Below are 56,437 nucleotides of genomic sequence, written 5' to 3'. Positions count from 1 at the left end.
CTGGCACCGACGGCGTCGGCACCAAGCTGCGCCTGGCACTGAACCTGAACAAGCACGACAGCATCGGCCAGGACCTGGTCGCCATGTGCGTCAACGACCTGGTGGTCTGCGGCGCCGAGCCGCTGTTCTTCCTCGACTACTACGCCACCGGCAAGCTGAACGTCGACGTGGCCGCCACCGTGGTCACCGGCATCGGCGCCGGCTGTGAACTGGCTGGCTGCTCCCTGGTCGGCGGCGAAACCGCCGAAATGCCAGGCATGTACGAAGGCGAAGACTACGACCTGGCCGGCTTCTGCGTCGGCGTGGTGGAAAAGGCCGAGATCATCGACGGTTCCAAGGTTGCCACCGGCGACGCGCTGATCGCCCTGCCATCCTCCGGCCCGCACTCCAACGGCTACTCGCTGATCCGCAAGATCCTCGAAGTGTCCGCCACCGATATCGAGAACACCCAGCTCGACGGCAAGCCGCTGACCGAGCTGCTGATGGCGCCGACCCGCATCTACGTCAAGCCACTGCTGCAGCTGATCAAGAACACTGGCGCCGTCAAGGCCATGGCCCACATCACCGGTGGCGGCCTGCTGGACAACATCCCGCGCGTACTGCCGAAGAACGCCCAGGCCGTGGTTGACGTGGCCAGCTGGCAGCGCCCGGCAGTGTTCGACTTCCTGCAGGAAAAAGGCAACGTCGACGAGCACGAAATGCACCGCGTCCTGAACTGCGGCGTCGGCATGGTCATCTGCGTGGCCCAGGATCAGGTGGAAGCGGCCCTGAACGAACTGCGCGCCGCCGGTGAGCAGCCGTGGGTCATCGGCCACATCGCCGAAGCCGCCGAAGGCGCCGCCCAGGTCGAGCTGCAGAACCTCAAGGCACACTGATGCCGAGCAAGCCCTGCAATGTAGTGGTACTGCTGTCGGGTTCCGGCAGCAACCTGCAAGCCTTGATCGACAGTTGCCGCGCGCAGGACAGCCAGGTGCGCATCGCCGCGGTGGTTTCCAACCGCGCCGATGCCTATGGCCTGCAACGGGCCCAGGCGGTCGGTATCGACACCGTGGTGCTCGACCACACCCCGTTCGACGGCCGCGAAGCCTTCGATGCCGCGCTGATGGCGCGCATCGACGGCTTTACCCCGGACCTGGTGGTGCTGGCCGGCTTCATGCGCATCCTCAGTGGCGACTTCGTGCGCCACTATCAGGGCCGCCTGCTCAACATCCACCCGTCGCTGCTGCCCCGCTACAAGGGCCTGCATACCCACCGGCGGGCACTGGAGGCCGGCGATGCCGAGCATGGCTGCAGCGTACACTTCGTCACCGAGGAACTCGATGGCGGGCCTCTGGTCGTACAGGCTGTGGTTCCGGTGCTGTCTGATGACACGGTGGAAAGCCTGGCCCAAAGGGTCCACCATCAGGAACACCAGATCTACCCGCTGGCGGTGCACTGGTTTGCCCAAGGGCGCTTGCGCCTGGGTGAGCAGGGTGCCTTACTGGATGACCAACCGCTGCCGGCCAGTGGTCACTTGATCCGACCCTAGGAGAATTTATGCGTCGTGCCCTGCTATTGGCTCTCGCCGTGCTCGCCCTGCCCCTCCAGGCAGCTGATCTGAAGCCGTTTTCGGCCAGCTACACCGCCGACTGGAAGCAACTGCCCATGAGCGGCACCGCCGAGCGCAGCCTGGTCAAGAATGCCAACGGTACCTGGGACCTTAATTTCAAGGCCTCCATGATGATCGCCAGCCTGACCGAGAACAGCACCCTGCGCCTGGACAACGACACCCTGCTGCCGCAGAAGTACCACTTCGAGCGCGGCGGCCTGGGCAAGGCCAAGACCGTCGACCTGACCTTCGACTGGAACGCCAAGAAGATCACCGGCACCGACCGCAAGGACCCCATCAACCTGCCGCTCAACCGCGGCGTGCTGGACAAGTCGTCCTACCAGCTGGCCCTGCAGCACGATGTGGCCGCTGGCAAGAAGAGCATGACCTACCAGGTGGTCGATGGTGACGAGATCGATGCCTATGACTTCCGCGTACTCGGCACCGAAAAAGTCACCACCAAGACCGGCCAGGTCGACGCGGTAAAGGTCGAGCGCGTGCGCGACCCGAGCCAGAGCAAGCGCATCACCGAGCTGTGGTTCGCCAAGGATTGGGATTACCTGCTGGTACAACTGCGCCAGGTCGAGACTGATGGCAAGGAGTACGTGATCGTGCTGCAGGATGGCACGGTCGACGGCAAGACGGTGAAGGGTAACTGATCCGCTACAGCCCGCAGCATCCGGAGCCCCGCCCTGCGCGGGGCTTCTTTTTGCCCGGCCTTCATGAAACTTGTTTCATGCCTGTTTTATTTACTTAGCCTGCTAACAAACTCTATAAAGGGGTTGTGCGACACAGTGTCGCAGCCAACTCAAGCAGTGGAGTTTAACGATGACAGTCCAAGTAACCGAACGCGACGAATCGAAAATGTCCCACGAAGGCCTGGCCGCTGGTGTGCGGATCTGGGATGTGCATCAACAAGGCCAACTGGTCGGTATGTTCCACCAGGAACACGAAGCTCACCAGTACCGGGCGGAGCTCGAAGAGCTGGAAAACCAGCGCACTACTCAATGAAGTAGGCCATGACACCGTCTTTCAATAAAAAACCCCGCTTCGGCGGGGTTTTTCGTGTTTACCACATCAGATCGTCCGGGATCTTGTAGGCCGCGTACGGATCGTCTTCGTCCGCCTCCTCGACATGGGTATTGAGTAGCAGGATGCGGTTCGGGTCGCGCTCCTGGATCTTCACCGCCGCCTCGCGCGGGATCACTTCGTAGCCACCGGCATGCGACACGATGGCCAGCGCGCCGTTGCTCAGGCGGGTGCGCATCAGGGCGTTGACGGCAATGCGCTTGACCTTCTTGTCGTCGACGAAGTTGTAGTAGTCCTCGGTGGTCAGCTTGGGCAAGCGGGTGGCTTCGATCAACTGCTTGATCTGCGCCACGCGGGCCTTCTGCTCGGCCTTTTCCTGCTGCTGGCGATTCAGCTCCTGGTCACGCTTGGCCTTCTCGGCCATGGCTTCCTTGGCCATGCGCTGCTGGCTGTCGTCGATTTCGACCTGGCCTTTGTGCTCCATGCGCTTCTGTTTCTTTTCAGCTTTGTTGGTCTGCGAGACCTGTTTCTGGTTGACCAGACCGGCTTTGAGCAATTGGTCGCGAAGGGAAAGGCTCATGAATGTTCACTCACTTATGCATCAGCTCAGCCGCAGCTGGGCAGGTTCTTTTCCTGACGCTTGGCTTCACCCCAAAGGGCGTCCAGCTCGTCAAGGTTACATTGTTCAATCGGCCGACCGCTGTCGCGCAATGCCTGTTCGATGAAGCGGAAACGCCGCTCGAACTTGCGGTTGGCGCGGCGCAGGGCGTTTTCCGGGTCTTGCTTGAGGTGGCGGGCAAGGTTCACGGCGGCAAACAGCAGGTCACCGACTTCATCCTCGAGGGCATCGGCGTCGTTGTCGGCCATGGCCTGCAACACTTCATCGAGCTCCTCGCGCACCTTGTCCAGCACAGGCAGTGCCGCTGGCCAGTCGAAACCGACGGTAGCCGCGCGCTTTTGCAGTTTGGCCGCCCGCGACAGCGCCGGCAATGCCGTCGGTACGTCATCGAGCAGCGACAGTTGCTCAGGGGTGCTTTTCTCGGCGCGCTCCTCGGCCTTGATCTCCTCCCAGCGTGACTTGACCTGGGCCTCGTTCAGGCTGGGGGTGTCCAGCGGCGCGTACAGCTCGCCAGTCGGGAATACGTGGGGATGACGGCGGATCAGCTTGCGGGTGATGCTGTCGACCACGCCATCGAACTCGAACCGCCCTTCTTCCCGGGCCAGCTGGCTGTAGTAGACCACCTGGAACAACAGGTCGCCCAGCTCACCCTGCAGGTGCTCGAAATCGCCGCGCTCGATGGTGTCGGCGACTTCGTAGGCCTCTTCGATGGTGTGCTGCACAATGCTCGCGTAGTTCTGCTTCAGGTCCCACGGGCAGCCGTACTGCGGGTCGCGCAGGCGGGCCATGAGGTGCAGCAGGTCTTCGAGGGTGTAGGTCATTTAAGCAGGTCCTTCGGGGGTGCCTTCATCGCGAATAAATCCGCCTACAGGCGCCATTCCTGTAGGAGCGGATTCATCCGCGATGCAGGCGCCGCAGTCTCAAGGGGTACGATTACGCCGTGTCTCGATAATGTTCGGCAACTGCGAAATTCTGCCTAGGAGGCGCCCCAGCGCATCCAGGCCCGGAATCTCGATGGTCAGCGACATCAGCGCGGTGTTGTCTTCCTTGTTCGAGCGGGTATTGACCGCCAGCACGTTGATCTTCTCGTTCAGCAACACCTGCGACACGTCGCGCAGCAACCCTGGGCGGTCGTAGGCGCGGATGACGATGTCGACCGGGTAGGTCTGCACCGGGATCGGCCCCCAGCTTACCTGGATCATCCGCTCCGGCTCGCGCCCGGCCAGCTGCAGCGCCGAGGCGCAGTCCTGGCGGTGGATGCTGACGCCGCGGCCCTGGGTGATGTAACCGACGATGGCATCGCCCGGCAGCGGCTGGCAGCAGCCGGCCATCTGCGTAAGCAGGTTGCCGACGCCCTGGATCTGGATGTCGCCACGCTTGCCGGTACGCGGGCCGGTAGGCTTGCGCGGCGTCAGCTCGATCTGCTCGATGCGCTCGGGCTCAAGCAGCTGCTGGGCGGCGTTGACCAGGTGCGCCAGGCGCAGGTCACCGGCACCGAGCGAGGCGAACATGTCTTCGGCGGTCTTGACGTTGGTCTTTTCGGCCAGGCGTTCGAAGTCCACCTGCGGCAGGCCCAGGCGGCTGAGCTCGCGCTCGAGCAAGGTCTTGCCGGCAGCGACGTTCTGGTCACGCGCCTGCAGCTTGAACCAGTGGACGATCTTGGCCCGCGCCCGCGAGGTGGTGACGTAGCCCAGGTTGGAGTTCAGCCAGTCACGGCTCGGGTTGCCGTGCTTGCTGGTGATGATCTCCACCTGCTCGCCGGTCTGCAGGCTGTAGTTGAGCGGCACGATGCGCCCGTTGATCTTGGCGCCACGGCAGTTGTGACCGATCTCGGTGTGCACGCGGTAGGCGAAGTCCAGCGGCGTGGCACCCTTGGGCAGGTCGATGGCGTGGCCATCCGGGGTGAACACGTAGACCCGGTCGGGCTCGATATCGACCCGCAGCTGCTCGGCCAGGCCACCGATGTCGCCCAGCTCTTCATGCCATTCGAGCACCTGGCGCAGCCAGGAGATCTTCTCTTCGTAGTGGTTGGAACTCGGCTTGACGTCGGTGCCCTTGTAGCGCCAGTGGGCGCAGACGCCGAGCTCGGCTTCCTCGTGCATGCCGTGGGTACGGATCTGCACTTCCAGCACCTTGCCCTCGGGGCCGATCACCGCAGTGTGCAGCGAGCGATAGCCGTTTTCCTTGGGGTTGGCGATGTAGTCGTCGAATTCCTTGGGGATGTGCCGCCACAGGGTGTGCACGATACCCAGCGCGGTATAGCAGTCGCGCACCTCCGGCACCAGCACGCGCACCGCACGCACATCGTAGATCTGGCTGAATTCCAGGCCTTTGCGCTGCATCTTGCGCCAGATCGAATAGATGTGTTTCGCCCGGCCGCTGATGTCGGCCTTGACCCCGGTGGCCAGCAGCTCGTTCTGCAACTGGTTCATCACATCGCTGATGAAGCGCTCGCGGTCCAGCCGACGCTCGTGCAACAGCTTGGCGATCTGCTTGTACTGGTCGGGCTCCAGGTAGCGGAAGGACAGGTCCTCCAGCTCCCATTTGATGTGGCCGATGCCCAGCCGGTGGGCCAGTGGCGCATAGATGTCGAACACCTCGCGCGCCACGCGCAGGCGTTTTTCGTCATCGGCGGACTTCACCGCCCGGATCGCGCAGGTCCGCTCGGCCAGCTTGATCAGCGCCACGCGCACGTCGTCGACCATGGCCACGAGCATCTTGCGCAGGTTCTCGACCTGCGCCTGCGAGCCCAGCACCAGCGACTGCCGTGGGCTGAGGCTGGCGCTGATGGCGGCCATGCGCAGCACGCCGTCGATCAGCTTGGACACTACCGGGCCAAAGCGCTGGCCGACTTCGGCCAGGGTTACCTTGCCTTCACGTACCGAGCGATAGATCACCGCCGCAACCAACGAGTCCTGGTCCAGCTTGAGGTCGGCGAGGATTTCGGCGATTTCCAGGCCGGCCTGATAACTGGACGTACCATCGGCCCACGAATGCTTGGCCGGATTGCCCTTCTTTTCGATTTCCTGGGTGAACTCGCAAGCATCTTTCAGCGCCACGCGATCCAGAGCCGAATCGACGCTCACCACATGATCCAGCCATGCTTCGAGATTGATACTGCCGTCTGTGTTGACCGGCTGGTGCACTCTCACCTGTACCATCTTTGTTTTACCTTTCCATACAGCGCACCACACGGGTGCACTGGCTATCACCGTACGGCTTCGCTTCCGTGGAAGCCGCACCAAGGGGCCAGTTCGCTAGCCCGCTTCGAATAACGCCATGGCTTCGACATGCGCCGTCTGAGGAAACATGTCGAGAATCCCGGCCCTTTTTAACCGGTACCCCTGGCCGACCAGCACCTGGGCGTCTCGCGCCAGCGTGGCCGGGTTGCACGATACATACACCAAGCGCTTGGCGTTGAGACGGGCGATGCCTTGCACCACCTCGTATGCACCGTCGCGCGGTGGATCCAAGAGTACCGCAGAAAAGCCTTCGGCGGCCCATCCGGCACCTGCCAAAGGCTGCGATAAATCGGCCTGAAAAAACGCGGCGTTATGCACATCGTTGTTCCGGGCATTGGCCGCGGCCCGATCGACCATGGCCTGTACACCTTCCACCGCCACCACTTCACGTGCCTGGCGCGCCAGCGGCAGCGCGAAGTTGCCGAGGCCGCAGAACAGGTCCAGCACACGCTCGTCAGCTTGCGGTGCGAGCCAGGCCAGGGCCTGCTCGATCATCGCCGTGTTGACCTGGGCATTGACCTGGACGAAATCGCCCGGGCGCCAGGCCAGTTCCAGCTGCCAAGGCTCCAGAGCAAAACCCAGTTTCGCCTCGGCGTCCACGGGTGCCGGCTCACCTTCACCCTGCAGCCAGAGCTGCGCCTTGGCCACGTCACAGAACGCCTGCAAGCGTGCCAGGTCGTCCGCTGGCAACGGTGCCACATGGCGCACCAGCACGGCTTCGGCGGTACCGCTGAACAACTCCACATGGCCGATCGCCTGTGGCTTGCCCAGCGAGCGCAACACGGTCGGCAAGTGGCGAAGAATAGATTGCAAAGGCTGTACCAGCACGGCGCAATCATCAATCGAGACAATTTCCTGACTGGCCTCGGCACGGAAGCCGACATCCAGCTGCTTTGCCTTCACGTCCCAGCGCACCGCCACCCGCGCCCGGCGCCGGTAGCCGAATTCCGGCCCGCTCAGGGGTGCGGCCCATTCTTCGGGCTGCACGCCGGCCACCCGTTGCAGCTGCTCCGCCAGGGTACGCTGCTTGAGCGCCAGCTGGGCTTCGTGGGGCAGGTGTTGCAGGTTGCAGCCGCCGCAACGCTCGTAGTGACGGCAAGGTGCCTGACGGCGCTCGGGGCTGGCTTGCAGCACGCGCTCCAGGCGCGCCTCCACGACCTTGCCGCGGGCATTGAGCACCCGCGCCTCGACCGTTTCACCGGCCAGGGCGCCACTGACGAACCAGGTGCGCCCTTCAAGGAAGGCGATGCCGCGGCCGTCACCGGCCAGGCGCTCGATATCCAGGCGCTGCTTCTTGCCCACGGGGACCTGGGGCGTGCGGTTGCCGCCGGCCGGCTGGAAGCGCAGGCCGCTGTTGCTTTTTTTCTTGGACATTTAGCTCGGGTCGAACAGGCCGGTGGACAGGTAACGGTCGCCGCGGTCACAGATGATCGCGACCATCACGGCGTTTTCCACTTCGCGGGACAGGCGCAGCATGGCTGCCACCGCACCACCGGAAGACACGCCGCAGAAAATGCCCTCTTCGCGCGCGAGGCGGCGAGTGGTGTCCTCGGCCTCCTGCTGGGACATGTCCATCACGCGGTCGACGCGGGTGGCATCGAAGATCTTTGGCAGGTACTCCTCGGGCCAGCGGCGGATACCCGGGATGGCCGAGCCTTCCATCGGCTGCAGGCCGACGATCTGCACGTTGGGGTTCTGTTCCTTGAGGTACTGCGAGCACCCCATGATGGTACCGGTGGTACCCATGGAGCTGACGAAATGGGTGATGGTGCCCTGGGTCTGCTGCCAGATCTCCGGGCCGGTGCTGGTGTAATGGGCGATCGGGTTATCACCGTTGGCGAACTGGTCAAGGACCAGGCCGCGGCCTTCGGCCTGCAACTTCTCGGCGAGGTCGCGGGCGCCTTCCATGCCCTCTTCCTTGGTCACCAGGATCAGCTCGGCGCCATAGGCAGTCATGGCTGCCTTGCGTTCGGCGGTGGAGTTGTCGGGCATGATCAGGATCATCTTGTAACCCTTGATCGCCGCCGCCATCGCCAGGGCGATGCCGGTATTGCCGGAGGTGGCTTCGATCAGGGTGTCGCCTGGCTTGATCTGGCCGCGCAGTTCGGCGCGAGTGATCATCGACAGTGCCGGGCGGTCCTTCACCGAGCCGGCAGGATTGTTACCTTCGAGCTTGAGCAGGAGGGTATTGCTGGTTTCGCCAGCGATGCGCTGCAGGCGAACCAGGGGCGTATTGCCGACGCAATCGGCGATGGTTGGGTACTGCAAGGTCATGGCGTATTTCACAATCCGGACGGCAGGGGTGCCTATCATACCGGCAAACCCTTCCCGGCCATATCACGCAATCTGTGGTCGCTATAGCCACAAGCTATAAGGCTGTCGCCTGCTTCGCGGGTACATGAAGCGGCAGCCGCATGCACAGCCTGAGCCCTGCCTTGCCATTCTCCGCCCACAAGGTCCCACCCTGGCGCTGAATGGCACTGCGGGCAATGCTCAACCCCAGGCCAAAACCGCCATCCCCGGGCCGCGAACCATCGAGCCGGGAAAACGGCGCGAAGATGCGCTCCAGATCCTCATCGGCCACACCCCCGCCTTCATCTTCCAGCCACAGATGCCAATACCCACCTTCGCGCTGCCCGCCCAACCGCACCAGGCCGTGTTCCGGCGAATGGCGGATGGCATTGCGCAGCATGTTCTCCAGGGCCTGGGCCAGGTGATTGAGGTTACCCTGCACCCAGCAATTGCCCGGCAGCTGGCAGCGCAAGCGCGCGGGTGACCAGCCGCTTTCGTAGCTGGCGTCTTCGGCCAGCAGGTCCCACAGCGCCTGAACCTGAATCGGCTCAAGGTTCATCGGCGCGCGTTCGGCATCCTGCCAGGCCAGTTGCAACGTGTTCTCGACCAGCTGCTGCATGCCGTCCACTTCACGCCCAAGTCGCTCCCGCAGGCGCGCAAGGTCAGTCTCGCCATCACAGGCCACGCGCAGGCGGCTGAGTGGGGTGCGCATTTCGTGTGACAGGTCGCGCAGCAGTTGCTGCTGCATCACCACGGTACCTTGCAGGCGCTCGGCCATCTGATCGAAAGCCCGGGCCAGTTCGCCCAACTCGTCGTGGCGGGCCGTGGTACGTGTATCCAGGCGTGCCGAAAGCTGGTCGGCACGCCAGGCATTGGCCTGCTCGCGCAGCTGGTTGAGCGGTACGATCAGCATGCGGTACAGGCCGACACACAGCAGCAAGGTGAACAGGCCGGGGATGATGCCATTGGTGACGATTTGCCAGAACACCCGGTACTGGCCAGGGTTGAAGCGCTGCGGCAACTCGATCACCAGCATGCCCTGCTGCGGCGCACCGGGGAACGGAATGCGCAACCAAGGCTGGTCGACGCTGCGCCGGCTCATCGGCCAGTCGACACCTCGCAGGCGAGTGAGCCGCTGCATGATCGCAGGGCCGAGCATGGCACTGTCCAGTGGCCGCAGATTCAGGTCGAGCACACCGATCCAGCCATGCTCACGCTGTTGCATCATCGCCACCCAGCGGTCCAACCCTTCCCGCCCGCCTGTGCGCCAGGCCTTTTCGGCGTCGCTGGCATAGTCGCGCAGCACCTGGCGGGCCGGCGGGTCGAGAAAGGCGTTGCGGGTTTCCATATGGCGGCCCCAGGTGTAGCTGAGGCCGATCATCAACAGGCAGAAACCCACCAGCAGGATGGCCAGCTTCCAGAACAGCGAATGGCGATCGAGCATGGCTTACTCCACCTCGCCGGCACTGAGCATGTAGCCCTTGCCCCACACGGTGCGGATCTGCCGCTCGTGGTAGCCGATACCTTTGAGCTTGCGGCGGATCTGGCTGACGTGCATGTCCAGGCTGCGGTCGTGCCGCGAGTAGCCGCGCTGCAGCACCTGCTGATAAAGGAAGGGCTTGCTCAGCACTTCATCGACATTGCGGTGAAGGATGTCGAACAGGCGGTATTCGCTCGGCGTCATGCCAGCCTGCTGACCGCCCAGGCTGACATCGCACAGGCCTTCGTCGAAGTACATCGCGCTTCCGGCAACCTCCAGCGGAGGCTGATGACGCCGCTCAAGGGCAACCCGGCGCAAGATCGCCTCGATCCGCACCTGCAGCTCGGCCATGCTGAAGGGCTTGGGCAGGTAGTCGTCGGCACCACGCTGGAAGCCGCTGATGCGGTCGGCCTCGGCGCCCAGCGCCGACATCAGGATCACCGGCGTGGCGCTGCGCTGGCGCAACCGGGCCAGGGCATCCAGGCCATTGAGGCCTGGCAGCAGGATGTCCATCAGCACCACATCGAAGGTTTGCCGACCGGCCGCCTCCAGGCCATCCAGGCCATTGCGGCACCAGGTGACCTGGAAGCCGCCGCGCTGAAGCTCTTCGTGCAGGTACGCACCCAGGACCGGATCGTCCTCGATCGCCAGGATGCGGGACGCGCAATTAGTTACAGGATTCATTGGCAACTGCCATCCATTCTCAATTACGCGATTATTGTGCAAGCTCTCCTTCCAGGCAACTGCCCTGCGACCAACGCCTTGGCCAGGCAACGAAATGACATTCAAAGGGTGCATTAGCGCTGCCAGCGGAGTAACTTTCCGCATTGTTCCGTCGCAGCGTCGACGGCATCCAGGCACATCACAGGAGGCGAGTGTGCTCGATCGTTTGGGAATCAGAAGCCGGGTGCTGCTGCTGGCATTGTTGCCAGCCAGCCTGATGGCACTGGTGCTGGGCAGCTATTTCACCTGGCTGCAGCAAGACCAGTTGCGCACCCAGCTGCTGCAGCGCGGCAAGATGCTCGCCGAGCAGCTGGCACCGCTGGCCGCACCGGCCCTGGCACGCTTGGCGCCTGCCCAGCTGGAGCGCATCGCCGCGCAGACCCTGGAGCAGGCCGACGTGCGCGCCGTGGCCTTCCTCGCCCCCGACCGCAGCCGCCTGGCCCATGCCGGGCCAAGCATGATCAACCAGGCGCCCAGCGGCGGCACCGGCACGCAGTTGCTGCAGCGCACCGGCAACGACGCTACCCGTTACCTGATGCCGGTGTTCGGCCATCACCGCGACCTGGCCACCGATGCCGTACCGGCCGAAACCGAGCGCCTGCTCGGCTGGGTCGAGATCGAGCTGTCCCACGACGGCACGTTGCTGCGCGGCTACCGCAACCTGTTCACCAGCGTGCTGCTGATCCTCGCCTGCCTGGCCCTCAGTGTGCTGCTGGCGATGCGCATGAGCCGTACCATCAATGACCCGATCGCACGTATCAAGCATACGGTCAACCAGCTCAAGGACGGCCACCTCGACGAACGCCTGCCGGCCATGGGCAGCCATGAACTGGACGAACTGGCTCGCGGCATCAACCGCATGGCCGAGACCCTGCACGGTGCTCACGAGGAACTGCAGCACAGCATCGACCAGGCCACCGAGGACGTGCGCCAGAATCTGGAAACCATCGAGATCCAGAACATCGAGCTGGACATGGCGCGCAAGGAGGCCCTGGAGGCCAGCCGCATCAAGTCGGAATTCCTGGCCAACATGAGCCACGAAATCCGCACCCCGCTCAATGGCATCCTGGGCTTCACCCACCTGCTGCAGAAGAGCGAGATGACCCCGCGGCAGCTGGACTACCTGAGCACCATCGAGAAGTCCGCCGACAACCTGCTGGGGATCATCAACGAGATCCTCGACTTCTCCAAGATCGAGGCCGGCAAGCTGGTGCTCGACAGCGTCCCGTTCAATTTGCGCGACCTGGTCCAGGACACCTTGACCATCCTCGCCCCCGCCGCCCATGCCAAGCAGCTCGAGCTGCTCAGCCTGATCTACCGCGATACGCCAACCTCGCTGATCGGCGACCCGTTGCGGCTGAAGCAGATCCTCACCAACCTGGTGAGCAACGCGATCAAGTTCACCCGCGAAGGCACCATTGTCGTGCGGGCGATGCTCGATGACGAACACGAAGACAGTGCCCAGCTGCGCATCAGCGTGCAGGACACCGGCATCGGCTTGTCACCACAGGACGTGCGCACGCTGTTCCAGGCTTTCAGCCAGGCCGACAACTCGCTGGCCCGCCAACCCGGCGGCACCGGCCTGGGGCTGGTGATTTCCAAGCGCCTGATCGAGCAGATGGGCGGCGAGATCGGCGTCGACAGCACACCGGGCGAAGGCTCGCAGTTCTGGATCAGCCTGAGCCTGCCCAAGGCACACGACGACATCGAAGAGCAGCCGCTGCAACCGTTGCTGGGCCGCAGGGTGGCCATCGTCGACAGCCATGAGCTGGCGCGCCAGGCTCTGGAGCACCAGCTTGAGGACTGCGGCCTGAGCGTCAGCCTGTTCGCTTCCTATGACCAGTTGCTGCACGGCGTGCAGGCGGGCTTCCAGGCCGGCATGCCATTCGAGTTCGCGGTGCTCGGCGCCAACCTCGGTACGCTTTCACCGGAACAGCTCGGCCAGTACAACCAGCAACTGGAGCGCCTGCACTGCCAGTGCGTGGTGCTGTGCCCAACCACCGAACAGGCGATGTACCACCCCTACCTGCCCAACGGCCATGGGCAGTTGCTGTCCAAGCCGACCTGCACACGCAAGTTGCGCCGCCTGTTGCTGGAACTGGTGCAACCGCGACGGCCGCAGGCCGAACCGGGGTTGTCTGGCAGTAGCCAGCGCCGGGCGAAGATCCTGTGCGTCGACGACAATGCCGCCAACCTGCTGCTGGTGCAGACGTTGCTCGAAGACCTGGGCGCCGAAGTGCTGGCGGTCGACAACGGCCATGCCGCCGTGCAGGCGGTACAGGCCGAGCCCTTCGACCTGGTGCTGATGGACGTGCAGATGCCCGGCATGGACGGCCGCGCCTGCACCGAGCAAATCCGCCTGTGGGAAAAGACCCAGAGTGGCAGCCCGCTGCCGATCGTCGCCCTGACTGCCCATGCCATGGCCAATGAGAAGCGCGCCCTGTTGCACAGTGGCATGGACGATTACCTGACCAAGCCGATCAGCGAACGGCAGTTGGCCCAGGTAGTGATGAAGTGGACCGGGCTGAGCCTGGGCACGTCGCCACTGGAGCCTGCCAGCGAGCCGCATGGCGACAGCCATGAGCTGCCCGTGTTGGACCCGGACGAAGGTTTGCGCCTGGCCGCCGGCAAGCCGGACCTGGCGGCTGACATGCTGGCCATGCTGCTGGCGTCGCTGGAAAGCGACCGCCAGGCAATTCGCAGCGCCTGCGAGGCCGATGACCGCGCGACGCTGATCGAGCAGGTGCACCGGCTCAATGGTGCCTCGCGTTATTGTGGTGTGCCGCAGTTGCGTGCGGCGTGTCAGCGCAGCGAGACACTGCTCAAGCAGGACAGCCCGCAGGCACAGCAGGCGCTGGATGAGCTGGATGCGGCGATCAATCGGTTGGCGGCGCAGGCGCGGCTGAGCGCTTGACTGGATTTTTTCGGCGCCCGTGAGATCGAGCGCCGCCCACGATGCGCCGCACGGGCGGCGCTCGGTCTCAATGGCACCACACAACCCAAGACATGCACTGCAAAGGACTCTCACCATGCGCGTTCTGTTGTTCAGCAGCCAGCACTACGACCAGGAAAGCTTCACCCGGGCCGCCAGCGACAGCACCCTGGACCTGCACTACCAGCCCACCCGCCTGACCCTCGACACTGCCCCTCTGGCCCACGGCTACGAGGTCGTCTGCCCCTTCATCAACGACGAGCTCGACGCCCAGGTGCTGCAACGCCTGGCCGCTGGCGGCACGCGCCTGATCGCCCTGCGCTCGGCGGGCTACAACCATGTCGACCTGGCCACCGCGCAGCGCCTTGGCCTTGCGGTGGTACGCGTGCCGGCCTACTCGCCACATGCCGTGGCCGAGCACGCCGTAGCCCTGATCCTGGCGCTCAACCGCCGCCTGCACCGGGCCTACAACCGCACCCGCGAAGGTGACTTCACCCTGCACGGGCTGACCGGCTTCGACCTGCATGGCAAGACCGTCGGCGTGGTCGGCACTGGCCAGATCGGTGCCGCCTTCGCCCGGATCATGGCCGGTTTCGGCTGCCAGCTGCTGGCCTACGACCCCTACCCCAACCCGGAACTGCTGGCCCTTGGCGCGCGCTACATGGCGTTGCCCGACCTGCTGCGCGAGGCGCGGATCATCAGCCTGCACTGCCCGCTGACCGAGCACACCCGGCACCTGATCAATGCGCAAAGCCTGAACCAGTTGCAGCCAGGCGCGATGCTAATCAATACCGGCCGTGGCGCGCTGGTCGACACACCGGCACTGATCGACGCCCTGAAAAGCGGCCAGCTCGGCTACCTGGGCCTGGACGTCTACGAAGAGGAAGCCCAGCTGTTCTTCGAGGACCGCTCCGACCTCCCGCTGCAGGATGATGTGCTGGCACGGCTGCTGACCTTCCCCAACGTGATCATCACCGCACACCAGGCATTCCTGACCCGCGAAGCACTGGACGCGATCGCCGCCACCACCCTGGACAACATCATCCGCTGGGCGGCGGGTAATCCGCAGAATCTGGTCAGCGGTTGATGCTAGGATACGCGGCATTTCTGGAGGACCCATGGTCGAGCACGATTTCCGCTACACCCTTTTCAACCCGCAACACACCCTGATCGAGTGCCGCGCCCTGGTTCCGGGCCGTTACCAGGTGACCGGCAACGGTGGCTCGATGCACAAGGGCGACGTCCTGATCGTGACCCTCAAGGGCAGCAAGGACCTGGCCATGCGCCTGACCGTGGACAGCGTGCGCCACCTGATCAACCCACGCGGCCAGTGGGTTGCCGTGGCCAGTGGCCCGGTGTTCAACGAGCTGGAAATTCTCACCTGGAAGGTCGAGTGCGACAGCTGCGACGCGGTGCTGGACTTCGAGTTCGCCGTCGACGCCAAACTCGGCAAAGCGGCCCGCCAGCCGGCTGCCAGCGCCCGTATCGCCGAACTGGGCTGGGCCAGCCGTGGCGACAAGCACCTGTGCCCGCGTTGCCAGGAGAGCGCCGAGTGAAGAATCTGCTGACCGGCGTGCTGATTGCCACCGGCCTGCTCGGCTGCGCCGCCGAACCTTCGAAGCTGCAGCAGGAACGCAGCTACGTGCTGGAGTGGATCGGCGAACGTCCGCTGATTGACTACAGCCACCTGACCCTGACCCTGGCCAGTGATGGCCGCGCCTATGGCAATGCTGGCTGCAACCACTGGTTTGCGCCGTACACGCTGGACGGTGAGCACCTGAGCTTCGGCAAGGTTGGCAAAACCCGCAAACTGTGTGCCCCGGCGTTGATGGAGCAGGAAAAGCGCTTCCTGCAGGCGTTGGAGACGGTTCAGCGCTGGGATGTGTCGCCCATCGAACAGATGCGCTTCTGGCCAGCCGAGGGCAAGCCGCTGCGCTTCTGGCCTGAAGAAGGCTGAATACAGCTGCAAGCTGCGAGCTTCAAGTCGCAAGAAAAAGCAGAGTGAACACCAATCCGCCTTTACTTGCAGCTTGCAGCTCGCAACTCACCCCTGCTTGAGGGCCTTGATCTTGGCCTGCAACCCTTCCAGGGTCTGCTCGCCCATCAGTTGCTCACGCACCTTGCCCTTGTCATCGATGATGTAGGTCACCGGCAGCGCCTCGCTGCGGGGCAGGTCATAACGCTCGGCCGGGTCCTGCGCCAGCACCGTGAAGCCGATGCCCAGGGCCTGCGCTGCCTGCTTCAGCTCCGGGCCCTGCAGGCCATCGAAGTTCACCCCGACCACCTTGATGCCATCGGCCGCCCACTGCTTGGCCGCCTGGTTCAGCTCAGGTACCTCGGTACGGCACGGGCCACACCATTCGGCCCAGTAATTGAGCACTACCCAGTGCCCGTCGATCTGTTCCGCCTTTACCGTCTTGCCATCTTGGTCCACGCCGTAATCGGCACCGCAACCACCGAGCAAAAGGCTCGCGGTGATGGCCAGTACTGCTGCCAGACGCCTTGCCATGGGTCAATCCTTCTCGAAGTTTCAAGCAAATAGGTCAGTCGCTGCGGTTAGAATAGCCGCCACACCCAGCTGGATGCGACCCGACATGACTGACTTGACGCTCTATCATAACCCGCGCTGCTCGAAATCCCGCGGCGCGCTGGAACTGCTTGAACAACGCGGCCTGGCACCGACCATCGTGCGCTATCTGGAAACCCCGCCCGACGCCGCAACCCTCAAGGCCCTGCTCGGCAAGCTGGGCATCGCCCCACGCCAGTTACTGCGCACTGGTGAAGACGAATACAAATCCCTCGACCTGGCAAACCCGGCACTGAGCGACGCGCAGTTGATCGACGCCATGGTAAACAACCCCAAGCTGATCGAACGCCCGATCCTGATCGCCGGTGACAAGGCCGTGATCGGCCGCCCGCCGGAGAAGGTGCTGGAGATCCTGCCGTGAGTGCGCCGTATATCCTGGTGCTGTATTACAGCCGCCACGGTTCGACCAGCGAAATGGCCCGGCACATCGCCCGTGGCATCGAGCTGGCCGGCATGGAAGCACGCCTGCGCACGGTGCCGGCGATTTCCACCGAGTGCGAAGCGGTGGCTTCGGACATCCCGGCCAGCGGCGCGCTGTACGCCACCCTCGACGACCTGCGCCACTGCGCCGGCCTGGTGCTGGGCAGCCCGACCCGCTTCGGCAACATGGCCGCACCGCTGAAGTACTTCCTCGATGGCACCAGCAGCTTGTGGCTGGGTGGCGAACTGGTCGGCAAACCGGCTGGCGTGTTCACCTCCACCGCCAGCCTGCACGGCGGCCAGGAAACCACCCTGCTGTCGATGATGCTGCCGCTGATGCACCACGGCATGCTGGTGATGGGCCTGCCGTACAGCGAGTCGGCGCTGCTGGAGACCCGTGGCGGCGGCACGCCTTATGGCGCCAGCCACCATGCCGGCGCCGATGGCAAGCGTGAGCTGGACCAGCATGAGATCGCCTTGTGTCGCGCCCTTGGCCAACGCCTGGCGACCACCGCCAAGGCCCTGGAGGCCGCGCGTGGCTAAAAAGCCCAAGGTGTTGCCGCCACTCGAATGGCTGGCGCCGCGCCTGCGCCTGACGCGGGCGTTGAGCCTGGCGTTCTTCTTCGGCCTGATCGCGCTGCTGGTGGTGAACAACCTGTGGTTCGCCAACCTGCATGGGGCGCGGGTCGAGGTGATCCTGGCGATCGAACTGGTGCCGCTGCTGTTGCTGCTGCCGGGCATGCTGATGGGCAGTGCCCGGGCGCATGCCTGGACCTGCTTCGTGGTGAATATCTACTTCATCAAGGGCGTGCTGGCAGCGTTCGACCCCGCGCGGGCGGTGTTTGGCTGGGTTGAAGTGCTGGTGAGCCTGGGATTGTTCATTGCCGGGCTTTTGTATGTGCGCTGGAAGTTTCAGTTCGAGCGGCGCATGGCGGGCGAAGGCAGTTGAATGCAGGGGGGGCCGCTTTGCGGCCCCAAGGACTCAATGGTTGACGGTATGCGCCAGCATCACCGACAACTGGCACAGCGGCCGCCCGCTCTCTGCGTGCCATTGATTGAACGCTTGCTGCACCAGCGCCAGGTCGCGCTGGCTGGTCGGCTGCTTGTCGATCACCTTCTGCGCGATCAACGCCGCCGCCATGTCTTCGGTGGGGATGAAGGTGTCCTTGCCGACCATGCGCAGGAAGCGCGGCGCCGACAGCCCGCCCAACTGGTTGCCGTGCTTGGCCAGGTACTTCCACAGCCCGACGATATCGGTCACCGGCCAGTCGGCGATGAACGCACCGAAACTGCCCTTCTCCTTCGCCACATCGAGGATCATCTGCGCATTGCGCGGCACGCTCTTGAGCTTGCCCAGGTGGCGGATGATACGCTCGTCGTGCATCAACCGCTCCAGGTGCTCGGCGCCCATCAGCACCACCTTCTCCGGGTCGAAACCAAAGAACACCTGCTCGAACGCTGGCCACTTGGCATCGACCAGGCTGTGCTTGAGCCCGGCGCGAAACACGCGCAGGGCCAGGGTCGACAGGTAGCGGTCGTCAGCGATATCGCGCAGCTGCGCCGGCGTGCGCGGCTGTGGCAGGAAGGCTTCCAGTGCCTGGGCCGAGCCGAAGCGGTTCAGGCAATACGCATGCAGCCACTGGTAATCGCGCATGGCCTCAGATGTTCACCACGTCGAGGAAGCGCGGGGTGGCGTTCTCGTCGATCTTCAGGCTGGTGAAGTCGAACAGGTTGCGGTCGGCCAGCTGCGACGGCGCCACGTTCTGCATGGCGCGGAAGATGCTCTCGGTGCGGCCAGGGTGCTTGCGCTCCCACTCCACCAGCATGTCCTTGACCACCTGGCGCTGCAGGTTCTCCTGCGAGCCGCAGAGGTTGCACGGGATGATCGGGAATTCCTTCATGTCCGAGTAGGCCTGGATGTCCTTCTCGCTGCAGTAGGCCAGCGGGCGGATCACCACGTTGCGGCCGTCGTCGGCACGCAGCTTGGGCGGCATGCCCTTGAGCGCGCCGTTGAAGAACATGTTGAGGAAGAAGGTTTCGACGATGTCGTCGCGGTGGTGCCCCAGGGCCATCTTGGTCGCACCGATTTCATCGGCGAAGGTGTACAGGGTACCGCGGCGCAGGCGCGAGCACAGCGAGCAGGTGGTCTTGCCCTCGGGGACCAGCTCCTTGACCACCGAGTAGGTGTCCTTCTCGACGATGTGGTACTCGACGCCCAGCTCCTTGAGGTAGGCCGGCAGCACATGCTCGGGGAAGCCCGGCTGCTTCTGGTCCATGTTCACCGCGACGATCTCGAACTTGATCGGTGCCACCTTCTGCAGGTGCAACAGAACGTCGAGCATGGTGTAGCTGTCCTTGCCGCCAGACAGGCAGACCATGACCTTGTCGCCATCTTCGATCATGTTGTAGTCGGTGATGGCTTCGCCGGCGAGACGACGCAGGCGTTTTTGCAGTTTGTTCTGGTTGACCGAGAGGGTGCCCATAGCGCTTGGATCCGCGAGGTGTGACAAAAGCCGGCTATTTTACGCACAAACCACGCGCACCTGTAGGGATTCCGACAAAGACTTCAAGGTAATCAACAACGGCCCTGACAGCGCAATTTGCTCTAAAAAGCCGGGTTTGTGCGGGGATTGGCTTCCTATACTGCGACATAAGGCCACATTACCGTTCTGCTTCGGTGTCCTGGCCTCGGGCCGCTTGCGCTCCATGTGGGGGGCGATTGGCAATATTGAGAGGAGTGACCGGCATGATTCATCACGTTGTGGGGCTGTTTACCCATCCCGACCAGGAATGGCGGGAGATTCGTGGCGAAGAAGAAAGCATCAGCCACATGTACCTTACTCATACCCTCATCCTGGCGGCGATTCCCGCCATTTCGGCCTTTATCGGCACAACCCAGGTGGGTTGGGTGATCGGCGGCCGGCCGGCAGTGATGCTGACCATGGATAGCGCAATATGGATGAGCATCATGTCCTACGTGGCGATGCTCGCCGGGGTTGCGGTGATGGGCGCATTCATTCACTGGATGGCCCGCACCTACGACGCCAACCCGTCCATGGCGCAATGCATCGCCTTTGCCACCTACACCGCCACCCCGCTGTTCCTCGGTGGCCTGGCGGCGCTGTATCCGCACCTGTGGCTGGGCATGCTGGTGGGGACCGCTGCCATTTGCTACACCGTGTACCTGCTGTATGTCGGCTTGCCGACGTTCATGAACATACCGTCAGATGAAGGCTTCCTGTTCTCAAGCTCCGTGCTGGCAGTGGGCCTCGTGGTGCTGGTGGCGATCATGGCTGCAACCGTGATCATCTGGGGTTTGGGCGTGGGGCCCGTGTACACCAACTAGATCAGATCCAGCCAACATAGGGCATCAAGCAGAGGCCGCCGCAAGGCGGCCTTTGTCTTTGTGCGGATGCCTGCTGACCGGTGGCTCGGCAACCGCGACAGGCATGCGGCATAATGCCCGGTCAGGAGAACCACCCCGCCATGCCCGAGCTGCTCAAACAACGCGTCGAAACCTGTTACCAGCAAGCCGAAGCCTTCTTCAAACGCCCCTTCCCGCGCCCGGAAGTCAGCTTCAAGCTGCGCGGCCAGAAAGCCGGCGTCGCCCACCTGCACGAGAACCTGCTGCGCTTCAACCTGCAACTGTATCGCGAGAACCAGGAAGACTTCCTGCGCCAGACCGTGGCCCATGAAGTGGCACACCTGGTGGCCCACCAATTGTTTGGCGACCGCATCCAGGCCCACGGTGAGGAATGGCAGCTGATCATGCGCGGGGTCTATGAACTGCCGCCGAATCGTTGCCACAACTATGCAGTGCAACGGCGCGTGGTGACCCGCTACATCTACCGCTGCCCGTGCCCGGAGGCTGATTTCCCGTTTACCGCGCAGCGGCACAAGCTGGTGCGCCAGGGGCGGCGCTATCTGTGCCGGCGCTGCCGGGAGATTCTGGTGTACAGCGGCGAAACCCGCGTCGAATAGCCAGGCACAAGAAAGGCGACCCGAGGGTCGCCTTCTTTTTTACCGCATCAGGATCAACGAACCGGGGTTTCAGCAACGCCCAGGTCATCGGTAGGTACCGACAATTCCAGCGGCGCGCCACCGGAAGCCAGCTCGGAGGCCAGCTTGTCGTCGTCCATCTCTTTCACCCACTTGGCCACGACCACGGTGGCCACGGCGTTGCCGACCAGGTTGGTCAGTGCGCGGGCTTCGGACATGAAGCGGTCGATGCCGAGGATCAGCGCCAGGCCGGCAACCGGCAGGTGGCCAACGGCAGACAGGGTGGCTGCCAGCACGATGAAGCCCGAACCGGTCACGCCGGCAGCACCTTTGGAAGCCACCAGCAGCACCAGCAGCAGGGTGATCTGGTGGGTGATGTCCATGTGGGTGTCGGTGGCCTGAGCGATGAACACCGCAGCCATGGTCAGGTAGATCGAGGTACCGTCGAGGTTGAACGAGTAGCCGGTCGGGATCACCAGGCCGACGACCGACTTCTTGGCACCCAGGCGCTCCATCTTGGCCAGCATGCGTGGCAGGGCCGATTCCGAGGACGAAGTGCCCAGCACGATCATCAGCTCTTCACGGATGTAGCGGATCAGCTTGAGGACACTGAAGCCGTGGGCGCGGCAGATACCGCCCAGTACCACCAGCACGAACAGCAGGCAGGTGATGTAGAAGCACGCCATCAGGTAGCCCAGCTGCACCAGCGAACCCACGCCGTACTGGCCGATGGTGAAGGCCATGGCGCCGAAGGCACCGACCGGGGCCAGCTTCATGATCATGTTGATGATGTTGAACATCACGTGGGCGAAGCGGTCGATCAGGTCCAGCACCGGCTTGCCGTAACTGCCCAGGCGGTGCAGGGCGAAGCCGAAGATCACCGAGAACATCAGCACTTGCAGGATGTCGCCGTTGGCGAAGGCACCCACCACGGTGTTGGGGATGATGTTGAGCAGGAAGCCGACGGTGGTCTGCTGCGCGCCCGCGGCGGCGTAGGCAGCCACGCTGCTGGCGTTCAGGGTGCTGACGTCGATGTGCATGCCAGCGCCAGGCTGGACCACGTTGACGACCACGAGGCCGATGATCAGGGCGACGGTGGAGACGATTTCAAAGTACAGCAGCGCGTAGCCGCCGGTCTTGCCGACCGACTTCATGCTCTGCATGCCGGCGATGCCGCTGACCACGGTACAGAAGATGATGGGCGCGATGACCATCTTGATCAGTTTGACGAAACCATCACCCAAAGGCTTAAGGGCGACGCCGGTTTCGGGGTAGAAGTGGCCGAGCAGGATGCCGATGGTGATGGCGACCAACACCTGGACATACAGGGATTTGTACAGCGGCTGACGTGTCGTCATGGCTCATTTTTCCTCAAGTGTGCCGGCTCCACCCTTCCCAGGGTGTGTGGGCACCTGAATCGCTAACCCTCCTGCACCCGGAGGGATTTGTCGTTGTGTTCGAGCTGCCTGGGCAGGCCTCTGCCAAGTGAGATAGCAAGGGCGATGCCAAAATGCCCATCCTGGGTGCAGAGGCAGTATTTACGGGCTGTAAATGCCCAACGACGGGGCGATTTTTCTGAGGAAAGGTGGCGGATTTCCGCCCGGTGGCGGGAAATGTACAAGGGATATGGCGGGAATCCGCCCGAGCAGCGGATCAATCAAGGTGCAGGGTGATGCAGAAGGCGGCTCCGCCCAACGCGGATTCATCAAGGGTCAGTTCGGCGTCATAGCTGTCGACGATGTCCTTGACCACCGCCAGGCCAATGCCCTGGCCGGGGTGCTGCCGGTCCAGCCGTTCGCCGCGTTCGAGAATCCGCTCACGCTGGTCAGCCGGTACCCCGGGGCCGTCGTCCTCGATGCACAGCGTCAGCGTGCCGGGCGCCTCCTGCAGGCTCACCCGCACGTGCCCCAGGCTCAGCCGGTAGGCGTTTTCCAGCAGATTGCCCAGCAGTTCCAGCAACGCTCCCTGCTCCATCGGCACATGTGCCTGCGCAGGCACATCCAGCTGGACCTCCACCCGCTTGTCGCGATAGACCTTGGCCAGGGTGCTGCACAAGCTCTCCAGCACCGGCAGCAACCGCACGCGGTGGCGCACCAGGCCGCTCTTGCGCAGGCTGGCGCGCTGCAGCTGGTAATCGATCTGCTGGCTCATGCGTTCGATCTGGCTCTGCAGCACCCGTGCCTGTTCGCGCTCGCTAGCCCGCTGCTGCATGCTCTCGCCCACGCCCTGCAACACTGCCAACGGGGTCTTCAGGCTGTGCGCCAGATCGCCCAGGGAGTCGCGGTAGCGAGTGCGCTGTTCGCGCTCGCTACTCAACAGACGGTTCAGCGAACGGGTCAGGCGCAGCAGTTCGCGCGGGTGCTCGCCACTGAGGCCATCCCGCGCGCCAGACTCCACCTCATCCAGCTCAAGGCTCAACCGGCGCAACGAGCGCAACCCCCAGGTCAGGCCGGCCCAGAGCAGCGCCAGCAAGGCCAGCAGGGCCGCGCCAAAGCCCAGGTAGAGCTTTTCGCGCAGGCCATCGAGCGTGGCCTTGTATTCACTCACCGGCTGCAGCGCCACGATACTGTAGGCCGCGCTCTGGCCACCGAGCAGCTTGATCTCGACGTCATAGACGAAGAACTCTTCGCCATCCGCCTGGTGGATACGGGCGAACTCGTTGCCGCGCCCGTCGTAGCGCGGGCGGTAATTGATGTGCCGGTCGGCGGTGGCGCGCGAGCGCCACACCAGGTTGCCGTCACGGTCGAAGATATATCCCAGCAAGCCGGTGTACGGCAGGTTGTAGCGTTCGTCCGGCAACAGCTCTGGCATCTGCAGCTGGCCGTGCTCGATGCGCGCAGCGGATATCAGCGTGGTCACGTCCGAGGCCAGGCGCTGCTCGATCGATTCCTTCAGGGCCAGGCTGAAGGCCTTCTGCAAGGCCGGCAACAAGCCCAGCATGAACAGCAGTGCCAGCACTGCCGCCGCGAGCATCAGCCGCACCCGCAGCGAACGGATCATCGGCAGCGCTCGGTGAACAGGTAGCCGAGGCCGCGCACCGTGTCGATCGGCTTGAAACCGTTCTCGCCCTCGAGTTTGCGGCGCAGGCGGCCGACCAGCACCTCGATGACGTTAGGGTCGCGCTCCTCGTCGCCGGGATAGAGCTGCTCCATCAGGCGGTCCTTGGCCACCACCTGCTGGTGATGACGCATGAGGTACTCGAGGATGCGGTACTCGTAGGCCGTCAACGCCAGCGGCTGCTCATCCAGGGTTGCCTGCTTGCGGTTGAGGTCCAGCACCAGGGGGCCGGCGGCGATGGTCGACTGGGTGAAACCGCTGGAACGGCGCAGCAAGGCGTTCAGGCGCGCTTCGAGCTCCTCGAACTGGAACGGCTTGACCAGATAGTCGTCGGCACCGGTAGCCAGGCCTTCGACCTTGTCCTGCCAGTTGCCACGGGCGGTGAGAATGAGGATGGGGAAGGTCTTGCCCTGGCTGCGCAGGCGGCCGATCAGCTCGAGACCGCTGATGCCAGGCAGGCCCAGGTCGACGATGGCCAGGTCGAAATGGAAGTGTTCGGCCTGGTACAGCGCCTCTTCGGCATCGGCCACGGCTTCGACCACATGGCCGCTTTCACCCAGGCGTGTATGGAGGTGGTGCCGCAGCAGGGCTTCGTCCTCGACCACCAGCAGTTTCATTCAGGGCTCCTCTTTAATGTATTGCCTGTACCGGCTCGCGGGTAAACCCGCGAAGAGGCCGGTACAGGATAACCTGGCTCGCCGGTCAGAACTTGTAGGTTGCCGCCAGGTAGGTTTGTGCACTGCTGGTCAGGCGCAAGGTGCCCTCCTTCGGCCCGCCACTGGCACCTACCTCAGTGTCGGCATTGGTGCGCAGGTAGCGGTACCCCAACTCCATCGAAGCATTGTCGGTAATCTCCTGGATAACACCGGCCTGCAAGCCCACTGCATAACCGTAGCCGGTATCACGGCTGGCCCCTGGCGAATCCTGGGTCAGCTTGGTCATGCCCAGGCTGCCACCGCCGAACAGCTTGGTGGTGTCCCCTACCGGCAGGAGCAGGTCGTAGCTGCCGAGCAGGTTTTCCTGGCGCAGCTTGTAGCCGCTGTGGTCGCCGGAAACGTTGTCGTAGGTCATGTAGTAGCGAGCCTGATCATTGATCTTGCCCAGGCGCACGCCCCAGGTAGCGTCCTTGGCGATGATGCCGTCGGCGTTGAGGTGGTCGGTGTTGCTCTGCAGCAGCCCGGACTTGCGTACCTTGTCGCTGGTCTGGCCATAGGTCAGGCTGGCGAAGTTTACTTCCGCAGCCTGGGCGCTGGTGATGCCAGCGGCGCAGACGGCCATGGCGGCGAGCAGGGAATTGAAGGTTTTCATAGCACGGTACTCCAGATGAATGCGCTGTTGCGCTCTGGAAGCTAGAGTAAGCAGGGTGCACTGAACCGCGGCTGAACCCAGGCTGAACCGCGGCTGAACGATCTACCTGCCAAACAAGGAGTAGTAACATGCGCGTCCTGCTGGCCCTGATACTGATGTGCAGCGCCGCCCTCACCCAAGCGGATGTGAAAACCCGCGAGATCCGATACCAGGCCGACGACGGCACGGCACTGATTGGCTACTACGCCTACAACGACGCCGTGGATGGCAAGCGCCCAGGCGTGCTGGTGGTGCACGAATGGTGGGGGCTGAACGACTATGCCAAACGCCGTGCCCGCGACCTCGCTGCACTGGGCTACAACGCACTGGCCATCGACATGTATGGCGACGGCAAGCACACCGAGCACCCACAGGACGCCCAGGCGTTCATGGCCGAGGCAATGAAGGACCCGAAAGCGGCAGCACAGCGCTTCGACGCCGGGCTGGAACTGTTGAAAAAACAGCCTAACACCGACAAGCGCAAACTCGGTGCGGTGGGTTACTGCTTCGGCGGCAAGGTGGTGCTTGATGCCGCACGCAGGGGTGCGAGGCTGGATGCCGTAGTGAGCTTCCACGGCGCACTGGCCACCCAGACACCGGTCACCCAGCCTGGTGTGGTGCGGGCCTACCTGCTGGTCGAACACGGGGCGGACGACAGCATGGTCACCCCGCAGCAGGTGGATGCCTTCAAGAAGGAGATGGACGCGGCCAAGGTCAACTACCAGTTCGTCAGCATTCCGGGCGCCAAGCATGGGTTTACCAACCCGGATGCGGACCGGCTGAGCCATGGCGACCACGGTGGTCCGGACATTGGTTACAACGAGGCGGCGGACAAGAGCTCCTGGGCGGACATGCAGGCGTTTTTCAAGCAAGTATTCAAGTAGAGATCGCTGGGGCTGCTTCGCAGGGCTCATGGCTGGCACAATGGTCGCCATGAACACACTCCCCGCCTGCTGCGCCCCGCTCCAGCATCACTGGCCCCTGCCCTGCCCGCTGCCCGGTGCGGTGCTGGTCAGCTGCGCCTTCGACCCCGCCCACCTGGCCGCCGATGACTTCCAGCGCGCCGGCATCGTGCCCAGCGCCAGCCTGCAACGTTCGGTGGCCAAGCGCCAGGCCGAGTACCTTGCCGGCCGCGTTTGCGCCCGCGCCGCGCTGCAGCGCCTGGATGGCCGCGACTACGTGCCCGGCACCCATGAGGACCGCTCGCCGATCTGGCCCACCGGCATCCACGGCTCGATCACCCATGGCAAAGGCTGGGCCGCTGCGGTGGTCGCTGCCGATGGTGCCTGCCGCAGCCTGGGCCTGGACCAGGAAGCGCTGCTGGATGACGCGCGTGCCGAGCGATTGATGGGCGAGATCCTGACGCCAGCCGAACGCGAGCGCCTGGACCGTGGCCAGCTGGGCCTGACGGTCACCCTGACCTTCTCGCTCAAGGAAAGCCTGTTCAAGGCGCTCTACCCCCTGACCCGACAGCGCTTCTATTTCGAGCATGCCGAAGTGCTGGAGTGGTCTGCCGCAGGCCTGGCCCGCCTGCGCCTGCTCACCGACCTGTCACCCGAATGGCGCCAAGGCGCCGAAGTCGAAGGCCAGTTCGGCCTGCAGGACGGCCACCTGCTCAGCCTGATCAGCGTCTGAGCCTTACTGCGGCGCTTGCTCACGCGGCCAGTTGAGGCTGAAGCAAGCCCCGCCCAGCGCCTCGCTGCGCCCCACCGTGGCGCGGCCAGCGTGCCAGTAGATGATCCGCCGCACGATCGACAGCCCCAGGCCATGCCCGCCGGAAGCACGGGTGCGGCTGTCGTCGAGCCGGGTGAAGGGGGTGAAGATCCGATCCCAGACGCCTTCGGGGATGCCCGGGCCATCGTCTTCCACATCGATGCGGCAACGCTGCTGGCCCAGTTGGTAGCTCAGGCGCACCTCACTGCCGGCATGGCGCAGGGCATTGCTCACCAGGTTCTGCAGCGCACGATGCAGGTAACGCGGTTCGGCTTCGACCCAGCAGCCGTCGCTGGCCTGGCACGCCCCACGCAGCAAGCGCACCTTGCTGTTGAGCGGCGCCAACTCTTCGATCACCCGGTCGAGCAAGGCATCCAGTTCGATACGCTGGAACTTCAGCGCCGGGGCGCCCTGCTCCAGGCGTGCGTAGGTCAGCATCTCGTCGACCAGCTTGTCCAGGTCCTGGATATCGCCATCCATGCCGGCCAGGTGCTTGGCGCGGGCCTGCTCGGTGGTCGCGCTTTCGATCATCTCCAGGCCAAAGCGCAGGCGTGCCACGGGGGTGCGCAGTTCGTGGGACACCGCACGCACCAGCTCGCGCTGCATGTTAAGCGAGCGCTGCAGGTGCTCGGCCATGCCATTGAAGGCCGCAGCCAGGCGCCCCACCGAATCGGCATCACCGGCCGGCACGCGGGTGTCGAGGCTGCCCTGGGCGATGCGCGTGGCGGCGATTTCCATGCCCGACACGCGCCGTTCCAGCTGGCGCACCAGCAGGTACACCACCAGGCCGATCAGGCACAGGCCGAGGAAGGCAATCAGGATCAGCAACTGCGGCGGATAGGGGTTGAGCTGATACAGCGGGCCGATCTCCAGCACCAGCGGCGAGCCTGGCAGGCCGGCGAACACACGGATCGAATCACCGTCACGGCCCAGCGCCATCACCGTATCCCCTTCCTCCACCCGGCGCCGCTGGTCATCGTCCAGGCCGACCCGCTCGATGCGCTGCAAGGCGACGCCGAAACCGAAGCCCTTGCTCTGGGTGATGTCTGCCAGGCGCTGCTGCTGCTCGGTCACCGGGTAGCGCACCAGTTCATCGGCCAGCAGATAAAGCGTGGCACGTGCCAACTGCTCGCTGACCTGCTTGACCTGGGCCACCAGCAACAGGTCTTCCTGGCCGACCTTGCGCAGCACCTGGGCGGCGTGCGGCCCGGTCTTCTCCACCACCACCAGGCCACGGTACAGGCGGGCGCGCTGGCCGCCATCGAGTGTGCGCGCCGACATCGGCTGCAGCTCCAGCGGCACGCCCAGCAAGCGCTCCCACATCAGCAACGAGCGCTTGCGCTCGGTCTCGTTCTGCTGCGCCAGGTTGTCGGCCATCAGGCTGAACGTGCCCTGGGCCAGCCGCTCGCGGTGCTGGGCCGCGCGCACTTCATTGACCAGGTGCAGGCTGAGCGCGCCAAGCAGCGCCACCAGCACCAGCACAGCGAGCATGCCGCCGTAGATGCGCAGGAAGATCGAGCGGTTCATGGGGCATCGCCAACGAACAGGTAACCCTTGCTGCGCAGTGTCTTGATCAGCCGCGGGTGGATCGGGTCGTCGCCGATCTTGGGGCGGATCCTGGAAATGCGCACGTCGATGGAGCGGTCCTGGCCGTCGTAGCCGACCCCGCGCAAGGCGGTGAAGATCTGCTCGCGCGACAGCACCCGCCCGGCGTTGCTGGCCAGCAGCCAGAGCAGGTCGAATTCAGCACCGGTGAGGTCGATCTGCTGCGCGTCGAGCCAGGCTTCGCGCAGGCGGTTGTCGATGCGCAGCGGGCCGAAGGCCAGGTCGTGGCGCTTGTTGTCCGTGCTTTCGCTGCGCCGCAGCAGGGCCTGAATCCGCGCCAGCAGCAAACGCGGGCGCACCGGCTTGCACACGTAGTCGTCGGCACCCAGGTCCAGGCCCTGGACCTGATCGAGCTCGTCGCTACGGGCCGTCAGCATCAGAATCGGGCCGGGATACTGGCCGCGCACGCGGCGGCAGATGCTCAGGCCGTCTTCGCCGGGCAGCATCAGGTCGAGGATTACCAGGTCCGGCTGGCTGTCGATGATGCGGCGAGCGGCACGGGCGCCATCGCCCTCCACGGTGACCTCGTAGCCGTTGGCCTGCAGGTATTCGGCGGTGAGCTCGGCCAGGCGCTGGTCGTCTTCGACGATGAGGATGCGATTGCTGGGTTGGTCCATGGCCCCTGCCTTTGTATTGTTGTTTTTATTTCGGTACCCGCCTTTAACCAAAAGGCAACATCACCCTCGGATACTACGTGCCGCCCGCCGGCACTGCCAACCTGTCCGGCGGTGGCCTCAACTGAACCGTTTTTTGTGTTAGGGTGCGCGCCCAAAAAATTCTGCCTGGGGGCAGCGAGCAAGAGAAAAATAGTGAACACCACTTGGCACTAGGCCTACAGCGATTACCCACTATTCACTCACAAAGTACGCACAAGTTATCCACAGCCGATCGCCTTGCAAAGACCCCTGTACCGCATTATCTTGTATCCCCAGCGCAGCAAACCACTAGATGTTGGGTTTCAGTCACCCACGCCAAGCATGAGTCAGCAGAAAAATTCAAGCGATTTTTCTGGCAGAACTCGTCGTGGTTTCAACGATCCAACCGCTCCTAGCGGATACTGAACAGCCTGCTCTGGCTCAACCCAGAGCATTTGACTTCGGCCAGGGAGCGGCAAGGTTCTTGCCCCCATTTCCTGATCTGTCCCGAAGTCGGTACGCCCGAGCGGGTGGATGCGCGCGCATGACGCATCCTCGCCAAGGCCATCGAGCAAGTGGACGGAACGGTGGGCGCCCAGAAGGCGCCTGAACACTATTGAAACTGTGGAGACACCCACCCATGCAAACCGACACGACTCGCGAGAACCCGCAGGCTTTGGCGCCGCAGGCCGCCGATTCCAACCAGGATCTGGCCGCCACCGCTCCGGGCCAACTGCGCGTGATCAAGCGCAACGGCACTGTCGTCCCCTACACCGACGACAAGATCACCGTGGCCATCACCAAGGCGTTCCTCGCAGTTGAAGGCGGCACCGCCGCTGCCTCGTCGCGCATCCACGACACCGTTGCACGCCTGACCGAGCAGGTCACCGCCACGTTCAAGCGTCGCATGCCATCGGGTGGCACCATCCACATCGAAGAAATCCAGGACCAGGTCGAACTGGCCCTGATGCGTGCCGGCGAGCAGAAAGTCGCCCGTGACTACGTGATCTACCGCGACCAGCGCGCCAAGGAGCGCGCGACCCGCAGCAACGCCGAGTCCGTGGTCGAGCCGCACCCAAGCATCCGCATCACCCTGGCCGATGGCAGCCTGGCGCCGCTGGACATGGCGCGCCTGAACACCATCATCAGCGAAGCCTGCGAAGGCCTGGCCGAAGTCGATGGCGACCTGATCCAGCGCGAAACCCTGAAGAACCTGTACGACGGCGTGGCCATCAAGGACGTCAACACCGCCCTGGTGATGACCGCCCGTACCCTGGTCGAGCGTGAGCCGAACTACTCGTTCGTCACCGCCCGCCTGCTGATGGACACCCTGCGCGCCGAAGGCCTGGGCTTCCTCGAAGTGGCCGACAGCGCCACCCACCACGAGATGGCCGACCTGTACGCCAAGGCCCTGCCGGCCTATGTCGCCAAAGGTATCGAGTTCGAGTTGCTGAACCCGGCACTGGCCGACTTCGACCTGGAAAAACTGGGCAAGGCGATCAACCACGAGCGCGACCAGCAGTTCACCTACCTGGGCCTGCAGACCCTGTACGACCGCTACTTCATCCACAAGGATGGCGTGCGCTTCGAGCTGCCGCAGGTGTTCTTCATGCGTGTGGCCATGGGCCTGGCGCTGGAAGAGAAAGACAAAGAAGCCCGTGCGATCGAGTTCTACAACCTGCTCTCGTCGTTCGACTACATGGCTTCGACCCCGACCCTGTTCAACGCCGGCACCCTGCGCCCGCAGCTGTCGAGCTGCTACCTGACCACCGTGCCAGACGACCTGTCGGGCATCTACCACGCGATCCACGACAACGCCATGCTGTCGAAATTCGCCGGTGGCCTGGGCAACGACTGGACCCCTGTGCGTGCACTGGGCTCCTACATCAAGGGCACCAACGGCAAATCCCAGGGCGTCGTGCCGTTCCTGAAAGTGGTCAACGACACCGCCGTTGCCGTCAACCAGGGTGGCAAGCGCAAAGGCGCCGTGTGCGCCTACCTGGAAACCTGGCACCTGGACATCGAAGAATTCATCGAGCTGCGCAAGAACACCGGTGATGACCGTCGTCGTACCCACGACATGAACACCGCCAACTGGATCCCTGACCTGTTCATGAAGCGCGTCTTCGATGACGGCAAGTGGACCCTGTTCTCGCCATCGGAAGTGCCTGATCTGCACGACCTGACCGGCAAGGCCTTCGAAGAGCGCTACGAGTACTACGAAGCCCTGACCGAGTACAACAAGATCAAGGTGTTCAAGACCATCCAGGCCAAAGACCTGTGGCGCAAGATGCTGTCGATGCTGTTCGAGACCGGCCACCCATGGCTGACCTTCAAGGACCCGTGCAACCTGCGCTCGCCGCAGCAGCACGTGGGCGTGGTCCACAGCTCGAACCTGTGCACCGAGATCACCCTGAACACCAACAAGGACGAGATCGCGGTCTGCAACCTGGGCTCGATCAACCTGCCGAACCACATCGTCGATGGCAAGCTGGACACCGCCAAGCTGCAACGCACCGTGAACACCGCCGTGCGCATGCTCGACAACGTGATCGACATCAACTACTACTCGGTGCCACAAGCGCGGAACTCGAACTTCAAGCACCGCCCGGTCGGCCTCGGCATCATGGGCTTCCAGGACGCGCTGTACCTGCAGCACATCCCGTACGGCTCCGACGCTGCCGTCGAGTTCGCCGACAAGTCGATGGAAGCGGTCAGCTACTACGCGATCCAGGCGTCCTGCGACCTGGCCGACGAGCGTGGCGCCTACGAGACCTTCCAGGGTTCGCTGTGGTCCAAGGGCATCCTGCCACTGGATTCGCAACAGATCCTGATCGAAGCCCGTGGCCAGAAGTACATCGACGTCAACCTGGAAGAGTCGCTGGACTGGGCGCCGGTGCGTGCCCGCGTGCAGAAAGGCATTCGTAACTCGAACATCATGGCCATCGCGCCAACCGCGACCATCGCCAACATCACTGGCGTGTCGCAGTCGATCGAGCCGACCTACCAGAACCTGTACGTGAAATCGAACCTGTCGGGCGAGTTCACCGTGATCAACCCGTACCTGGTTCGCGACCTGAAGGCCCGCGACCTGTGGGACTCGGTGATGATCAACGACCTGAAGTACTACGACGGTTCGGTGCAGCAGATCGAGCGTATCCCGCAAGAGCTGAAAGACCTGTACGCCACCGCGTTCGAAGTCGAGACCAAGTGGATCGTCGACGCAGCCTCCCGTCGCCAGAAGTGGATCGACCAGGCCCAGTCGCTGAACCTGTACATCGCTGGCGCCTCGGGCAAGAAGCTGGACGTGACCTACCGCATGGCCTGGTACCGTGGTCTGAAGACCACCTACTACCTCCGTGCCCTGGCCGCGACCAGCACCGAGAAGTCGACCATCAACACCGGCAAGCTCAACGCCGTTTCCAGCGGTGGCGACAGCGCCCCGGTCCAGGCAGCGGGCCCCGCGCCAGTGCCGAAGGCCTGCGCGATCGACGAGCCGGATTGCGAAGCCTGCCAGTAAGGCCTAGTGCGGCAGGAGAAAGGCTTACCCAGCTTTTTCCTGCCTCAAGCGGATGTAAAGCTTTCAAAAGGCAATAAAAAACCCGACGCAGCGGGAACTGCATCGGGTTTCAATCTCCCAAGAACGAAGAGCATCGTTCAACGGGAGGCTAGATCCTACAGATCTAAAGTGAGCGCGAATTTTCGTGCCTGTCAGGACTAGTGTCAAGTGATGCTCATCTAATTGGAGATCACCCTATGTCTAAAAAGACATCATCCGGCGGCCAGAAAATCGGTCGCGATGCGGATAGCGGGCGCTTCACCACGGTCGAAAAGGCTCGTCAGAACCCCAAGACCCACGTGGTTGAAACCGTGAAGAAATCGAAGTAAATGCAGAAAAAGCCGGGAGGGCAATACTCCCGGCTTCTGTTTTTTGGGTACCCTTGCTCATTTCTTCACTCTTCCTTTTCCACGCTGCGGCTTTACTTGGAGCAGATGCGATGACTCCTCCACATCTGTGACCGATTTCATGGCACCGAGGTCTTATGACTACCTATCTCAGAACCCTTGGCCGCCACAATTACCAGATGCCGGTAGTCTTCTCTCCCATACATCCACATTGAAAAAAACCGGAGCTATGGCTCCGGATTTTTTTGCTTGTTTTTTGTCTCAGCGCTTCCATTCCTCTCGCTTCATTGACTCCCCCCATTGCTTCATTGCCATTCGTCTATCGCTTAGCTGACGCTGGCCGCCCGTAGCTCCGGTTCCACGCGGCCTAAGGCCCATCCTTTTGACTCAAGGCAAACCTGGCTCGAATTTCTCCCTTGTCCCCTCCCCCCCAAAACTATATCGTGTGCTTCGGAACAAGACACAACACCATATAGGCGAATTTTGTCCTTCTGGCGTCTTGACAAACTCATCGACGGTTACCGGGTCTCTTACCCCAAAAAAGAGATCGGAGACACGACATGAAAGCCCCTGAATTGCTGTTTTCCGGTACAATGCTGCCCCTCAAAAAGCGGCTCAAAATTCTGACCGCTTACGATGGTCGGGCCCCTGCCTCCGGATGCCTTTCGCGGTCGGTGCGCCAACGAAGCATGTGATTGCTGATCACTGAGCTCATGGCCATTCAAACCAGAATTCGAAACCTTGTGGGGTTACCTCGTGAGCCGAGGCGATTCCTACATGGTCTCTAGCAATATCACTTCATCTTAAATTTCTACGGTCGCCCCCATGCGACCCACAAGCGGAGCCAAAACACCATGCTGAGCTGGGACGAATTCGACAAGGACGAAAACGAAGTCACCACTAAAGGCCCAAGTAGCACTCAAGCCAGCCAGCCAGGTATCGACAAGCTCGACAGCGCCGGCGGTGCCGCCGCCCTGGAAGCCCGCGCCGCCACCGCCTCTGACTCCGACGCTGTCAAGCGCGCCAAGGCCGCCCTCGACGCCCTCGACGTCGCCGAAGGCCTGGCCGAGCTGGAAGGCTCCTCGGCCCGCGTCGCCGTTGACGAAAAGCGCATGATCAACTGCCGCGCCGACCTCAACCAGCTGGTGCCGTTCAAGTACGACTGGGCCTGGCAGAAGTACCTCGACGGCTGCGCCAACCACTGGATGCCGCAAGAGGTCAACATGACCGCCGACATCGCCCTGTGGAAGAGCATGGACGGCCTGACCGAAGACGAGCGCCGCATCGTCATGCGCAACCTCGGCTTCTTCTCCACTGCCGACTCGCTGGTTGCCAACAACCTGGCGCTGGCCGTGTACCGCCTGATCACCAACCCGGAGTGCCGCCAGTACATCCTGCGCCAGGCCTTCGAAGAGGCGATCCACACCCACGCCTACCAGTACTGCATCGAGTCGCTGGGCATGGATGAAGGCGAGATCTTCAACATGTACCACGAGATCCCGTCGGTCGCTAAGAAGGCAGCCTGGGGCCTGAAGTACACCCGCGCCATCTCCGACCCGGAATTCAACACCGGTACCGTCGAGACCGACAAAGAGCTGCTGCGCAACCTGATCGCCTACTACTGCGTACTGGAAGGCATCTTCTTCTACTGCGGCTTCACCCAGATCCTGTCGATGGGCCGCCGCAACAAGATGACCGGCGTGGCCGAGCAGTTCCAGTACATCCTGCGTGACGAGTCGATGCACCTGAACTTCGGTATCGACGTGATCAACCAGATCAAGATCGAGAACCCGCACCTGTGGGACGCGGCGATGAAGGAAGAAGCGACCCAGATGATCCTGCAAGGGACCCAACTGGAGATCGAATACGCCCGTGACACCATGCCACGCGGCGTACTGGGCATGAACGCCGCGATGATGGAGGACTACCTCAAGTTCATCGCCAACCGTCGCCTGACCCAGATTGGTCTGAAGGAAGAGTACCCGGGGACTACCAACCCGTTCCCATGGATGAGCGAAATCATGGACTTGAAGAAGGAGAAGAACTTCTTCGAGACTCGCGTGATCGAGTATCAGACGGGTGGTGCGCTGAGCTGGGATTGATTGTCCGGGCTGAGCATCGAGAAGGCTGCCGAATGGCAGCCTTTTTTATTGCCTGCGATAACAGAACAGGATATGTCCTACAAACTACGGGATTGCCTGTCGCTTGCCATCACGATAACGTTTTCCGGCGCTTAAGAACGCTCACATAGCGGCATCCCGTTCCCGTCAGAAACGGCTCTCCCACATCAGGATGGCCAATCATGAACAGTGTCTATACCTCCACCCTCTTCACCCGCCACAACCGCCCCCTCCACACCCTCTGGCTCGAATCCCAAGCCTGGTTCTGCGCCCACGAACTCGGCCGGCTGAGCGCTCGCTTCTTCGACGAACACTGCATCCGCAAGCTCGACCCGGACCAGTACCGCAACGTGCAGCTGCTGCGCTACGGGCAGTACCAGGAGACCACGATGGTCAGCGAGTCCGGGGCCTATACCTTGCTGGCGCATCACCATGTTCCGGAGAACCGCCATCTGCGCTGGTGGCTGACCCATGAGGTGGTGGCGGTGCTGCGTGATGGGCAGGTGGATGGGGAAACGGATACGCCGCGGCTGGGGCGGATGTGCTGGCCATGCGACCCTCTCAATCATAAGGCTTGCTATAGTAGTTTTTATCTCTCATAAGCACTGTTATAGCAGGTCTTAAAATGAACGTTTTTCCCTTGGCATGCGCCGACAGGCTGATGAAAATAGGGCTTCTGGCCAAAACCAGGCGCCTTGAACGGAAAATTCGCCAGAAAGACCTTGCCGCTCAGTCCGGATTGTCCATCACCACGCTTGCCAAAATTGAGGCAGGAACGCCGACCGTGGAGATGCGTAGCTACATGATCGCGCTCTGGCACTTGGGCTTGCTCGACGAGGTATTCCAGGACGTGCCGATGTCTTCCCCTGCTTCATTCGCAACTGAACACAGGGTGCGTCTCAAATCGGTGACCGAGAAAGATTCCTGATCGAGGCGGCAGAGTCGAACCTGAAAGGCGTGCAGTAGAGGAGTCTGAGCGGACTGAACTCAAGGGCGAAAAGCAGTTGAAAGGGTCACTACAATCGCTCGGCCGCCTTCCGATAAACCTGATCGCGCTCGCGACGATCAACGGCCACCAAAAACACCACCACCTCTTGATCAATGACCTGATAGACCAAGCGCTAGCCACTGCTGCGAAGTTTTATCTTGTAGCAATCGGGCAACGAGCCAAGCCGGTTGGCCTCCACTCGCGGGTTCAGCAGAACCTCGGCCAGCTTCTTCTTGAACTGCTGACGAACCGTATCCCCCAGCTTCTTCCATTCTTTCAACGCACGTGAATCGAAGTCGAGACTATAGGTCATCCAGTTGGACCCTCACGCGCTGCGGGGAGGCAAGTCGCTCCCTCACAATCGCGATCAGGTCTTCGTCTTCCTCAGTCATCAGGACGGGTCGAAAAGGTAGCTTGCCTCGTTCGGCCACGTATTGCAGCGCCTGGCGCATGAGTTCGGAAGGGGTTACGCCCAGCCGTTCTAGTTCCTGGTAAGCGCGGGCTTTGAGTTCGTCATCGACGCGGATATTGATGGACGCCATGGGACGACCCTCTAGGTAAAGACATTCGTCATTACAATGCACTTATCTTAGCCATTGCGCAACTGCTGTCCGTCTTTAAGAACCCTAGGAATGATGGGCCTTCATGGCACCAACTCCGCCGGTGTTCACGAGCAAGCGCGCTACCGCTGGGTGAGGCGCTAGGCACGAGGCTCTGCATAGCCGAAGCAGTTAACGAAAAAAAGGCGCCAGCGGCCATCCATGTGCCCGCTGTCATAGTATGACTTTAAATTCATCCAAGTCCTTGAGCTAGAGCCATCGCCGATGAGTTTTCACTTGACGGCTCGAATTTATTGATCTTCAAAGCGTTGACAGTTGATTTTCGGCTTGATAAAAATCGCCGCAGTTGTACGACAACACATAACAAAAACAATATCAGCGGACCCATCCCATGTCGAAAATCTGCCAGACATCCCTTCCCTTTGCGCTGATCGGCGCCAGCCTGCTCGGCGGCATGCCGGGGATCAGCCTCGCCCAAGGCTTCATCGAAGACAGCAAGGCCGTGCTGGGCCTGCGCAACTTCTACATCAACCGTAACTTCACCAACCCCAGCAACCCGCAGAGCAAGGCCGAAGAGTGGACCCAGAGCTTCATTCTCGATGCCCGTTCGGGCTTCACCGAGGGGCCGGTGGGGTTTGGCGCGGACGTGCTGGGGCTGTGGTCGGTGAAGCTCGATGGCGGTGGCGGCACCTATGGCACCGGGCTGTTGCCACGTCATGATGACGGACGGCCGGCGGATGACTACGGGCGCCTGGCAGTGGCGGGCAAGGCGCGTATCTCCAAGACCGAACTGAAGATCGGCGAATGGATGCCAGTGCTGCCGATCCTGCGCTCTGACGATGGCCGCTCGCTGCCGCAGACCTTCCGCGGCGGCCAGGTGACCTCCAGCGAAATTGCCGGGCTGACCCTGTACGGCGGCCAGTTCCGCGGCAACAGCCCGCGCAACGACGCGAGCATGGAAGACATGAGCTACGGCCGCGGCCTGTCGGACCGCTTCAATTTCGTCGGTGGTGAGTACAAGTTCAACCAGGACCGCACCCTGGTCGGGCTGTGGAACGCGGTGCTCAAGGATGTCTACGAGCAGCAGTACCTGCAACTGAGCCACAGCCAGCCGCTGGGCGACTGGACCCTCGGCGCCAACCTGGGCTACTTCCACGGTGGCGAGGACGGTTCGGAACGCGCCGGCAAGCTGGACAACAAGACCTATTCGGGGATGTTCTCGGCCAAGTACGGCGGCAACACCTTCTGGGTCGGGCTGCAGAAAGTCGATGGCGACACCTGGATGCGGGTCAACGGCACCAGCGGCGGGACCCTGGCCAACGACAGCTACAACTCCAGTTTCGACAATGCCGAGGAGCGCTCGTGGCAGGTGCGCCATGACTTCAACTTCGTGACGCTCGGGGTGCCGGGGCTGACCCTGATGAACCGCTATATCAGTGGCCGCGACGTGCACAGCGGGGCGGTGACCGATGGCAAGGAGTGGGTGCGCGAGTCGGAGCTGGCGTATGTGATCCAGAGCGGGCCGTTCAAGGATCTGAGCGTGAAATGGCGCAACTCGAGCATTCGTCGGGATTACAGCAACAACGAGTTCGATGAGAACCGGTTGATCTTCAACTATCCGCTGTCGCTGCTGTGATCGCATGGCACGGGCTTCGCCCGTGTTCGCGGCTAAAGCCGCTCCTCAAGGCCCGCGCGGCACCTGAAGGCAACGCTGTACCTGTAGGAGCGGCTTTAGCCGCGATGAGGCCGGAGAATCCCACGCAATCAGCATTGACAACCTCGGAAAGCGCTGCCGATAATCAGCAAAGTCATACGACAACTTACAACAATCACAAGTAGAGCCGCCATGACCACCACCCCCTTCAAGCGCCTGCTGCTCACCGGAGCCGCAGGCGGCCTGGGCAAGGTGCTTCGCCAACGCCTCACCGGCTGCGCCGAAGTCCTGCGCCTTTCCGACATCGCGCCGATGGCCCCTGCCACCGGCCCCCATGAAGAAGTCATCCCTTGCGACCTGGCCGACAAGGCTGCGGTCCATGCCTTGGTCGAAGGCGTCGACGCCATCGTCCACTTCGGCGGCGTGTCCACCGAGCATGCCTTCGAGGACATCCTCGGCCCCAACATCTGTGGCGTGTTCCACATCTACGAAGCCGCACGCAAGCACGGGGTCAAGCGCATCATCTTCGCCAGTTCCAACCATGTGATCGGCTTCTACCGCCAGGGCCAGACGATCGACGCCCATGCCCTGCGCCGGCCCGACAGCTACTACGGCCTGTCCAAGTGCTACGGCGAGGATGTCGCCAGCTTCTACTTCGACCGCTACGGCATCGAGACCGTCAGCATCCGTATCGGCTCCTCGTTCGAACAACCACAGAACCCGCGCATGCTCAGCACCTGGCTGAGCTACGACGACCTCACCCAGCTGATCGAGCGCGGCCTGTTCACCGCCGATGTCGGCCACACCGTGGTCTACGGCGCATCCGACAACCGTACCGTCTGGTGGGACAACCGCTACGCCGAACACCTGGGCTACCAGCCCAAGGACAGCTCGGAAGTGTTCCGCGCTGCGGTAGAGGCCAAACCGGCACCCGCCGCCGACGACCCGAGCATGGTCTACCAGGGTGGCGCCTTCGTCGCTGCCGGCCCATTCAGCTGATCCGCGCCCTGCCAGGAGGCTCCAGCATGCATTGCGAACTGATCGTCGACGCCCGCAATGGCACCGGTGAAAGCCCGGTGTGGCACCCCAGCGAACAGGCCCTGTACTGGGTCGACATCCCGGCCCGTCAGCTGCACCGCTGGCAGGACGGCGCCCATCAGGTGTGGCAGGGGGACGAGATGCTCGCCTGCATCGCCCGCACTGAACGGGGTTGGCTCGCCGGCATGGAAAGCGGCATCTTCCAGTTGCAGGCCCGGGCTGACGGCAGCCTCGACAGCCGCCTGTTCGCTGCGGTCGAACACCCACAACCAGGCATGCGCTTCAACGATGGCCGCTGCGACCGCCAAGGCCGCTTCTGGGCCGGCAGCATGCTCATGGATATGCAGCAAGGCGCCCACGTCGGCGCGCTGTACCGGGTCGACGGCGAGGGCCGGCTGCACCAGCAGCTCAAGGACATGATCGTGCCCAACGGCCTGGCCTTCAGCCCGGACGGCTCGCGCATGTACTTGTCCGACTCGCACCCCAACGTGCAGAAGATCTGGGCCTTCGATTACGACATCGACAGCGGCACCCCGCACAACCAGCGGCTGTTCGTCGACATGCGCGCCTTCCCCGGCCGCCCCGACGGCGCCGCCATCGATGCCGACGGCTGCTACTGGATCTGCGGCAACGACGCCGGGCAGATCCACCGTTTCACCCCTGACGGGCGCCTCGACCGCTCGCTCAGCGTGCCGGTGAAGAAGCCGGCGATGTGCGCCTTTGGCGGCGCCAACCTCGACACCTTGTTCGTCACTTCGATCCGCCCTGCAGGCAGCGACCTCAGCGACCAGCCCCTGGCCGGTGGCGTGTTCGCCCTGCGCCCCGGCGTCCAGGGCCTGGAGGAACCTGCCTGGCGCGGCTGAACACGACATTGCAGCACCCAACACTCACGCGCGAAACCAGATAATAAAAACCACGGAGTTTCACCATGACCTTCAAACGCAAGCTGCTTCTTGCCGTACTCCCGTTCGCTTTCAGCCTGTCGATGCCAGCTTCGGCACTCGACATCAAGTTCGCCGAGATCCACCCGGCCGGCTACCCGACCGTGGTCGCCGAACAGAACATGGGCAAGAAGCTCGAACAGGCCAGCAATGGCGAAATCACCTTCAAGATGTTCCCCGGCGGCGTGCTCGGCTCGGAGAAGGAAGTGATCGAGCAGGCGCAGATCGGTGCGGTGCAGATGACCCGCGTCAGCCTCGGTATCGTCGGCCCGGTCGTGCCAGACGTGAACGTGTTCAACATGCCGTTCGTGTTCCGTGACCATGAGCACATGCGCAAGGTCATCGACGGCGAGATCGGCCAGGAGATCCTCGACAAGATCACCCACTCCGAATTCAACCTGGTGGCGCTGGCGTGGATGGATGGCGGCTCGCGCAGCCTCTACACCAAGAAGCCGGTGCGCAGCCTCGCTGACCTCAAGGGCATGAAGATTCGCGTGCAGGGCAACCCGCTGTTCATCGACATGATGAACGCCATGGGCGGCAATGGCATCGCCATGGACACCGGCGAAATCTTCAGCGCCCTGCAGACCGGGGTGATCGACGGCGCCGAGAACAACCCGCCGACCCTGCTCGAACACAACCACTACCAGAGCGCCAAGTACTTCACCCTGACCAACCACCTGATCCTGCCGGAACCGGTGGTGATGTCCAAGACCACCTGGAACAAGCTCACCCCCGAGCAGCAGGTGCTGGTGAAGAAGCTCGCCCGCGAGGCGCAGATGGAAGAGCGCGTGCTGTGGGATGCCAAGTCCGCCGCCAGCGAAGAGAAGCTCAAGGCCGCCGGCGTGGAGTTCATCGCCGTCGACACCAAGCCGTTCTATGACGCCACCGCCCCGGTACGCGAGAAGTACGGTGCGCAGTATGCCGACCTGATGAAGCGTATCGACGCGGTCCAGTAACCCCCGCCCCTTTCAAGATGACCTCGGCAGTGCGACGCCCGTCGCCCTGTCGCTTTGGTGATGCCTATGAAAATGCTTTTCCTGAGCGTCAACGACACGCTGTACCGCGCCTGCATCTGGGTCGCCGGGCTGTCGGTGCTGGCGATGACGCTGATCATTCCCTGGGGCATCTTTGCCCGCTACGTGCTCGGCACCGGCTCCAGCTGGCCGGAGCCGGTGGCCATCATGCTGATGGTGGTATTCACCTTCGTCGGCGCCGCCGCCAGCTACCGCGCCGGCGCACACATGGCGGTGGCGATGGTGACCGACCGGCTGCCGGAACCGCTGCGCCGGCTGGTGTCGGTGTTCACGCAGCTGTTGATGGTGGGGGTCTGCGTGTTCATGACCTGCTACGGCTTCAAGCTGTGCGTCACCACCTGGAACCAGTACATGGCCTCGCTGCCCAGCGTGCGGGTAGGCATGAGCTATGCGCCGATCCCGGTCGGTGGCGTGCTGACGCTGATCTTCGTGCTGGAGAAACTCCTGCTGGGCGACCAGAGCCAGCGCAAGGTGGTGCGGTTCGACCTGGTGGAAGAAAACGAGGGGGCGGCGTAAATGGATGCGTTCATTCTGTTGGGCAGTTTCATTGCGCTGATCCTGCTGGGCATGCCGGTGGCCTATGCCCTGGGCCTGTCGGCACTGATCGGCGCCTGGTACATCGACATCCCGCTGCAGGCGATGATGATCCAGGTGGCCAGTGGGGTTAACAAGTTCTCGCTGCTGGCCATTCCGTTCTTCGTGCTGGCCGGTGCGATCATGGCCGAGGGCGGCATGTCACGGCGCCTGGTGGCGTTCGCCGGGGTGCTGGTGGGCTTCGTGCGCGGCGGCCTTTCGCTGGTGAACATCACCGCGTCGACCTTCTTCGGCGCCATCTCCGGCTCGTCGGTGGCCGACACCGCTTCGGTGGGCTCGGTGCTGATCCCGGAAATGGAGCGCAAGGGCTACCCCCGCGAGTTCTCCACCGCCGTGACCGTCAGCGGCTCGGTGCAAGCGCTGCTGACCCCGCCCAGCCACAACTCGGTGCTGTACTCGCTGGCGGCGGGTGGCACGGTGTCGATCGCGTCGCTGTTCATGGCCGGGGTGATGCCCGGGCTGCTGCTGAGCGCGGTGATGATGGGCCTGTGCCTGATCTTCGCCAAAAAGCGCAACTACCCCAAGGGCGAGGTGATCCCGCTGCGCCAGGCGCTGAAGATCGCCGGTGAAGCCCTGTGGGGCCTGATGGCCATGGTGATCATCCTCGGCGGCATCCTGTCGGGCGTGTTCACCGCGACCGAGTCGGCTGCAGTGGCGGTGGTGTGGTCGTTCTTCGTGACCATGTTCATCTACCGCGACTACAAGTGGCGCGACCTGCCCAAGCTGATGCACCGCACGGTGAGGACCATCTCGATCGTGATGATCCTGATCGGTTTCGCCGCCAGCTTCGGCTACGTGATGACCCTGATGCAGATCCCGTCGAAGATCACCACGGCGTTCCTGACCCTGTCGGACAACCGCTATGTGATCCTGATGTGCATCAACTTCATGCTCCTGCTGCTGGGCACGGTGATGGACATGGCGCCGCTGATCCTCATCCTCACCCCGATCCTGCTGCCGGTGATCACCGGTATCGGCGTGGACCCGGTGCACTTCGGCATGATCATGCTGGTCAACCTGGGGATCGGACTGATCACCCCGCCGGTGGGGGCGGTGCTGTTCGTCGGGTCGGCGATTGGCAAGGTCAGCATCGAGGCCACGGTGAAGGCGCTGCTGCCGTTCTACGTGGCGCTGTTCATGGTGCTGATGGCGGTGACCTACATTCCGGCCATCTCCCTTTGGCTGCCGAGCGTCGTCTTGTAACGCTGGTAATTGGGGCCGCTTTGCGGCCCATCGCAGGCAAGCCAGCTCCCACAGGGACCGCGCAGGACTCAGGGCTTGCAACACCCCTGTGGGAGCTGGCTTGCCTGCGATGGGCTGCAAAGCAGCCCCAGGTTCTCAATGCAAACGGATCCTGCACATGGCTGTCCCTTCTTCTGCTGCAAACCTCTTCCCGCGCAAACTGGCCATCGCCCTGCTGGCCCTGCTGGCCTGTTCGTTCGCCGGCAACCACATCGCCGCACGCATCGCCTTCGACGACGACACCGGCGTGCTGCTGGCCATTCTCTGCCGCTCGGGCATCACCTTGCTGGTGCTGGCCAGCCTGGTGCTGTGGCAACGCCAGCCGCTGGGCCTGCCTGCCGGCACACGGCGCTGGCAACTGCTGCTGGGCCTGCTGATTGCCACCCAGAGCCTGTGCCTGTATTCGGCCGTGGCGCGCATTCCGGTGGCCCTGGCCTTGTTGGTGGGCAACACCTTCCCGATGCTGCTGGCGCTGCTCACCTGGGCCTTGGGCGGCACCCGCCCGACTGGGCGCACCGTGTTGTTCATGGGCCTGATCCTCTGCGGCCTGGTGCTGGCGCTGGACGTGCCGAGCCACCTGAGCGACAACCACGACGCCAACCCGCACTGGGCCCTGGGTGTGAGCCTGGCGTTCTGCGCCGCCTGTGTGTTCGCCTGCGCCCTGTGGATCACCGACCACAAGCTGGCTGCCGTGCGCGGCCCGGTGCGCAGCCTGCTGACCTTGCTGATCGTGTTCACCAGCATGCTGGTCGCCGGTATCAGCGGCGTGATGCCGGCCGGCTTGTCGCTGCCTGGCAGCGCCAGCGGCTGGATGGCGCTGGCCAGCCTGGTGGTGTTGTATGGCGTGGCCTTCACCTTGCTGTTCGTCTGCGTGCCGAAGCTGAACATGGCGCAGAACGCGCCGGTGATGAACGTCGAACCCATCGCCACGCTGCTGCTGGGCTGGGCATTGCTCGACCAGCATCTCAGTGGCGTGCAATTGATTGGCGGCGCCGTGGTGGTGTGCGGCATCGTCCTGCTGACCTACCGGAGGCCCTGATGAGCGTCCCCCTGCTGCACCTGGAAGACCGCCTTACCTGCCTGAGCATCGCCCCCGAACTGGGCGCCAGCCTGGTCAACTGGCAGGCCAGCGCCACCGGCCAGGCGCTGCTGCGCCCTGCCGACGAAGCCGCCCTGGCCAGCGGCAACCCGCGGCGCCTGGGCTGCTACCCGTTGGCGCCATGGTCCAACCGCATCGCCGAGGGCGGCTTTCAGCGCCCTGATGGCTGGCTGGCCCTGGCACCGAACACCGGGCATGACCCTTACCCGATCCACGGCAGTGCCTGGCAACAGGCCTGGCAGGTGGAGCACCACAGCGAGCACCACGCCCGCTTGAGCCTCGACAGCACAATACCGTTCGCCTACCGGGCGACGCTTGATGTGCAACTGCACGAGGGCTGCCTGAACATTGACCTGCAGGTGACGCATCTGGACCCGGCGGCCACCTGGTATGGGTTGGGTCTGCACCCGTACTTCCCGCGCCATCCCGATACACGATTGCATGCACAGGCGCGCACCGTTTGGCTGGCGGAGAATGGAGCGTTGCCGTCACGGCAAGCTGAGATACCTGATCACTGGAACTTCTCAACCGAACAGGCATTGCCGGCAGCCGTGGTCGATCATGCCTTTAGCGAATGGCCTGGTAACTGTGTGATCGAACAACCGGGCGCGGGGTATCGGCTAGTGTGCAACGCTCGCGGCGCCGAACACTTTCTGTTGTTCTGCCCCCATGAACAGCCGTTCTTTTGCTTCGAGCCGGTTAGCCACCCGATCAATGCGCATCATCTGCCGGGGCGGCCGGGATTGAGATTGTTGCAGGAGGGAGAAACAACCAGTCTGGGATTCAGGATGCAATATCAGCCATTGTGACTGCCTGAGATTGGGGCTGCTTTGCAGCCCCGGAATCTCAAACCCTACGCCAATGCCTCAGCCGACGCTTCCAGCGGTTTTTGCGAAGCAGCCCCATTGACCTCGCGGGCGACCTTCCACACCAGCACTGCCGCCACGATATCGAACGCCGCCAGCACCACGAACAATGGGCTGTAGCCGATCTGCGTAACCAGGATGCCAAACACCAGGGTAAACAGCGCCGCGCCCAGGTAACCACACATCCCGCCCATGCCGGTCGCGGTCGCCACCTGGTCCTTGCTGAACGAATCCGAAGTGATCGAATACAGCGCCCCCGACAGGGTCTGGTGGGCAAAGCCGCCAATGCACAGCAGCACAATCGCCATGTACGGGCTTTCGACCAAGCCGATGCAAGCCGGGCCGATCATGCAGCTGGCGCCGAATACCAGCACCATCTTGCGCGAGGTGAACAGCGACACCTTGAAGTATCGATGGAACATCGGGCTCAGGTAACCCCCGAGCACGCAACCGATGTCGGCAGCAAGGAACGGCAGCCAGGCAAACATCGCCACTTCCTTGATGTTCATGTGCCGCTCGGTCATCAGGTACAGCGGAATCCAGGCGTTGAAGGTCTGCCAGGCCGGCTCGGAGAGAATACGTGCCGAAGCGATCGCGTAGAAGTTGCGGGTCTTGAAGATGCGCTTCCAGGCCCCCTTCTCGCGCTGCTCGGCTTTGAAGTGGGCTTCCTGGCCGGACAGGATGTAGTCACGCTCAGCGTCGCTCAGGCGCTTCTGATCACGCGGATGCTTGTACAGCAGCATCCACAGCAAGGTCCACAGCACACCGGACACGCCAACGATGACGAACGCCAGCTGCCAGCCACTATGCAGGATCGCCCACACCACCAGCGGTGGCGCCAGCAGTGCACCCAAGGACGAGCCGATGTTGAACCAGCCAATGGCGACCGAGCGTTCCTTGGCCGGGAACCACTCGGTGGTGGCCTTGACCCCGGCCGGCAAGCCGGCAGCCTCGGTCATGCCCAGCAACCCGCGCAGCAACGCCATGCTCTGCCAGCCGCTGGCCAGCGCGGCCCCCGCGCAGGCCAGCGACCAGGCCAGGGCGAACACGGCGAAGCCCAGTTTGGTGCCGATGAAATCGATGAGCCAGCCAGCGATCGGCTGCATGAGCGCGTAGCACATCTGCCAGGTTGCAACGATCTTGGCGTATTGCTCGGTGGTGATGGAGAGGTCGGTCATCAGCGTGGGGGCTGCCACCGAGAGGGTGTTGCGGGCGAGGTAGTTGACGACGAGCCCGGCCGTGACAAGGCTGACCATCCACCAACGGATGCCTTTGATCTTCATGGTTCACCTGAATCTTGTTTTTAGAGTGACGGGTGATCGGCCTCATGCGCCGGCAGGGCGAAATGAGACAAATTGTTTCAGGCGAAGATTGCCATGTCATAGGTCGTCGTACAACAACAATTATTCATGACCCGTCAAAAGGGTGCTCTTGCTGCAAGCCTATGGGTAAACCAGCTTAGTTGTACGACCTCGTCGCTCAGTCCAATTGCCGGGCTCGCAGGTCCTGCGCCAGCATGTCGATGAACGAACGCACCTTGGCCGAGCCGTGCTTGCTCTCGCGGTGCAGGATATGGATCGGCCAGGGGGCCTCCTCGTAATCGGCGAGAATGACCTGCAACTGGCCGCTGGCCAGTTCATCGACCACTTGGTACGACAGCAGCCGGGCGATGCCCAACCCGCCCACTGCCGCGGCGATGGCGCCATCGTTGCTGGTGACTGTCAGCCGCGGCTTCATGCGTACCAGGGTCGGCTCATCGGCCAGGCCGAAGCGCCAGCCAGCGCGCGGCGAGAGGGTGGTAGTGGCGATCACCGCATGTTCCGGCAAGTCCGACGGGTGCTGCGGCTCGCCCATCCGCGCGAGGTAGTCGGGCGATGCGCACAGCATCCGCCGCACCCGGCCCACGCGCAGCGCCTTGAGGCCGGAGTCGGGCAGCGGCCCGATGCGCACGGCCACGTCCATGCCCTCCTCGACCATGTTCACCACGCGGTCGAGGAAGTACGCCGACACATCGACTTCGGGGTATTGCTGCAGGTAGCGCACGATGCAGGGCATGACGAACTTCTTGCCGAACAGGATCGGCGCGGTGACCGCCAGTTCACCCTTGGGCGTGGCGTTGATACCGGCCGCGGCTTCGTTGGCTTCGTGGATGCTGGCGAGGATGTGCCGGGTGTCCTCCAGGTAGCGGCTGCCTGCCTCGGTCAGGCGCACGCTGCGGGTGGTGCGCAACAGCAGCTTGACCCCGATCTGTTCTTCGAGCGCGCTGACCGCACGGGTGACGGCGGCGGGCGAGATGTCCAGGCGGCGGGCGGCAGCGGCGAAGCTTTCGAGCTCGCCGACGGCAACGAACACCCTCATCAGGTGGATCTGGTCCATGCGCGCTCCTGGGCATCGGGGGTGTCGGCATTATCCGCTATTTGCGTTGCCTGTGCCGGCCTCAAAGCTCCAGCACCAACGCCTGGGCCGGCACCGCACAACAGATCAGCGCAGTCCCCTCCTCCGGCATCTCGGCAGGCGGATTCGGGTAATGCACTTGCCCACTCACCACCTTGGTCTTGCACGTCCCGCAAGACCCACCCCGGCAACTGAACTCCGGCGACAGCCCGCGTGCCTCGGCCAGCTCCAACAAGGTGCCAGCACCAGGCGCCCAACGCGCCTCCTTGGCAGAGCTGGCGAAGTACACCGGCACCGGCTCGCTGGCAGGCGGAGGCTGTTGCAGCGTGGGCCGGTTGTCGTCGCCATGCCGCCGCAGCGTCGATGGCCCGAACGCTTCGGCACGAATGCGGGCATCCGGCACATGCACGCTGCGCAGCCCCTCGTACACGTCCTGGGTGAAGCTGGCCGGACCGCACAGGTAGAAGTCGTAATCGTCCAGCCCCAGCGTTGCCTTGACCTGCTCGATACCCAAGCGCCCTGTGTGCTCATAGTCACGCCCTTGCACCGCTTCAGCCTCAGGCTGGCTCAACGAACGATGCACGCTCAAACGTGCACCGGCTCGCTGACGCAATTCGGCCAGTTCCTGCTGGAACGGCAGATCACTCAGGCTGCGGGCACCATGGAACAGATGGATGCGCCGCCCCTGCTCGTTCGCCAACAGCTCGCGCAGCATGGCGATCAATGGTGTGATGCCCACGCCCGCACCGATCAGCACCACAGGCCTGTCGCTGGCGCTATCCAGGGTGAAGCTGCCCATGGGCAGGCGCACCTCCAGCCTGTCCCCTGCCCTGACATGCTCATGCAGATAGCGCGACGCCGGGCCCTGCGCCTTGACGCTGATCCGCAGGTAGCCATCGGACGGCGCGCAGGACAGGCTGTAGGTGCGAATCAGCGGTGCATCGGCCCCCAGCGGGATACGCACGGGAATGTGTTGGCCTGGCATGAACGCGACCGGCTCATCCACAGCGAAATAGAACGAGCGGATATCGCGACTCTCCTGCTCCACGCGCGCCACCCGCCAGGCCAGCCACTGGCGCTGCCGCTCACGTTGCTGAAGGCGCTGCTCCGCCTCGGCCCAGGTGCCGGTCAGCAAGCTGGTGGGCGCGTATTCCTCAAAGGCCCAGCGCAAACTCACCGCTGCACGGCGCAGTACCACGCGCTCGATGTCCAGCGTCCACAGCCGCTCGGCGCCCTCGAACGCGGTGATCAACGGGCTGTCGAGTATCACCTCGGTGCGCCCGGTCACTTGCAGTACATCACCGCTGCTGAAATCGACGAACAACAACCCGGCGAGCGGGTTCTCCAGCAGGTTGCCGAGGGTATTGAAATGCAGGTTGCCGGCATAATCGGGAATGCTCAGGCGGTTGCCTTCAACCCTGACGAAGCCAGGGCGGCCGCCACGGTGCGAGACGTCCACCGAACGTTGCCCGTCGGCGTGATCGATGTAACTGGCGACGAACAAGGTATCAGCGTTCGTGATCATCTGGGTGGTCGTTGCATCCAGCCCTTGCGCATCGGTCCGCCCTTGCGAAGGTTCATCGACGCGGCGGTATCCGCGCAGCTGGATGTACTGCGGGCAATTGCCGAAAGCCTGCTCGACCCGCACCTCCAGCGCCCCACCCGCCGTGTGAGCGATCAGCCCGTTAATGCGGTTGCGCCGGCGCGAATGTAGCTCGATGCCGAGCAGCCCGATCGCCTCGCCATCAGCCAGCCCGGGCGTTGCCGGGTCGTCGCTGGCCAGGCGGGTGTCTATCCGCAATTGCCGCGGGTCGGGCGAGCTGACGAAGCCTTCCGGGCCTTCGAGCAGCGTCGCCCAAGGCCTGCCGGCCTGGTCCACAGCGCCGGCGACGATGAACGGCAGCTGCTGGTAGAACGCGCGGTGCTGGTCGGGCATGTAGTCACGAATGACCTTCTGCCCGAACACTTCCATGCGCTCTGAAACACCGACCTGTTCCTGCAGGCGCTTCTCGCCGGCATGCCAGGGCGAAGTGCGATGACGGGGGAGTTGCTGCATGGCGGCAGTCCTCGTGTGGAGTAGCGGCTCAGATGGTGGTCTGCAAGCCAGCGGCAGTGCGCGGCATGGCGACGAAGCCAGGCAACGCTTCTATCCGGGCCAGCCAGGCGCGCACGTTGGGATAGGGTTCCAGCGAGACATTGCCCTCGGGGGCGTGGGCGATGTACGAGTAGTTGGCAACATCGGCGATGGTCGGCTCATTGCCGGCGAGGAACGCCGACTTGGCCAGTTCGGCATCCATTACCTTGAGCAAGGTGTGCGCGCGACCGATGACTTCGTCGGCGTTGAACGAAGCGCCGAACACCGTCACCAGGCGGGCGGCTGCAGGGCCGAAGGCCAATGGCCCGGCGGCAACCGACAACCAGCGCTGTACGCGGGCGGCATTCACCGGGTCATGGGGGAGCCACTTGCCCGCCTTGTCGTAGGTGCTGGCCAGGTAGACAAGGATGGCGTTGGAATCGGCGATCACAGTGCCGTTGTCATCGATCACCGGCACCTGGCCGAACGGGTTGAGGGCGAGGAAATCTGGCTGCTTGTGCGCGCCTTTGGCCAGGTCGACGAACACCAGCTCGGTAGGCAGGCCGAGCAGCGACAGCATCAGCTCGATGCGGTGGGCGTGGCCAGACTTGGGGAAGTTGTAGAGTTTGATCATGGGTTGGGCTCCAGGGTTGGCACCGGGGTGGTGCCAGGTGGAGCCCATCCTGCGCTGATTCGGCTGGCAGCAGAATCAGTGCCGGGGACAAACCATAATTTCGCCTAGCGAAATAATCGACGGGTCAGTGCCGCGACTGCTTCTGATAGCGGTACAAGCCCCGCGCAGCCTCAATCACATGCGGCACGCAAGCCTGCAACTCATCGAAGCTCATGGCATCGAGCAACTCGAAGTTGTCTTCCAGCCCATGCAGTGAAATCGCCTTGAGCAGTTGATCCTGCTCTGCCGGCAACTCGCCCCAAGCCGCGACCTGCGTGCCGCGCATGTAGCCGAAGCACCACTCCTCCATGATGATCGCCGGCCCTTCCTCGGCCTCGCTCTCCTCGAACAACGGCTCGAAGCCTTCGAGGTTCTCCGCCAGTTGCTCGGCGACCTGGTAGGCATAGCGCAGCATCAAGGCGGTGTAGGCCTCCTCATGGGCGGGTTTCTTGAACTTCGGTACCTTGCCGCCAGCGACGGTGGGCAGCCATTGCTCTGGCAGCACGTCGACCGGCGAGCTGGCCAGGGCGGTGAAAAAACCGTTGAGCTCGGCAAGGTTGAGCACCGAATAATCGTTGCCGTAGGTGATCAGCAGGTCTTCGAGGCGGGCGAGTTCTTTTTCGCTGAGCGGAGGGAGCATGGGAAACATCCTGGAAAGCAATGATGTGTGCACCCTAACACAGGACTGCTCGAAGGTAGCCGCCGCTTCGCTGCGGCGGGCATTTTCCCTAGTGTGCCAACCAATCCGGCAGTGCCGCCTGGTTATCCAGGCCAATCAAGAGCCATAGCAATATTCGGCATTTGCGCGGGCACAAGCTGCCAGCCATATGCACACCTTTGCTCTGCAGGTCGATTTCCGCACCGACAAAGCCGTAGGTGGCCCTTGCAGTCGGTCCACAGCCGGTACGCGTCGCCACGATTACCGGCAGGTTCTGGGCAACCCGCGCCATTGTCTGAGACCAGGCAATGGACACATGGCCCGCACCGAACCCAGCAACAACAAGGCCCTCGTAGCCAAGCGACGGGATGGCCTGCAGCAGTGCGCTGTCTACATCCAGGCAAGCATCGAGCAAGGCGACACGCTGCTCGCAATGTTTCGGCAGCGGTAAAAACTTGCGCGGTGACGGAAGGCCACGATAGATCACCTGCCCTTCCACCACGCTGCCTTCAATGCCCCAGCCGGGTGACTCGAAGGCAGCCATCGCCAGGCTGGCAGTCTTGCGGACATGGGCGGCGAGATGAATCTGATCATTGAGCACCACCAGCACACCCCGCCCGTGGCTCTTGCCCGCCAGCGCTACCTGCACTGCAGCCATCAGGTTGGCCGGCCCATCATTACCCGGCTGACTGGCCGAGCGCATGGCTCCGGTCATCACCAGCGGTATATCGAAAGGCCAGAGCAAATCGAGAAAGTAGGCTGACTCCTCAAGTGTGTCCGTCCCTTGAGTTAACACCACCGCCTGTGCTCCGCGCTCCACCTCGCCACGCGCCCAGGCCAGCACATCGAGCAGGATCCGGAACGTCAGCGATGCGCTGGGTAGCAGGCCAAGCGTGACGGTGCTGATCTCGGCGAGCGCCGCCAACTGTGGTACTCCAGCCAACAACTCGTCCCCTCCCAGCTGCGGCGTCACACCGTTGCCGGGTAACCCTTTCTGCATGCTGACCGTTCCCCCCAAGCAGCCTAACGACAAACGAGGCAAGCAATCTACAACGTTCATGCTTCAGTCCCCAGAAGCAGCCTCAGTACCGATACGATGCCGGCTGTACACACGGCCATGGACGCTACATTGCCGATAAATCCGTGCATGTAACCCGGCAGGCGCTGGCTGATTGCCGCCGCCAGTGGTGGCGCACACAGCGCCCCCAAGGCGGCACTGCCGAGCACCACCTGCCAGCTTGCGCCCAACGTCAGCACCGAAGCGGGCACAATCGACACAATGGGAATATAGGTCGGGTACCACCCGCGCTCGCGCCACTGGCGCCGCCACAGCAGCACGCCGAGTAACGAGGCCAATGCCTGGCCCGCGATCATCGGCAGCAGCAGTTGGGATCCATAGGCGGGTGCCGAAGGTGCCAATACCTGGGCGAGCAGCGCCCCCACCAATAGCCCGAGGCTGGCCAACTCATTGCCGAAAAACGGCGCTTCGCTGAAATCGGCCAGTACCCGGCGCAACACCCACACCCTGCCGTAGTCAGCTTTGCCAGTGGCAGACTCAGGCCTGCAAGGGCGTATGCCGTCGCGCACCAGCACAGGAAAGCGCTTGCACAAGCCAAATGCCAACAGGCTCGCCAACGCCATGCCGCTCACGTTGCCGATCACCACCGGCAGTTGCAATGGATAGCACACGTAGTTAACCAACAAGAGGCTCGCTGGCGTTACCAACACCGAGCCCAGTAGCGCACCGCTGAGGGTGACCCGCCAGCCACCGCCGAACAGCAGCACCATGGCGGCAGGCAGAGAGACGAAAGCCACGAAGGTGGGTTGCCAGGTACCCTTGGCCAGTGTCCAGCCCCACAGCACATGGCTAAGCAGCAGCCCGAGCAGTGAGCTGGCAAACAACCAAGGCCACAGGCCACTGCCGTAGCAGATGGCGAAACCCTGCCAGCGATACCCCTGCACATGCGCCCAATGGGCCAGGCAGGCGCCTAGCAGCATGCCCAGCGCCGGCAGTTCGTGTTTGTAGAAAGCGACTTCGCTGATATCTCCGACAATCCAGCGCAGCCGGCTCAATGGCTGCTCCAGTGAAGCGGCCAACGTTGAGTAGTCAGGCCATTCGCCAAACGCTACGCTTGCTACCAGCAAAGTCACCAGAACCAGCATCGTCAGTAAAGGCATACGCTGCTGAGAGACAGGAAGTGTCTGTTCCATACGCCCTCCTCAACGCGGCATCGCTGGATGCAAGCGATAGCCCAACGAGGCATCGTACAGATCGGTACGACGATCGCGCGGCAGGTCGTTGAGGCTGTTCCAGATAGGCGCCGAGCGTGCTGCACTCAGATCGACATCGGCGTAGATGATGCATTCTTCTTCGGCACCGGCCACCTCTCCGATCGGCCAGCCATCGGTGCCCACGATCAGCGAACAGCCAAGGAAGCACTCGCCCCGCTCATGACCGATACGGTTGGCCGCTGCGATATAGAGGTTGTTGACGTGGGCAGCGGTCATGGTCAGGTACGACGCCATACAGCGTCCCGCCGCATCGAACAGGGGTGGCGGTGTCCACACCCAATTATTCAAGCTGCAGATGATGTCGGCGCCTTGACTGGCCATCACCCGCGGCACCTCCGGAAACCAGATGTCCCAACAGATCAGCAGGCCGATGCGGCCGATCGGCGTTTCGAAAACCGGGAAACCGAGATTTCCTGGGGTAAACCACAACTTCTCCTGGTTCCAAAGATGCGCCTTGCGGTAATGCCCAAGCCGGCCTTCGGGGCCAAACAGCACGGCACTGTCATAGAGCTTGAGCCCATCCCGCTCGGCGAAGCCTGCTGTGAGATAGACCTGTTGTTCTCGAGCGAACGTTTCCCAAGCCAGCAGGCTGGGGCCGTCATCCAGGGACTCGGCATGCGTATAGGCCTCGGCCCTAGAGTGGAAGGTATATCCGGTGTTGGCCAACTCAGGCAGCACAATCAGAGTGGCCCCCTCACTGACAGCGCGTTGGGCCAGCGCCAACCCTTTGCTCACGTTGCCTTCGGTGTACCCCAGGCCCACTTGTGGGTCGTACTGGATAACAGCGATACGGACGGGACTTACCGGTTTGCAATCTGCAGGCATGGCGGCTTCCTTGGTTTTGGTTGTTGTGGAAGGACGCCAGTAGAACGGGAGTTGCCCGGGGAGCAACAGTCAGGAGACTCCCACGGGGCATAAGGGAAAAGGCGAATCAGGATGTACGAAACGTCCTACAGATGCGCTTCGATTTCTAGCACTTATCGAACTTGATAGTGCGGATAATGCGCGAGCTCGAAGCCGTCACGAAAATGAGCAGAAGTGTGACTGCAGAGATTGATGACCGCATCGATAGCCGTGCGAAGACAAGGCTCTGTCCAGCCGGCATCTACAGAGAAGGACTCGCCGGCCAGATAGAGCCCCGAAGCGCTACTCAGATCACGGTTGTACTTCATCAGGCTGACAGCATCGTAGTAGGTGCCCGGGCGGTACAACTTCGCACACCCCAAAGCATTTCGGTCTGTCATCCAACGCTGTATGCGGATGTTTCGACTATCGATATAAGGCGAAACGGCTTCTCCGATATTGCTGCAGCGCAACAAGATCCGGTCGAGTTCCTTGATGCATTTCTCGGCCAGTTCGCTATCTGAAAACGACGCCAGTTTTGTCGCATCATCCTCCCAGGTATAACTGAGCAAAATGCAGTCTTCGGGGTAACTGTCGTTGTAGCGATAGGCGTAGACATCGTGCACGAAGCTGTCGGTCACGAGTATCTGTGGCAGATGCGGATTACGGTCGAGGAAGCTTTTGCGCAATGGTGCATAGACCTTGCAGCTGGTTTCCCAATGGGCGTGTTTCCAGGCATCGATGACCGTTTGTGGCAAGACCTCAGGGCTGAAGCCTTCGAGGCGGATATTGGTTTCTATCAACCACGAAGGCGTAGTGAGGATGACACTGTCGAATACGTCGCTCAGCAGTTGAGCCTCATTTGGCTGGCTGTGCTGCCATTGATACTCCACTCTGATCCGCCCATCAGACTGCTTGTACAGCCCACACACCGAGCTATCAGTCAGAAGGCCGTCATCTCGCGTCTGCAAATGACTATACAGTGATGCCCCTGATGCATCGATTTCCATGAACAGCAAGCACTCATCCAAGGCAGCCAGGCCGATATAGGCAGGCGCCTGAAACTTCAGCCCCCTACTATCTGGCACGTCGCCGGCGCCCAGGTGAGGAGCGGCCAACGGCATGCCAAGATGATCGACTCGGCCATGCACAAGCTGCAAATGGCTGCTGAAACCAAAGATGGCGGTGCGTAGCGGGTAAAGGCAGCAGACATCATAGAAAGCGCCCCAACTGCCGTCACCAATGCCGATTGCATAGAAGATCGCCGACTCTTCGCGGGTCATACCCAGCCCACCGAAATCCCCCGGCACTAATGGGTCGAATGTCTCCAGAGCTGGCAGATGGACCAGGTCGCGAAACGACAAATGATGATAACGCTCAACAATGGCTGACCACATTGCCTCCCATCCCTGCGTACCATATACGGCTGCCACACGCTCGGCGAACTGCTCGGCAAAACGCCGCCACTTGCCATGAACCGTCTGCAATACTGCACTCGGCGGTGGTGCATCACCTTCCGGATTGCGCCAAATCAACAGCTTCGGCTCGCCGTCACCCTCGAGCAGACCTTCACGCAAATAGATACCCGTGGCATTGACCCAAGGTGTACCGGGATTGGGGAAATCGGAGATGTGCAGATCAAACAGGTCGGCGTAGTAAGCCATCAGCGAGCGCCCTGACTTGGGTGCCTCGCCGGTTCTATTGAAGAACGGCATGCGCATGGCCCCCATTTCGAAGGGCGTCGAGGGCTGTTTGTAATCCGCCCCCTGGTTCGCGACCGTCAGATGGCGGCCCCCCACACGTTGTGATTGCTCAATCAGCGTGATACGGGAAAAGCCGCACCTCAATAGTTCACGCGCAGCAGTCAATCCGGTGATCCCGGCACCTACTATGCAAATGCGCTGTTCATGGCGTGTGGCACGGGCAACTCCTCCCTCCTGTTCGACCAGGCGGCGATAGTCGAAACACAGATCAGGCGGGTTGGGAAAGCGGGCAGCCCAAGGCTGAATGAGGTCTTTTGGCTCGATGGCCAAGTCGGCGGGATGATTGTGTGACGATCCAATTGTCATTGTGTCGTGCTCGGTGCGTGTCAATGTACCTGTCGCCTTAACTTCATCTAGCTATGGCAACTCCAGCTTCCGGGCGCTCTGGATTCAAGTAAACATCATCTGCAAGTCGCCAATTTCGCGT

54 protein-coding genes and 1 pseudogene (1 of these 55 cut by a window edge) are annotated in these 56,437 nt (G+C 62.8%); 28 read left to right on the top strand and 27 right to left on the bottom strand.

The window, feature by feature from the left end:
• The 4 genes from purM to ABE528_RS14965 all read left to right on the top strand — a co-directional run.
• Positions 1 to 875 carry the 3' portion of a phosphoribosylformylglycinamidine cyclo-ligase gene (purM, locus tag ABE528_RS14980; RefSeq protein WP_152954119.1) on the top strand. The gene continues 184 nt to the left of window position 1, outside the view, so the window shows 875 of its 1,059 coding nt (coding positions 185-1,059); its start codon lies beyond the left edge, outside the window; its stop codon occupies positions 873 to 875.
• A complete protein-coding gene (gene purN / locus ABE528_RS14975; RefSeq protein ID WP_346653363.1) occupies positions 875 to 1,528 on the top strand; it encodes a phosphoribosylglycinamide formyltransferase in 654 nt (217 codons plus the stop codon). Before purM ends, purN begins: the two co-directional genes overlap by 1 nt.
• Positions 1,529 to 1,536: 8 nt before the next feature.
• On the top strand, positions 1,537 to 2,247 hold the full coding sequence (locus ABE528_RS14970) for a DUF3108 domain-containing protein (RefSeq protein WP_152954117.1): 711 nt from the start codon (positions 1,537 to 1,539) through the stop codon (positions 2,245 to 2,247).
• 169 nt (positions 2,248 to 2,416) lie between these two features.
• Positions 2,417 to 2,599, top strand: a complete 183-nt coding sequence (locus tag ABE528_RS14965) for a hypothetical protein (RefSeq protein ID WP_103449505.1) — start codon at positions 2,417 to 2,419, stop codon at positions 2,597 to 2,599.
• A 58-nt stretch (positions 2,600 to 2,657) separates the two neighbouring features.
• Here ABE528_RS14965 and ABE528_RS14960 read toward each other — a convergent pair whose 3' ends face one another.
• From ABE528_RS14960 to ABE528_RS14930, 7 genes are all read right to left on the bottom strand, one after another.
• A complete protein-coding gene (locus ABE528_RS14960; protein ID WP_346653362.1) occupies positions 2,658 to 3,197 on the bottom strand; it encodes a DUF2058 domain-containing protein in 540 nt (179 codons plus the stop codon).
• Between the two features lie 26 nt (positions 3,198 to 3,223).
• Complete coding sequence (mazG, locus tag ABE528_RS14955) at positions 3,224 to 4,057, bottom strand: nucleoside triphosphate pyrophosphohydrolase (RefSeq protein ID WP_152954114.1); 834 nt, start codon at positions 4,055 to 4,057, stop codon at positions 3,224 to 3,226.
• A gap of 99 nt (positions 4,058 to 4,156) precedes the next feature.
• The gene (relA, locus tag ABE528_RS14950; protein WP_152954113.1) at positions 4,157 to 6,397 is read right to left on the bottom strand and encodes a GTP diphosphokinase; all 2,241 of its coding nucleotides are present in this window, start codon (positions 6,395 to 6,397) and stop codon (positions 4,157 to 4,159) included.
• Between the two features lie 96 nt (positions 6,398 to 6,493).
• The gene (gene rlmD / locus ABE528_RS14945) at positions 6,494 to 7,852 is read right to left on the bottom strand and encodes a 23S rRNA (uracil(1939)-C(5))-methyltransferase RlmD (RefSeq protein ID WP_346653361.1); all 1,359 of its coding nucleotides are present in this window, start codon (positions 7,850 to 7,852) and stop codon (positions 6,494 to 6,496) included.
• Positions 7,853 to 8,752 carry a cysteine synthase CysM gene (gene cysM / locus ABE528_RS14940; RefSeq protein WP_103449500.1) on the bottom strand — a complete coding sequence of 300 codons (900 nt, stop codon included), beginning with the start codon at positions 8,750 to 8,752 and terminating at the stop codon, positions 7,853 to 7,855.
• A 94-nt stretch (positions 8,753 to 8,846) separates the two neighbouring features.
• Positions 8,847 to 10,214 carry a sensor histidine kinase gene (locus tag ABE528_RS14935; RefSeq protein ID WP_152954111.1) on the bottom strand — a complete coding sequence of 456 codons (1,368 nt, stop codon included), beginning with the start codon at positions 10,212 to 10,214 and terminating at the stop codon, positions 8,847 to 8,849.
• 3 nt (positions 10,215 to 10,217) lie between these two features.
• Positions 10,218 to 10,934 carry a response regulator transcription factor gene (locus tag ABE528_RS14930; RefSeq protein WP_152954110.1) on the bottom strand — a complete coding sequence of 239 codons (717 nt, stop codon included), beginning with the start codon at positions 10,932 to 10,934 and terminating at the stop codon, positions 10,218 to 10,220.
• A 193-nt stretch (positions 10,935 to 11,127) separates the two neighbouring features.
• Here ABE528_RS14930 and ABE528_RS14925 point away from each other — a divergent pair, with 193 nt between their 5' ends.
• The 4 genes from ABE528_RS14925 (at position 11,128) to ABE528_RS14910 (ending at position 15,862) form a co-directional block, all read left to right on the top strand.
• Complete coding sequence (locus ABE528_RS14925) at positions 11,128 to 13,887, top strand: response regulator (protein WP_346653360.1); 2,760 nt, start codon at positions 11,128 to 11,130, stop codon at positions 13,885 to 13,887.
• Positions 13,888 to 14,002: 115 nt separating this feature from the next.
• Positions 14,003 to 14,992 carry a 2-hydroxyacid dehydrogenase gene (locus ABE528_RS14920; protein ID WP_346653359.1) on the top strand — a complete coding sequence of 330 codons (990 nt, stop codon included), beginning with the start codon at positions 14,003 to 14,005 and terminating at the stop codon, positions 14,990 to 14,992.
• A gap of 31 nt (positions 14,993 to 15,023) precedes the next feature.
• Positions 15,024 to 15,461, top strand: a complete 438-nt coding sequence (locus tag ABE528_RS14915; protein ID WP_346653358.1) for a hypothetical protein — start codon at positions 15,024 to 15,026, stop codon at positions 15,459 to 15,461.
• A complete protein-coding gene (locus ABE528_RS14910; RefSeq protein ID WP_346653357.1) occupies positions 15,458 to 15,862 on the top strand; it encodes an META domain-containing protein in 405 nt (134 codons plus the stop codon). Before ABE528_RS14915 ends, ABE528_RS14910 begins: the two co-directional genes overlap by 4 nt.
• Positions 15,863 to 15,949: 87 nt before the next feature.
• Here ABE528_RS14910 and ABE528_RS14905 read toward each other — a convergent pair whose 3' ends face one another.
• Entirely contained in the window at positions 15,950 to 16,414 is a 465-nt protein-coding gene (locus tag ABE528_RS14905; protein ID WP_027918071.1) for a TlpA disulfide reductase family protein, read from the bottom strand.
• 85 nt (positions 16,415 to 16,499) lie between these two features.
• On the opposite strand from ABE528_RS14905, the gene arsC reads away from it, so the two are divergent.
• Genes arsC through ABE528_RS14890 form a run of 3 tightly spaced genes read left to right on the top strand, consistent with a single transcriptional unit; the run spans position 16,500 to position 17,861 of the window.
• Entirely contained in the window at positions 16,500 to 16,853 is a 354-nt protein-coding gene (arsC, locus tag ABE528_RS14900; RefSeq protein ID WP_110638817.1) for an arsenate reductase (glutaredoxin), read from the top strand.
• Entirely contained in the window at positions 16,850 to 17,455 is a 606-nt protein-coding gene (gene wrbA, locus ABE528_RS14895) for an NAD(P)H:quinone oxidoreductase (protein WP_346653356.1), read from the top strand. The genes arsC and wrbA overlap by 4 nt, the downstream gene beginning before the upstream one ends.
• Positions 17,448 to 17,861: a DUF2069 domain-containing protein gene (locus ABE528_RS14890; protein ID WP_110638818.1), complete on the top strand. Its 414-nt coding sequence runs from the start codon at positions 17,448 to 17,450 to the stop codon at positions 17,859 to 17,861. Before wrbA ends, ABE528_RS14890 begins: the two co-directional genes overlap by 8 nt.
• 33 nt (positions 17,862 to 17,894) lie before the next feature.
• On the opposite strand, the gene ABE528_RS14885 is transcribed toward ABE528_RS14890, so the two are convergent.
• Positions 17,895 to 18,566, bottom strand: coding sequence for a DNA-3-methyladenine glycosylase I (locus ABE528_RS14885; protein ID WP_152954106.1), 672 nt, complete (start codon positions 18,564 to 18,566; stop codon positions 17,895 to 17,897).
• Between the two features lie 4 nt (positions 18,567 to 18,570).
• Entirely contained in the window at positions 18,571 to 19,395 is an 825-nt protein-coding gene (gene ttcA / locus ABE528_RS14880) for a tRNA 2-thiocytidine(32) synthetase TtcA (protein WP_027918067.1), read from the bottom strand.
• Positions 19,396 to 19,658: 263 nt separating this feature from the next.
• On the opposite strand from ttcA, the gene ABE528_RS14875 reads away from it, so the two are divergent.
• Complete coding sequence (locus tag ABE528_RS14875; protein ID WP_054885573.1) at positions 19,659 to 20,258, top strand: Yip1 family protein; 600 nt, start codon at positions 19,659 to 19,661, stop codon at positions 20,256 to 20,258.
• A 140-nt stretch (positions 20,259 to 20,398) separates the two neighbouring features.
• Positions 20,399 to 20,893, top strand: coding sequence for a SprT family zinc-dependent metalloprotease (locus ABE528_RS14870; RefSeq protein ID WP_152954105.1), 495 nt, complete (start codon positions 20,399 to 20,401; stop codon positions 20,891 to 20,893).
• 53 nt (positions 20,894 to 20,946) lie between these two features.
• Here the strand turns inward: ABE528_RS14870 and ABE528_RS14865 are convergent, their stop codons facing one another.
• The 4 genes from ABE528_RS14865 to ABE528_RS14850 all read right to left on the bottom strand — a co-directional run bounded on the left by ABE528_RS14865 (position 20,947) and on the right by ABE528_RS14850 (position 25,276).
• Positions 20,947 to 22,269, bottom strand: a complete 1,323-nt coding sequence (locus tag ABE528_RS14865; protein ID WP_152954104.1) for a dicarboxylate/amino acid:cation symporter — start codon at positions 22,267 to 22,269, stop codon at positions 20,947 to 20,949.
• A 295-nt stretch (positions 22,270 to 22,564) separates the two neighbouring features.
• A complete protein-coding gene (locus tag ABE528_RS14860; protein ID WP_152954103.1) occupies positions 22,565 to 23,911 on the bottom strand; it encodes an ATP-binding protein in 1,347 nt (448 codons plus the stop codon).
• Positions 23,908 to 24,585: a response regulator gene (locus tag ABE528_RS14855; RefSeq protein ID WP_152954102.1), complete on the bottom strand. Its 678-nt coding sequence runs from the start codon at positions 24,583 to 24,585 to the stop codon at positions 23,908 to 23,910. Before ABE528_RS14855 ends, ABE528_RS14860 begins: the two co-directional genes overlap by 4 nt.
• An 85-nt stretch (positions 24,586 to 24,670) precedes the next feature.
• Positions 24,671 to 25,276 (bottom strand): outer membrane beta-barrel protein, encoded by a 606-nt coding sequence (locus ABE528_RS14850; protein WP_152954101.1) that lies wholly within the window; start codon positions 25,274 to 25,276, stop codon positions 24,671 to 24,673.
• Between the two features lie 128 nt (positions 25,277 to 25,404).
• Here ABE528_RS14850 and ABE528_RS14845 point away from each other — a divergent pair, with 128 nt between their 5' ends.
• Together ABE528_RS14845 and ABE528_RS14840 are read left to right on the top strand one after the other, a co-directional pair.
• A complete protein-coding gene (locus ABE528_RS14845) occupies positions 25,405 to 26,199 on the top strand; it encodes a dienelactone hydrolase family protein (RefSeq protein ID WP_152954100.1) in 795 nt (264 codons plus the stop codon).
• A 49-nt stretch (positions 26,200 to 26,248) separates the two neighbouring features.
• Positions 26,249 to 26,950 (top strand): 4'-phosphopantetheinyl transferase superfamily protein, encoded by a 702-nt coding sequence (locus ABE528_RS14840; protein ID WP_152954099.1) that lies wholly within the window; start codon positions 26,249 to 26,251, stop codon positions 26,948 to 26,950.
• A gap of 3 nt (positions 26,951 to 26,953) precedes the next feature.
• Here the strand turns inward: ABE528_RS14840 and ABE528_RS14835 are convergent, their stop codons facing one another.
• Both ABE528_RS14835 and ABE528_RS14830 read right to left on the bottom strand, forming a co-directional pair.
• Positions 26,954 to 28,555 carry an ATP-binding protein gene (locus ABE528_RS14835; RefSeq protein WP_152954098.1) on the bottom strand — a complete coding sequence of 534 codons (1,602 nt, stop codon included), beginning with the start codon at positions 28,553 to 28,555 and terminating at the stop codon, positions 26,954 to 26,956.
• A complete protein-coding gene (locus tag ABE528_RS14830) occupies positions 28,552 to 29,250 on the bottom strand; it encodes a response regulator transcription factor (RefSeq protein WP_152954097.1) in 699 nt (232 codons plus the stop codon). The genes ABE528_RS14835 and ABE528_RS14830 overlap by 4 nt, the downstream gene beginning before the upstream one ends.
• Before the next feature lie 658 nt (positions 29,251 to 29,908).
• Between ABE528_RS14830 and ABE528_RS14825 the strand changes: the two genes are divergently transcribed.
• The 5 genes from ABE528_RS14825 (at position 29,909) to ABE528_RS14805 (ending at position 36,222) form a co-directional block, all read left to right on the top strand.
• Positions 29,909 to 32,788, top strand: coding sequence for a ribonucleoside-diphosphate reductase subunit alpha (locus tag ABE528_RS14825; RefSeq protein WP_152954096.1), 2,880 nt, complete (start codon positions 29,909 to 29,911; stop codon positions 32,786 to 32,788).
• A 236-nt stretch (positions 32,789 to 33,024) separates the two neighbouring features.
• Positions 33,025 to 33,156, top strand: a complete 132-nt coding sequence (locus ABE528_RS14820) for a hypothetical protein (RefSeq protein WP_256676297.1) — start codon at positions 33,025 to 33,027, stop codon at positions 33,154 to 33,156.
• An 872-nt stretch (positions 33,157 to 34,028) separates the two neighbouring features.
• Positions 34,029 to 35,276, top strand: coding sequence for a ribonucleotide-diphosphate reductase subunit beta (locus ABE528_RS14815; protein ID WP_346653355.1), 1,248 nt, complete (start codon positions 34,029 to 34,031; stop codon positions 35,274 to 35,276).
• Positions 35,277 to 35,476: 200 nt separating this feature from the next.
• Entirely contained in the window at positions 35,477 to 35,896 is a 420-nt protein-coding gene (locus ABE528_RS14810) for a Bro-N domain-containing protein (protein WP_346653354.1), read from the top strand.
• A gap of 23 nt (positions 35,897 to 35,919) precedes the next feature.
• Positions 35,920 to 36,222: a helix-turn-helix domain-containing protein gene (locus ABE528_RS14805; RefSeq protein ID WP_346653353.1), complete on the top strand. Its 303-nt coding sequence runs from the start codon at positions 35,920 to 35,922 to the stop codon at positions 36,220 to 36,222.
• 88 nt (positions 36,223 to 36,310) lie between these two features.
• Here ABE528_RS14805 and ABE528_RS14800 read toward each other — a convergent pair.
• Positions 36,311 to 36,595 (bottom strand): annotated as a pseudogene (locus ABE528_RS14800) (type II toxin-antitoxin system RelE/ParE family toxin).
• Positions 36,585 to 36,824, bottom strand: coding sequence for a type II toxin-antitoxin system RelB/DinJ family antitoxin (locus ABE528_RS14795; protein ID WP_103449480.1), 240 nt, complete (start codon positions 36,822 to 36,824; stop codon positions 36,585 to 36,587). Before ABE528_RS14795 ends, ABE528_RS14800 begins: the two are co-directional and overlap by 11 nt.
• A 409-nt stretch (positions 36,825 to 37,233) precedes the next feature.
• Between ABE528_RS14795 and ABE528_RS14790 the strand changes: the two genes are divergently transcribed.
• From ABE528_RS14790 to ABE528_RS14755, 8 genes are all read left to right on the top strand, one after another.
• Positions 37,234 to 38,478, top strand: coding sequence for an OprD family porin (locus tag ABE528_RS14790; protein WP_346653352.1), 1,245 nt, complete (start codon positions 37,234 to 37,236; stop codon positions 38,476 to 38,478).
• 210 nt (positions 38,479 to 38,688) lie between these two features.
• Entirely contained in the window at positions 38,689 to 39,495 is an 807-nt protein-coding gene (locus ABE528_RS14785) for an NAD(P)-dependent oxidoreductase (RefSeq protein WP_346653351.1), read from the top strand.
• Positions 39,496 to 39,521: 26 nt separating this feature from the next.
• Positions 39,522 to 40,397 (top strand): SMP-30/gluconolactonase/LRE family protein, encoded by an 876-nt coding sequence (locus ABE528_RS14780; protein WP_346653350.1) that lies wholly within the window; start codon positions 39,522 to 39,524, stop codon positions 40,395 to 40,397.
• 65 nt (positions 40,398 to 40,462) lie between these two features.
• Complete coding sequence (locus ABE528_RS14775; RefSeq protein WP_152954087.1) at positions 40,463 to 41,434, top strand: TRAP transporter substrate-binding protein; 972 nt, start codon at positions 40,463 to 40,465, stop codon at positions 41,432 to 41,434.
• Between the two features lie 66 nt (positions 41,435 to 41,500).
• Positions 41,501 to 42,028 (top strand): TRAP transporter small permease, encoded by a 528-nt coding sequence (locus ABE528_RS14770; RefSeq protein WP_152954086.1) that lies wholly within the window; start codon positions 41,501 to 41,503, stop codon positions 42,026 to 42,028.
• A complete protein-coding gene (locus tag ABE528_RS14765) occupies positions 42,029 to 43,309 on the top strand; it encodes a TRAP transporter large permease (protein WP_152954085.1) in 1,281 nt (426 codons plus the stop codon). It begins immediately after the preceding gene.
• A gap of 157 nt (positions 43,310 to 43,466) precedes the next feature.
• Positions 43,467 to 44,387, top strand: a complete 921-nt coding sequence (locus tag ABE528_RS14760) for a DMT family transporter (protein ID WP_346653349.1) — start codon at positions 43,467 to 43,469, stop codon at positions 44,385 to 44,387.
• Positions 44,387 to 45,256, top strand: a complete 870-nt coding sequence (locus ABE528_RS14755) for an aldose 1-epimerase (RefSeq protein ID WP_346653348.1) — start codon at positions 44,387 to 44,389, stop codon at positions 45,254 to 45,256. Before ABE528_RS14760 ends, ABE528_RS14755 begins: the two co-directional genes overlap by 1 nt.
• A 44-nt stretch (positions 45,257 to 45,300) precedes the next feature.
• Here ABE528_RS14755 and ABE528_RS14750 read toward each other — a convergent pair whose 3' ends face one another.
• From ABE528_RS14750 to ABE528_RS14710, 9 genes are all read right to left on the bottom strand, one after another.
• Complete coding sequence (locus ABE528_RS14750) at positions 45,301 to 46,596, bottom strand: MFS transporter (protein WP_346653347.1); 1,296 nt, start codon at positions 46,594 to 46,596, stop codon at positions 45,301 to 45,303.
• A gap of 196 nt (positions 46,597 to 46,792) precedes the next feature.
• Positions 46,793 to 47,689 carry a LysR family transcriptional regulator gene (locus ABE528_RS14745; RefSeq protein WP_346653346.1) on the bottom strand — a complete coding sequence of 299 codons (897 nt, stop codon included), beginning with the start codon at positions 47,687 to 47,689 and terminating at the stop codon, positions 46,793 to 46,795.
• Between the two features lie 61 nt (positions 47,690 to 47,750).
• Positions 47,751 to 49,763 carry a pyridoxamine 5'-phosphate oxidase family protein gene (locus ABE528_RS14740; RefSeq protein ID WP_346653345.1) on the bottom strand — a complete coding sequence of 671 codons (2,013 nt, stop codon included), beginning with the start codon at positions 49,761 to 49,763 and terminating at the stop codon, positions 47,751 to 47,753.
• A gap of 28 nt (positions 49,764 to 49,791) precedes the next feature.
• A complete protein-coding gene (locus tag ABE528_RS14735; RefSeq protein ID WP_152954079.1) occupies positions 49,792 to 50,415 on the bottom strand; it encodes a glutathione S-transferase in 624 nt (207 codons plus the stop codon).
• 124 nt (positions 50,416 to 50,539) lie between these two features.
• Complete coding sequence (locus ABE528_RS14730) at positions 50,540 to 51,094, bottom strand: UPF0149 family protein (RefSeq protein ID WP_346653344.1); 555 nt, start codon at positions 51,092 to 51,094, stop codon at positions 50,540 to 50,542.
• Between the two features lie 88 nt (positions 51,095 to 51,182).
• Positions 51,183 to 52,172, bottom strand: coding sequence for an asparaginase (locus tag ABE528_RS14725; protein WP_346653343.1), 990 nt, complete (start codon positions 52,170 to 52,172; stop codon positions 51,183 to 51,185).
• On the bottom strand, positions 52,169 to 53,323 hold the full coding sequence (locus tag ABE528_RS14720) for a hypothetical protein (RefSeq protein WP_346653342.1): 1,155 nt from the start codon (positions 53,321 to 53,323) through the stop codon (positions 52,169 to 52,171). Before ABE528_RS14720 ends, ABE528_RS14725 begins: the two co-directional genes overlap by 4 nt.
• A 9-nt stretch (positions 53,324 to 53,332) precedes the next feature.
• The gene (locus tag ABE528_RS14715) at positions 53,333 to 54,229 is read right to left on the bottom strand and encodes a nitrilase family protein (protein WP_346653341.1); all 897 of its coding nucleotides are present in this window, start codon (positions 54,227 to 54,229) and stop codon (positions 53,333 to 53,335) included.
• A gap of 152 nt (positions 54,230 to 54,381) precedes the next feature.
• The gene (locus tag ABE528_RS14710) at positions 54,382 to 56,316 is read right to left on the bottom strand and encodes an FAD-dependent oxidoreductase (RefSeq protein ID WP_346653395.1); all 1,935 of its coding nucleotides are present in this window, start codon (positions 56,314 to 56,316) and stop codon (positions 54,382 to 54,384) included.
• Positions 56,317 to 56,437 lie beyond the last annotated feature (121 nt).

Origin of the sequence: Pseudomonas sp. TWI628 (assembly GCF_039673865.1) — a bacterium.
In the GTDB taxonomy this organism is placed as follows: Bacteria; Pseudomonadota; Gammaproteobacteria; order Pseudomonadales; family Pseudomonadaceae; genus Aquipseudomonas.
This window is presented reverse-complemented; position numbering and strand designations above follow the sequence as displayed.

Bases quoted from the DNA above. Each gene is read 5' to 3' on its own strand.
- purN (WP_346653363.1), top strand. From the start codon at position 875: ATGCCGAGCAAGCCCTGCAATGTAGTGGTACTGCTGTCGGGTTCCGGC.
- ABE528_RS14970 (WP_152954117.1), top strand. From the start codon at position 1,537: ATGCGTCGTGCCCTGCTATTGGCTCTCGCCGTGCTCGCCCTGCCCCTC.
- ABE528_RS14965 (WP_103449505.1), top strand. From the start codon at position 2,417: ATGACAGTCCAAGTAACCGAACGCGACGAATCGAAAATGTCCCACGAA.
- ABE528_RS14960 (WP_346653362.1), bottom strand. From the start codon at position 3,197: ATGAGCCTTTCCCTTCGCGACCAATTGCTCAAAGCCGGTCTGGTCAAC.
- mazG (WP_152954114.1), bottom strand. From the start codon at position 4,057: ATGACCTACACCCTCGAAGACCTGCTGCACCTCATGGCCCGCCTGCGC.
- relA (WP_152954113.1), bottom strand. From the start codon at position 6,397: ATGGTACAGGTGAGAGTGCACCAGCCGGTCAACACAGACGGCAGTATC.
- rlmD (WP_346653361.1), bottom strand. From the start codon at position 7,852: ATGTCCAAGAAAAAAAGCAACAGCGGCCTGCGCTTCCAGCCGGCCGGC.
- cysM (WP_103449500.1), bottom strand. From the start codon at position 8,752: ATGACCTTGCAGTACCCAACCATCGCCGATTGCGTCGGCAATACGCCC.
- ABE528_RS14935 (WP_152954111.1), bottom strand. From the start codon at position 10,214: ATGCTCGATCGCCATTCGCTGTTCTGGAAGCTGGCCATCCTGCTGGTG.
- ABE528_RS14930 (WP_152954110.1), bottom strand. From the start codon at position 10,934: ATGAATCCTGTAACTAATTGCGCGTCCCGCATCCTGGCGATCGAGGAC.
- ABE528_RS14920 (WP_346653359.1), top strand. From the start codon at position 14,003: ATGCGCGTTCTGTTGTTCAGCAGCCAGCACTACGACCAGGAAAGCTTC.
- ABE528_RS14915 (WP_346653358.1), top strand. From the start codon at position 15,024: ATGGTCGAGCACGATTTCCGCTACACCCTTTTCAACCCGCAACACACC.
- ABE528_RS14905 (WP_027918071.1), bottom strand. From the start codon at position 16,414: ATGGCAAGGCGTCTGGCAGCAGTACTGGCCATCACCGCGAGCCTTTTG.
- arsC (WP_110638817.1), top strand. From the start codon at position 16,500: ATGACTGACTTGACGCTCTATCATAACCCGCGCTGCTCGAAATCCCGC.
- ABE528_RS14885 (WP_152954106.1), bottom strand. From the start codon at position 18,566: ATGCGCGATTACCAGTGGCTGCATGCGTATTGCCTGAACCGCTTCGGC.
- ttcA (WP_027918067.1), bottom strand. From the start codon at position 19,395: ATGGGCACCCTCTCGGTCAACCAGAACAAACTGCAAAAACGCCTGCGT.
- ABE528_RS14875 (WP_054885573.1), top strand. From the start codon at position 19,659: ATGATTCATCACGTTGTGGGGCTGTTTACCCATCCCGACCAGGAATGG.
- ABE528_RS14870 (WP_152954105.1), top strand. From the start codon at position 20,399: ATGCCCGAGCTGCTCAAACAACGCGTCGAAACCTGTTACCAGCAAGCC.
- ABE528_RS14865 (WP_152954104.1), bottom strand. From the start codon at position 22,269: ATGACGACACGTCAGCCGCTGTACAAATCCCTGTATGTCCAGGTGTTG.
- ABE528_RS14860 (WP_152954103.1), bottom strand. From the start codon at position 23,911: ATGATCCGTTCGCTGCGGGTGCGGCTGATGCTCGCGGCGGCAGTGCTG.
- ABE528_RS14855 (WP_152954102.1), bottom strand. From the start codon at position 24,585: ATGAAACTGCTGGTGGTCGAGGACGAAGCCCTGCTGCGGCACCACCTC.
- ABE528_RS14850 (WP_152954101.1), bottom strand. From the start codon at position 25,276: ATGAAAACCTTCAATTCCCTGCTCGCCGCCATGGCCGTCTGCGCCGCT.
- ABE528_RS14845 (WP_152954100.1), top strand. From the start codon at position 25,405: ATGCGCGTCCTGCTGGCCCTGATACTGATGTGCAGCGCCGCCCTCACC.
- ABE528_RS14840 (WP_152954099.1), top strand. From the start codon at position 26,249: ATGAACACACTCCCCGCCTGCTGCGCCCCGCTCCAGCATCACTGGCCC.
- ABE528_RS14835 (WP_152954098.1), bottom strand. From the start codon at position 28,555: ATGAACCGCTCGATCTTCCTGCGCATCTACGGCGGCATGCTCGCTGTG.
- ABE528_RS14830 (WP_152954097.1), bottom strand. From the start codon at position 29,250: ATGGACCAACCCAGCAATCGCATCCTCATCGTCGAAGACGACCAGCGC.
- ABE528_RS14825 (WP_152954096.1), top strand. From the start codon at position 29,909: ATGCAAACCGACACGACTCGCGAGAACCCGCAGGCTTTGGCGCCGCAG.
- ABE528_RS14820 (WP_256676297.1), top strand. From the start codon at position 33,025: ATGTCTAAAAAGACATCATCCGGCGGCCAGAAAATCGGTCGCGATGCG.
- ABE528_RS14815 (WP_346653355.1), top strand. From the start codon at position 34,029: ATGCTGAGCTGGGACGAATTCGACAAGGACGAAAACGAAGTCACCACT.
- ABE528_RS14810 (WP_346653354.1), top strand. From the start codon at position 35,477: ATGAACAGTGTCTATACCTCCACCCTCTTCACCCGCCACAACCGCCCC.
- ABE528_RS14805 (WP_346653353.1), top strand. From the start codon at position 35,920: ATGAACGTTTTTCCCTTGGCATGCGCCGACAGGCTGATGAAAATAGGG.
- ABE528_RS14795 (WP_103449480.1), bottom strand. From the start codon at position 36,824: ATGGCGTCCATCAATATCCGCGTCGATGACGAACTCAAAGCCCGCGCT.
- ABE528_RS14790 (WP_346653352.1), top strand. From the start codon at position 37,234: ATGTCGAAAATCTGCCAGACATCCCTTCCCTTTGCGCTGATCGGCGCC.
- ABE528_RS14785 (WP_346653351.1), top strand. From the start codon at position 38,689: ATGACCACCACCCCCTTCAAGCGCCTGCTGCTCACCGGAGCCGCAGGC.
- ABE528_RS14780 (WP_346653350.1), top strand. From the start codon at position 39,522: ATGCATTGCGAACTGATCGTCGACGCCCGCAATGGCACCGGTGAAAGC.
- ABE528_RS14775 (WP_152954087.1), top strand. From the start codon at position 40,463: ATGACCTTCAAACGCAAGCTGCTTCTTGCCGTACTCCCGTTCGCTTTC.
- ABE528_RS14770 (WP_152954086.1), top strand. From the start codon at position 41,501: ATGAAAATGCTTTTCCTGAGCGTCAACGACACGCTGTACCGCGCCTGC.
- ABE528_RS14765 (WP_152954085.1), top strand. From the start codon at position 42,029: ATGGATGCGTTCATTCTGTTGGGCAGTTTCATTGCGCTGATCCTGCTG.
- ABE528_RS14760 (WP_346653349.1), top strand. From the start codon at position 43,467: ATGGCTGTCCCTTCTTCTGCTGCAAACCTCTTCCCGCGCAAACTGGCC.
- ABE528_RS14755 (WP_346653348.1), top strand. From the start codon at position 44,387: ATGAGCGTCCCCCTGCTGCACCTGGAAGACCGCCTTACCTGCCTGAGC.
- ABE528_RS14750 (WP_346653347.1), bottom strand. From the start codon at position 46,596: ATGAAGATCAAAGGCATCCGTTGGTGGATGGTCAGCCTTGTCACGGCC.
- ABE528_RS14745 (WP_346653346.1), bottom strand. From the start codon at position 47,689: ATGGACCAGATCCACCTGATGAGGGTGTTCGTTGCCGTCGGCGAGCTC.
- ABE528_RS14740 (WP_346653345.1), bottom strand. From the start codon at position 49,763: ATGCAGCAACTCCCCCGTCATCGCACTTCGCCCTGGCATGCCGGCGAG.
- ABE528_RS14735 (WP_152954079.1), bottom strand. From the start codon at position 50,415: ATGATCAAACTCTACAACTTCCCCAAGTCTGGCCACGCCCACCGCATC.
- ABE528_RS14730 (WP_346653344.1), bottom strand. From the start codon at position 51,094: ATGCTCCCTCCGCTCAGCGAAAAAGAACTCGCCCGCCTCGAAGACCTG.
- ABE528_RS14725 (WP_346653343.1), bottom strand. From the start codon at position 52,172: ATGAACGTTGTAGATTGCTTGCCTCGTTTGTCGTTAGGCTGCTTGGGG.
- ABE528_RS14720 (WP_346653342.1), bottom strand. From the start codon at position 53,323: ATGGAACAGACACTTCCTGTCTCTCAGCAGCGTATGCCTTTACTGACG.
- ABE528_RS14715 (WP_346653341.1), bottom strand. From the start codon at position 54,229: ATGCCTGCAGATTGCAAACCGGTAAGTCCCGTCCGTATCGCTGTTATC.
- ABE528_RS14710 (WP_346653395.1), bottom strand. From the start codon at position 56,316: ATGACAATTGGATCGTCACACAATCATCCCGCCGACTTGGCCATCGAG.